We start from the raw sequence: 57671 nt of genomic DNA, 5'->3' as shown, positions 1-57671 counted from the left end.
AATAAACCGGCGCCCAGTGCCAGGGACCAGTTAGCTTTGGGGGCCACAACGTCAGTGAGATTCTCGGTACGGGTGCGCATAAAATTGTGAAGATAATGTCAATAAATGTGTGGAAATTATGAAGTTTATGAAAACAAATATTGCAAAAATAGTTGCCACTGTAAACAGAATGAATATCATAACGAGAATTATTATCAGTCATGGAATGAGGTACAACTATGCGTACTCTGCTCCGCTCCGCCGGTACAGATGTTGCGGCCCAGTGTTTTTTGAACGCGCTGCTGCGCGAAACGAAGGACTGGCACTATCTTCCCGCAACCCGTGCGGATGAGTTATCACTGATTCATATCCCGCTCTCCCCAACCCAGGCCATTCGGGTTCCGGTACGCTATTTCTCCCCCACACAGCATCACCAGTATCTTTTCCCGGCAACGCTGATTCAGGCCGACAGCGACGGCGGTGACACGGTCACATTCCATCAACTGATTGATTTAATTATTGAAAAAGAGACGGTTAAAGGCGCTCTGGATGCCGATACGCTGGCTCGCTTTAAGCAGCGCGTCCTGGAAAGCCATACACACACCTGGCAGGCCATTGATTTACGCCACAACTGGGCAAACCTGCGCGATAAGCCGCTGACCTTTGCCGAAGCGGAACAGGCGCTGCTGGTCGGCCATGCTTTTCATCCTGCCCCAAAGTCGCACGAGCCGTTTAACGAGGCCGAGGCGCGTCGCTATCTGCCGGATTTCGCCTCCCGCTTCCCGCTGCGCTGGTTTGCGGTTGAGCATGAGCTGATTACCGGCGACAGCCTGAATGTCTCCCTGCGGGAACGTCTGCTGCGCTTTGCAGCGCAGAGCGCGCCGGCTCTTCTCGGTCACTTCACCGACACCTGCTGGCTACTGCCGATGCACCCGTGGCAGGCCGACTATCTGCTGGAGCAGGACTGGTGCCAGCGTCTGGTAGAAAAAGGCGCCCTGCGCGATCTGGGCGAAGCCGGTGCGCCATGGCTACCCACCAGCTCTTCCCGCTCGCTGTACAGTGAAACCAACAGCGACATGATTAAGTTTTCCCTGAGCGTGCGCCTAACCAACTCCGTGCGCACGCTGTCGGTGAAAGAGGTTAAGCGCGGCATGCGCCTGGCGCGGCTGGCGAAAACGGCACGCTGGCAAGGGCTCCAGGCGCGCTACCCGACCATGCGCGTGATGCAGGAGGACGGCTGGGCGGGGCTGCGCGATGAGCACGGCGTCATTCAGGAAGAGAGCCTGATGGCCCTGCGCGTCAATCTGCTGTTCGATACCCCTGAAACGCAAACCAACGTGCTGGTGAGCCTGACCCAGGCCGCGCCGGACGGCGGCGACAGTCTGCTCGCCGCGGCGGTGCGTCGTCTGAGCCAGCGTCTGGACTTACCCCTCGCCCAGGCCGCGCGCTGCTGGCTGGATGCCTACTGCGACCGCGTATTGCTTCCGCTGTTCAGCGCCGAGGCGGACTACGGTCTGGTCCTGCTGGCGCACCAGCAAAATATCCTCGTTGAGATGCAGCAGGATTTCCCCGTTGGACTGATCTACCGTGACTGCCAGGGCAGCGCCTGGACCGAAGGGGCCGACGCGTGGCTGAATGAGGCAGGTGAAACCGAAGTTGAAAACCGCTTCGGTGAGAGCCAGCTGCTGCGCTACTTCCCTTATTACCTGCTGCTGAACTCTACCCTTGCCGTCACCGCCGCGCTCGCCGCTGCCGGTTTCGACAGCGAAGAGAACCTGATGTCCCGCGTGCGTGACGCGCTGGCCGAACTGCGCACGACGGCGAAGCAGACCCGCTGCCTTGATTATGTGCTCGACAGCCCGACCTGGAACTGCAAAGGCAACTTCTTCTGCTACCTGCACGATCGCAACGAAAACACCATCGTCGATCCGGCGGTGATCTATTTCGACTTTAGCAACCCGTTTTATAAGGAGAAGGCGTGATGGCAAACGCGAATATCGTCCATTCCGGCTACGGCTTTCGCTGCACGGTCACGGAACAAAACCTGCCGCTGACGCTGGGTCTCGACGGCTGCGCGGTGCTGGAGCGGCTGACCGGGCTCCCGGACGGCTGGCTGGTGGACGCCCTCGACCAGCTGTTTGTTGCCGCGCCCGCCCTGACCGGCATTACCCTGCCGTGGGCAGCCTGGCAGGATGAACCTCAGGCGCAGGCGCTGTTTAGCCTCGTTCACGGAGATTATCTGGCGCGTGAAATTTTCTGGCAGCTGCCGCTGTGGCTGAAAGGCGAGCGTCCGCAGGCGAGCGGCGGAATGCAGTTTGATGAAAGCCGTCAGCTGTACTTCCCGCTGCGCCCTCACCGCCCGCAGGGCGAAGTGTATCGCCGTTACGATCCACAGATTAAGCGCACCCTGAGCTTCCGCGTGGCGGACGTGGCGCTGGACGGCGAGCGTTTTACCCGCTGGATGAACACCCCACGCGTGAACGCTTTCTGGGAGATGGCCGGCCCGCAGGCCGAGCAGGAGAACTACCTGCGTCGCCAGCTCGACTCGACCTATTGCTATCCGGTGATCGGCTGCTTTGACGATCAGCCATTCGGCTATTTTGAACTCTACTGGGCGGCGGAAGACCGCATTGGCCGCCACTATCGCTGGCAGCCCTTTGACCGCGGGCTGCATATGCTGGTGGGCGAAGAGAACTGGCGCGGAGCGCAGTATATCCGCAGCTGGCTGCGCGGCCTGAGCCACTATCTGTATCTCGATGAACCGCGCACGGCGCGCATTGTGGCGGAACCGCGCTTCGACAACCAGCGTCTGTTCCGCCATCTGGCGTCCGCCGGTTTCGACACAGTGAAAGAGTTCGACTTCCCGCACAAACGCTCCCGTCTCATCATGAGCGAGCGTCATCGCTTCTTCCACGAGGTGGAACTGTGAACGCGCTCTGGCAGAAAGTGAACCGCGAGATGGTGGCGAAGATCCTCGCCGAACTGGAATATGAACGCACCCTGCGCGCCGAGCCGGATTCGGCGGACTACTGGCGCATCAGTATGGGCAACGCGTGCTGGCAGTTTCGCGCCACGCGTGGGATCTGGGGCTGGCTGCATATTGACCCTGATACCCTGACCACCACCAGCGGCGCGGCGGTCGAAGCGGAAAACGCGCTGCTGCAACTGGCCACCGTACTGGAGATGAGCGACGCGCAAACGGCGGAGCACATGGAAGATCTCTACGCCACGCTGCGGGGCGACATGCAGCTGTTGCAGGCGCGTGAAACGCTGGATGCCGATGCGCTGATCCACCTTGACCCGGACGAGCTACAGTGCCTGATGCGCGGTCACCCGAAGTTTATTTTCAACAAGGGACGCCGCGGCTGGGGGCTGGATGCCCTGCGCCTGTACGCACCGGAATATCGCGGGCGTTTTCGTCTGCACTGGGTCGCCGTGCAGCGCGATCGTCTGGTCTGGAGCAGCGACGCCGATTGCGATATTAACGCCCTGCTCTCCAGCGCCATGGACGATGCCGAGCGCGAGCGGTTCGACGCCCGCTGGCAGGAGCTGGATCTGGATGATAGCTGGCTGCCGGTGCCGCTGCACCCGTGGCAGTGGCAACAAAAAATTGCCATTCATTTCCTGGCGCAGCTCGCACGCGGTGAAATGGTGGAGCTGGGTGAGTTCGGCGATGAGTATCTGGCGCAGCAGTCCCTGCGCACGCTGACCAACGCCAGCCGTCGCGCGCCGTATGACATCAAGCTGCCGCTGACCATCTACAACACCTCCTGCTATCGCGGTATTCCGGGCAAGTATATTGCCGCCGGTCCGCTGGCCTCGCGCTGGCTACAGCAGCAGTTTGCCAGCGATGCCACGCTGATTCGCTCCGGGGCGCAGGTGCTTGGCGAACCCGCTGCCGGATATCTGTCGCATCCGGGTTATGCCGCATTGCCTGAGGCGCCGTACCGCTATCAGGAGATGCTGGGGGTGATCTGGCGCGAGAACCCATCCTGCTATTTACAGGATGGTGAACAGGCGGTGCTGATGGCGGCGCTGATGGAAACCGATAATCAGGGGCGCCCGCTGATTGACGCATGGATCAAACGCTCGGGGTTAACCGCTGACGCATGGCTGGAAAAGCTGTTTGAGGCGACGGTGATCCCCTTCTATCACCTGCTCTGTCGCTACGGGGTGGCGCTCATCGCCCACGGCCAGAACGTCACGCTGGTGATGAAAGATTACGTTCCGCAGCGCATTTTGCTGAAGGATTTCCAGGGCGATATGCGCCTGGTGGATGAAGATTTCCCGCAGGCGCAGAGCCTGCCGGAGCAGGTAAAAGCGGTGACGGCGCGCCTCAGCGCGGATTACATCATCCACGACCTGCAAACCGGCAACTTTGTCACGGTGCTGCGCTTTATATCCCGCCTCACCCTGCAATGCGGCGTGAATGAAACCCGCTTCTATCAGATCCTGGCGCTGGTGTTACATCGTTATATGGCCGCCCATCCGGATCTTGCGGCGCGCTTCGCGAAGTTCGACCTGTTTAAGCCGCAGATTATTCGCGTGATCCTCAACCCGGTCAAACTGACCTTCTCTGAACACGACGGCGGCAGCCGCATGCTGCCGAACTACGTCTGCGATCTTGATAACCCTCTTTTTCTGGCCTCCCGGGAGTCAGCGCAATGAAAACCTATGATTTCATCGGCATTGGTATCGGTCCGTTCAACCTCAGTATTGCCGCGCTGGCGGAGGGGCTGGACGGTTTTAGCTCGCTGTTTCTTGAACGCAAGCCGCACTTCTCCTGGCACCCGGGGATGATGGTGCCGGACTGCCATATGCAGACCAGCTTCCTGAAGGATCTGGTCAGCGCCGTAGAGCCAACCAACCGCCACAGCTTCCTGAACTACCTGGTACAGCGCAAAAAGTTCTACCGTTTCCTCACCACCGAGCAGCGCACCGTGTCGCGCGAGGAGTTTGCCGACTACCTGTGCTGGGCGGCGGATAACCTCACCAACCTGGCCTTCAGCCAGCAGGTACAGCAGGTCAGCTTTGATGAGCAAAACGGCCTGTTTGAGATCGTGACCCAGCGGGATCGCTTCCTGGCGCGGCACGTCTGCGTGGGGATTGGGAAGCAGATCAATCTGCCAGACTGCGTCACCGCGCAGGACGATACCTGCTTCCACGCCAGCGAAATGATGCTGCGCACGCCGGATTTAGCGGGCAAGCGCGTCACCGTCGTCGGCGGCGGCCAGAGCGGTGCGGATCTGTTCCTGAATATCTTCCGTGGGGAATGGGGCCAGCCGCTGAGCCTCAACTGGGTGTCGCGCCGCAACAACTACAACGCGCTGGATGAAGCCGCGTTTGCTAACGAGTATTTCACGCCAGAGTATGTGGACAGCTTCTCGACCCTCGGTGACGACGCCCGACGTCAGATGTTGCAGGAGCAGAAAATGACCTCCGACGGGATCACCACCGAGTCCCTGCTGGCGATTTACCGCGCCATGTACCACCGTTTCGAAGTGCTGCGTGAAAAACCCTGGGCGCACCTGATGCCGTCCCGCTCGGTGACGGCGCTGACGCGCCAGGAAACCGGACCTCGCCTCAGCATCCAGCATCACCTGGACGGCGGGCGCGAACAGCTTGAAAGCGACGTGGTGATTTTCGCCACCGGCTACCGCGCCGTGCAGCCTGCTTTTCTCGCCCCGCTCTCTTCCCGACTGCGTCTGGATGAGGATGAAGCCTTCTGCATCAACAACGATTTTACCCTTGAATGGGACGGCCCGCAGAGCAACCGCCTGTTTGCCGTGAATGCCGGGATGCACCGTCTCGGTATTGCCGAACCCCAGCTCAGCCTGATGGCCTGGCGCGCGGCGCGAATTTTGAATCGCGCTCACGATGACGAGCCGTTTGAGCTGGCAACCACCCCCGGCGTGATCCACTGGCGGAGCACCACCAGCCCGGAGAGCAGCCAGGTTATTAAATCATTAATAAAGACCACCGAGTACTGACACACACATTCAGGATCAACATAACAATGAAACGTTCTCATCTTTGGGTTTTAAATCCGTGCTTGCTTGCCATGCTTTCTACCTCTGCGTGGGCGGAAGAACAAAAGGAAGAAGATATTGTGGTCTCCGCCAGCCGGGCACATCGCAGCGTGGCAGAGATGGCGCAAACCACCTGGGTTATTGAGCGGGCGGAAATTGAGCAGCAGGTTCAGGGCGGGAAAGAGATTAAAGACGTTCTGGCCCAGCTGATCCCCGGCATGGACGTCAGCAGCCAGGGACGTACCAACTACGGCATGAACCTGCGCGGTCGCTCCATGATGGTGATGGTGGACGGCGTACGTCTGAACTCGTCCCGCAGCGACAGCCGCCAGCTCGACTCTATCGATCCGTTCAACATTGACCGCATCGAAGTGATCTCCGGCGCCACCTCGCTGTACGGCGGCGGCAGTACCGGCGGGCTGGTGAACATCGTCACCAAAAAAGGCCAGCCGGAGACCGAAGTGGAGTTCCAGACCGGGGCAAAAAGCGGGTTTAACAGCCATAACGACCATGATGAGAACGTCTCCGCAGCCGTGAGCGGCGGCAATGACAACGCCTCTGGTCGTCTGTCGGTCTCCTATCAGCGCTACGGCGGCTGGTATGACGGCAACGGCGACGAGGTGATTATCGATAACACCCAGACCGGCTTGCAGTATTCCGACCGTATCGACGTGATGGGGACAGGCACCATCAACATCGACGATCATCAGCAGCTCCAGTTAACCACGCAGTACTACAAGAGCGAATCTGACGGCAAGCACGGCCTGTTCCTTGGGGAGAATTTCGCTGCGGTCACGGGCGATGCCAAAGCCTATAACAAAGACAACCTGAACTCTGACCGTATCCCGGGCACAGAGCGTCACCTGATCAACCTGCAATACTCGAACACCGATTTCTGGGGTCAGGATCTGGTTGCGCAGATTTACTACCGTGATGAGAGTCTGACCTACTACCCGTTCCCGACGCTGAGCAAAGGCGCGGTGACCAGCATTGGCGCGTCCCAGCAGAAAACCGATTTTTACGGCGGCAAGCTGACGCTGAACAGCAAGCCGATGGACGACCTGACCCTCACCTGGGGCGTGGATGCCGACCATGAAACGTTCGATGCCAACCAGCAGTTCTTCGACTTAAGCAAAGCGGCGGCGAGCGGCGGCATGGAGCTGGACAATGCCTACAATGTGGGCCGTTATCCGGGTTACAGCATTACCAACCTCGCGCCGTTCCTGCAAGCCAGCTATGACATTGACGCCATCACCCTGAGCGGCGGCGTGCGTTATCAGTACACCGAAAACAAGGTGGACGATTTTGTCGGTTACGCCCAGCAGCAGGCAATCGCCACGGGCAAAGCCACCTCCGCTGACGCGGTGCCGGGCGGGAAAACCGACTACAACAACTTCCTGTTTAACGCCGGGATCCTTGGACGTCTGACCGAACAGCAACAGCTGTGGTTTAACTTCTCCCAGGGCTTCGAGATCCCGGACCTGGCGAAGTACTACGGCTCCGGCACCTATCAGCTGGTCGATGGTCACTATCGTCTGCAAAACAGCGTCAATGTGAACGACTCAACGCTGGACGGGATTAAGGTCAATGCTTACGAGCTCGGCTGGCGCTTCACCGGCGATAACCTGCGTACCCAGGTGGCGGCATACTACTCGCTCTCGGATAAAACCATCACCATCAACAAGAGCGACATGACCATCAACCTGGAGGACGACAAACGTCGTATCTATGGGGTTGAAGGCCAGGTGGATTATTTCTTCACCGACAGCGACTGGAGCACCGGGGCGAACTTTAACGCCATCAAGTCCGAAACGCGTGAAAACGGTAAATGGGAGAAGCTGACGGTCGACAGCGCCAGCCCGTCTAAAGCCAGCGCATGGGTCAACTGGGCGCCGGGCGACTGGACGCTACGCGTGCAGAGCACACAAACCTTTGACGTGTCTGACGCCGACGGTAAGAAGATTGATGGCTATAACACCGTTGATTTCCTGGGTAGCTACGCCCTGCCGGTGGGCAAAGTCAGCTTCAGCGTGGAGAACCTGCTGGACAAAGACTACACCACCGCCTGGGGCCAGCGCGCACCGGGGCTGTATAGCCCAACCTACGGCGCACCGGGTCTTTATACTTATAAAGGCCGTGGACGTACGTTTGGTCTGAACTACTCCGTTCTGTTCTGATCCTGCGCGCCGCCTGTCTGCGGGCGGCGCGATTTGCTGTGCAATTTGAAAGCAAATTTGCTATTAAATCATCGATTTGCTGAAATTGTCGACAAACGAACAAAAACGGTGTTTTCCCCTTTGACAAGGCGCACGCAGGTCGATAATATGCGCCTCGTTCACACGATTCCTCTGTAGTTCAGTCGGTAGAACGGCGGACTGTTAATCCGTATGTCACTGGTTCGAGTCCAGTCAGAGGAGCCAAATTTGAAAAGCCTGCTTTTAAAGCAGGCTTTTTGCTTTTGTGGGTTCGGTAAATTTGCCGGGTGGCGGCTGCGCCTTACCCGGCCTACTGATTAGCGACTAAATCTGATAATCAATCGCCACCTCTTCCGGCTCCATCACCTGGCGTTTGATCTCATCCACCGACAGGCCCGCGTTGCATAGCTCAATAAAACGCCACACGTAGTTACGCTGAAGCTGCCCGCGCTTTAGCCCCAGCCAGACGGTATTCGCATCGAACAGGTGACGCGTATCCAGACGCACCAGATTTCCGGCCTCATATTCTCCGCCAGACTGCTCGGCCACCAGGCCAATCCCCAGCCCTAACTCGACGTAGGTTTTGATCACGTCGGAATCCTGCGCGCTCAGCACCACGTCCGGCGTGAGCCCTTTACGCTTGAACGCTTCATCAATGCGCGAGCGCCCGGTAATGCCCTGCCGGTAGGTGATAAGCGGCCATTTGACGATCTCTTCCAGCGTCAACGGCGAAACCTGATTCAGCGGGTGATCGGCGGGTAACAGCAGGCTGTGGTGCCAGCGGAACCACGGGAACGCCACCAGCAGCGGGTCGTTGCTCAGCCGTTCACTGGCGATACCGATATCGGCCCCGCCGTTATGCAGCAGCACTTCGATTTCCTGCGGCGTGCCCTGGATCAGTTCGAGACGTACGTCCGGGAAGATCTCACGAAATGCTTTGATAACCGTCGGAAGACTGTAGCGCGCCTGTGTATGGGTGGTGGCGATAGTCAGCACACCGGAAGCGTCGTTGGTAAAGAGATCCGCCAGCCGGCGAACGTTGCTGGCCTCGTTGAGAATGCGCTCAGCGATGGTCAGCAATGCCTTGCCTGGCTCGGTCATACCCAGCAGGCGCTTGCCGCGACGGATAAAAATCTCAATGCCTAACTCCTCCTCCAGCTCGCGGATATGCCGGCTGACGCCCGACTGAGAGGTGTAAAGCATATTGGCGACTTCGGTCAGGTTGTAATCCTGCCTGGCCGCCTCACGAATAATTTTAAGTTGCTGGAAATTCACAATTCACTCCGGCGCATCTGACATAAGGCTATTGTTAGAGTCAGCCGGGCTGGAGAACAAATAATAAAAACCAGCATCTTATGCGTATTTGGAATATCAGCTGACCAGTTGCAGCTCGCGATTTTCCAGCGACGGCTTACTGACCAGAGACATCAGGATCTCTTTCACCGCCTGCGCCTGCGGTGACAGGGAGCCGCGCGCGGACATATTTAACGACAGCGGTAAGCTCATGGATGGCGTGGTGATACGGGCCATCCAGCCGTTTGCCGCGCTGCACAGTGAACGTGCGGCAGACTCGGGCAGAACCGTTACACCCATGCCGCTGGCAATGGCGGCAGTCAGCGTGGAGATGGAGTCAATCTCGCCGATGATCTTCGCCGTCAGACGGCGCAGCGAGAACGCTTCGTCAACGCGCACGCGCACGGCACTGTAGTCGCGCGGCAGAAACAGGTTCATCTCTGCCACAGCGGTTAAATCAATGCTCTGGCCAGGGCAATCACGGGTACCGACCAGATAAAGATCTTCCTTCAGCAGCGGCTGGCTGGTGATCCCGGCAACCGGGGAGCGATCGTACAGCACCGCCATATCCAGCTGACCGTTGAGCAGTTTGTCATTGAGCACGGAACCACTGTTCTCATGCAGATAAACCAGCACTTCCGGTAGCTCTGCGCGCACCGCCTGAAGCAGCGGCATGGTTACCGACGATGCGGCCGTTCCCGGCGCCAGCCCGATGGAGACATGGCCACTCAGGGTCTGACCCACATTGTGCACGGCCAGCTGCGCCTGTTCACACTGACGCAGGATCGTGCGGGCATGGGTATATAAAATTTTTCCCGCTTCGGTAGGCGTTACGCCGCGCTTGGTGCGGATCAACAGTTGCTGGTCCATTTCGCCTTCCAGAGTCGCGACCTGCTGGCTCAGCGCAGGCTGCGCGATATGCAGCACTTCAGCCGCCTGGGTCAGGCTGCCGATATCGACGATTTTTACGAAGTATTTCAGTCGTCTTAAGTTCATGTTGCCCCCTGTTCGAAAATAGCGTGCCGGTAACGGCTGTGTTGTTAAACAGGTTTTGCAATATGGATGCCAGTTTTTTGCAGCGGGTGTATGTCTCTGCTAAGCGGCTGAAAATAAGGAAAGCCAATCACTGATGCCTGTTTTGAGATGGGGACAACGGTTTCCGATCTGCCCCATTCGGGGTATATCTGCACAATGATGGTGCATTCCGTTGGCAAAAACGTCACTTTGCTGGTTTTGTCAGCAAACAGTCTGAAGTGGGCGATCCATCCTTTGACAAGGCGTATGGAGGTCGATAATATGCGCCCCGTTCACACGATTCCTCTGTAGTTCAGTCGGTAGAACGGCGGACTGTTAATCCGTATGTCACTGGTTCGAGTCCAGTCAGAGGAGCCAAATTTGAAAAGCCTGCTTTTAAAGCAGGCTTTTTGCTTTTCTGCGTTCGGTAAGTTTGTCGGGTGGCGCTCCGCTTACCCGACCTACGGTACTCAAGGCCCGGCAAGCGAAGCGCTACCAGTCATAGCAAGCTTCACCGGCATCCCCGACCGCCGTTCCAGTTCAGCGCCCGCCCCTTCACTTATCAGCTGCGTCCTTTGTGCGGCTGAAATGGGCAGCGGCACCTTATTTGTCGATTCAAATTCCGCGCGATTGCGTGAAAGCGGCTCGTGAACCTCTACCCAACGGCTACCGTCCGGCTCCGTGGTCACTTTTACGGGCTGATCGATAAGCTGTACCCGCGTCCCCACCGAAACGTTATCGAACAGGTATTTGATATCGTTATTACGCAGGCGAATGCAGCCCTGGCTGACGCGCAGACCAATGCCGAAATTTGAGTTGGTACCGTGGATCGCGTACAGCCTGCCGATATAAAGGGCATACAGCCCCATCGGGTTATCCGGCCCGGCGGGAACGAACGCGGGCAACGTTTTCCCTTCCTTCGCGTAAGCGCGTCGCGTATTTGGCGTGGGTGACCAGGTTGGGCCTTCCTGTTTGCGCTCAACGGCGGTTACCCAGTTACGCGGCGTTTCGCGCCCGGCCTGACCGATGCCAATAGGCAGCACCTCAACCGTGTTGCTGCCGGGTGGATAATAGTAAAGTCGCATTTCCGCGACGTTCACCACAATTCCCTCGCGCACCGTTGGCGGCAGAATAAGCTGCTGCGGCACCGCAAGCTGTGTTCCGGCTCGCGGTAAAAACGGATCCACCCCCGGGTTGGCTTCCAGCATATTGCTCAACCCCTGTCCGTGCTGCGCTGCAAACGCTTCGAGCGGCAGAGTATTGCCCTCAGGCACGGTGATGGTGATCGGCGCCCCCACCAGGCGGCTGCCCTCGGGAGGGAGGGGGTAGGTTACAGCAGATGCAGCGGGAACCAGAATACCAAGCGTAAAAACGAACGAGGCAAATCGAATCATAGTGTTCTGTACTCAGTCAAAGAGAAAGCCTGCCGGTGGGCAGGCTTAGCCTGCTCATTCAGTCATCTTTTCGTCGTGCGCCATCTCCGGGTAAGGACTTTTTCTGCTTCAACAATCATGAACATCGCAAACCCAATCAGGCAGGTAATGATCCAGTAGCGGAACGGTAGCGCTTCGGTACCGAACAGCATTTGCATGAACGGCGCATAGATGATCAGAAGCTGAAGGGCCAGAAGTACGCCGCTCACGATCCATATCCCCTTATTAGCCAGCAGACCTTTACTCAGGGAGAAACCGTCGGTGACGCGGCAGTTGAGCATGTAAAACCACTGGGCGGTGACCAGCGTTTGCAGCAACACGGTGCGGATGAACTCCGGCGAGTAACCGCGTGGTTGCAGCCAGGCCTCCAGCACAAAGGCGCTGATGGCAATCATCAGTCCGACAAACACCACTCGCCAGATGGCATATCCGTCCATCACATGCAGGTTAGACTTACGCGGCGGCCGGTTCATGATGTCCTTCTCACCCGCTTCAAACGCCAGGCCAAACGACAGCGTTGCCGAGGTTGCCATGTTCATCCACAGGATCAGTACCGGTGTTAACGGGATCAGGTTCCCCGCCAGCAGGGCAATAATGATCAGCAGGGCCTGGGCGATGTTGCTCGGGATAACGAACAAAATGGTCTTTTTCAGGTTGTCGTAGACCCGACGCCCTTCATGGACCGCCCGGGCAATGGTGGCAAAGTTATCATCCGTTAACACCATATCGGCGGCTTCTTTGGTGACTTCAGTACCTTTGATCCCCATCGCGATGCCGACATCCGCCCGCTTCAGCGCAGGCGCATCGTTCACCCCGTCCCCGGTCATTCCGACCACTTCCTGCTTACTTTGCAGCGCCTGCACCAGGCGGAATTTATCTTCCGGGCTGGTTCGGGCAAAGATATCGTATTTTTGCGCCGCCTCGCTCAGCTGGTGGTCGTCCATCGCCTCCAGCTCGCGCCCGGTAATGGCGCTCGCCGCGTTGCCAATACCCAGCATCTGTCCAATGCTCATCGCCGTTTGTGGATGATCCCCGGTAATCATTTTCACGCGAATGCCCGCCTGCAAGCAGTCGGCAATGGCCGAAATGGCTTCCGGGCGCGGGGGATCCATCATGCCCGCAATGCCGAGCAGTATGACCCCTTCTTGCAGATCCGCATGCGTCAGCTCGCGCTGCCCGCTGGCGGCCGGTTTCCAGGCCGCAGCCACCATGCGCAATCCCTCGCGCGCATACTCTTCAATCTTCTCTTCCCAATAGTGCAGGTTGAACGGCTCCAGCCCGTTTTGGGTCTGCTGGTGCTGGCAAAGACGGAAAAGGACGTCCGGCGCACCGGTGATTAACATCACCTCTTCGTCGCCCAGGTGATAAAGGGTGGACATGTATTTATATTGCGAATCGAATGGGATTTTACTGCGCAATTCGGCGTCAATTGTCGGAAGCGGGATTTTGGCCGCCAGCACCTTCAGCGCGCCTTCGGTGGGCCCGCCGGTGATTTTCCACAGCCCCTGCTCATCTTTGATCAGCTGGCTGTCATTACAGAGATCGACGGTGCGCAGATAGCGCTCAAGCACAGACCCCTGGGTCACGGTGACCGGTGTTGGATCGTCAACAGGGTGAATAGCGCCCACCGGCTCGTAACTGTCTCCCTCCACGCGGTAGGTGGTGTCCGCGGTAATCACCGCTTTTACCGTCATCTCATTCATGGTCAGGGTGCCGGTTTTATCCGAGCAGATAACCGTCATCGCCCCCAGCGTTTCCACGGTAGGCAGCTTGCGAATAATCGCCTTGCGACGCGCCATCGCCTGCACGCCCAGCGAGAGGATGATCGAGATAATGGCCGGTAATCCTTCCGGCACCGCCGCCACCGCAAGGCTAATCAGCGACAGCACCAGCTCTGAAACGGGCATATCGCGGAAGATGAGGCTGAAAACGAACAGCGCCAGCATCATCACCAGAATGGTGATAAAAATGGTCTTGCCGAGCTTGTCCATTTGCACCATCAACGGGGTACGGTGTTTTTCAATGTCTGACATCATCTGGTTGATATGGCCGAGTTCGGTCTCCCCACCGGTTGCCACCACCAGCCCTTTTCCCCCGCCGGAGCTGACGGTGGTGCCCGAATACAGCAGATTGTAACGGTCACCTAACGGGAGTTCGCCGCTGAGCACATCGCTGCTTTTCTCCACTACCGTGGATTCGCCGGTGAGAATAGCTTCTTCCACCCGCAGGTTGTGCGCCTCTATCACGCGAAGATCGGCAGGAATGCGATCCCCGGCGCGTATCACCACGATATCTCCGGGCACCAGCGCTGTCGTCGGGATAGTTTCATGGTTGCCCTGCCGGATGACCACAGCCTCGCTGGAGAGCATATTACGAATGCTTTGCAGCGATTTCTCCGCATTGCTCTCCTGAATATGGCCAATCAGGGCGTTAATGATAGCCACCCCAAGAATGACAAACATATCCACCCAGTGTCCCATTATCAGCTTCAGCAGCGCCGCCGCCAGAAGGACGTAAATAAGGACATCGTTGAAATGGGCCAGAAAGCGCAGCCAGCCGGGTTTACCCGGTTTTTGCGGTAAGGCGTTTTCGCCGTATTTTTCCAGCCTGGCGGTCGCTTCTGTACTGCTGAGTCCGTCGAGGCTGGATTGGATATTTGTCAGGGTTTCATCAACGGTCTGTTGATAATACGGGCGGTGAGGCTTTTCTGTTATCATCGTTCCTTCCTCGGGTTCTTTTCAGAAATCACCTTGCTTTCATGTCATTAACGAATAACGAAAACAGGAACATGCGCATAACGAACGATACTCGCCGCCTCTGACCCTAATAAATGGGTTTGAATATTGGGATTACGCGATCCCACAATAATCGCACCGACGTTAAGTTCATCCGCCAGTTTGATTACCTCATCACGTATATTCCCGCTGCGAACATGCAGATGGACATTTGCTTCCGGCAGGTTGATTTTTTTTACCAGCGCAGCCAGTTTTTCTTTAGCATTATTAATCATATATTCATCCATCTTTCTCGCGTCTGCAATAAAACCGCGGGTCAGTTCCGCCGAGAACTTTGGCATAACGTACAGCAGATGGACATTACCCGATGCGCTTTGCGCCAGGAATTGGGCATGCTGTAGCGCTTTATCAGACAACGCTGTTTCGTATACATCCACCGGCACCAGAATCGTTTTATACATATCAAGCATCCTTTTTATAACCAACACAACAGTGAGTGAATCAGGAGAGATCGCATCAACCCCATGGGTACAGGCGTGAATGCCTTTTACGGAAAAAAGGAATGGATGCTATTAAACGTAGCACAGGAATATCAGGATGTTATTCAAAGGGGATACGCTATTGTAACGCTTGTTTCGCCTGAGTATGTCACGCCACTAATAATGGTTATTTAACATTTATTTATTCACCGACTATGCTCATAGTCAGGCATGCAACACGTTCATTCTCTTTATCCCGCGCCACCTTCAACCTCATGGAGGAATGCATGTACGGTTTAAGCCTGATTCGCCTTGGTTTGTTTATTGCGCTCGCCATTATCGCCAGCACAGCAATCGGTTTATTTACCTATGTGGTCGTCTCGGCCCTGGCAGAATAGCGCCACCCCAGCATTGATGACGAAATAAATAAAACAATTATTATCAGGGGAATACTGTGAAGCGCTACCTCTCTCTTCTGCCTGCTGTTTTATTGCTGCTGACGGCGTGCGATCCGAAATCCGACCGCGCCGCGCCCCTGCCGAAAATGGTAAAAGTCGCAGAGGTGGTGAAGGCTGGCAACGCGCAGCAGCGCGTCTTTCCCGCCCGTATCGAATCCGGCGACGCCACGGATCTTGCGTTCAAACGTGCCGGGCAGATTGAGACCCTGGACATTCGCCAGGGTGTCGTTGTCAAACAGGGGCAACGGCTCGCCAGTCTTAACGATCGCGAAGCCCGGCAGCGTCTGAACGACAGGCAAACGGCGGCGACCCTGGCTCAGCGGCAATTCGACCGCTTCCAGACCCTGGCAGGACGCCAGGCCGTGTCGAAGGCCGAGATGGATGTCCAGCGCGCAAACCGCGATTCTGCAAACGCCGCGCTTCAGATTGCACGCGAAGAATTGAGTCAGATGACGCTCGTCGCCCCCTTTAGCGGGACAGCGGCCAGCGTACATGTGCGAAACCATCAGGTCGTCTCAGCCGGCCAGCCCGTCGTCACATTGACCCGTACCGATCTACTGGACGTGGTGTTCAGCCTTCAAGAGAACCTGTTTAACACCTTCGATATTCGCAATGCGCAGTACAAACCGGTAGTGAAGATCAACGCCCTGCCCGGTCGCGAGTTTACCGCTGTGTACAAAGAGCACTCAGGCAGTAGCGACAGCAACACTTTGACCTGGCAGGTAATTTTAACCATGCCCCGCCCGGATGATTTTCCCGTCGTGGGCGGCGTCAGCGGAACGGTCACCATCAATTTAACCAACCTACCGGCGGGCGTCGGCAGTGAGGCGCTGGTGGTGCCGGTTGAAGCGGTCTTTAACCCGGATAACCGCCCGCGCAATGAGCCACACGTCTGGGTGGTGACGGGCGAAGGCGATACGTTGCACCTTGAAGATCGTAAGGTCAGCGTGGGACAAGTCAGCGCTGAGGGGGTCATCATCGTCGGTGGGCTTAAGGCGGGTGAACGCGTGGTGGCCGCAGGCGTTGGGGAGTTACATCCCAACCAGCCGGTACGTATCTGGACGCGTGAACGGGGACTATAATGGATATCTCTCGTCAGTTTATCAGCAACCCGGTTCGCGTCTGGCTGACGATTTTGCTGCTGGGCGTAGGTGGCATTATTGCCCTGTTGAACATCGGCAGACTGGAAGATCCGGCGTTTACCATCAAAACGGCGGTGGTGATCACCCATTATCCGGGCGCGTCGGCGCAGCAGGTTGAGGAAGAGGTCACCCTGCCGCTGGAAAACGCGCTTCAGCAATTACCTTACCTGGATAACGTCAGCTCCATCTCCTCCAGCGGCCTGTCGCAGATCACGGTCAATATAGCCTCGCGCTACCACTCAAATGCGCTGCCGCAAATCTGGGATGAACTGCGTCGCCGGGTGGGAGATGCCGCCCGACAGTTTCCACCCGGCGTAGTGACCCCGTTTGTGAATGACGATTTTGGCGATGTGTTCGGCTTTTTCTTTGCCATTTCCGGCGATGAATTCAGCAATCCGGAACTGGTCCGGTATGCCGAGCAGCTGCGCCGGGAGTTGGTCCTCGTGCCAGGCGTGGGCAAAGTGGCCATCGGCGGAACCCTCACCCAGCAGATTAACGTGGATATTTCTCTGAGCAAAATGGCCGCGCGCGGGATAACGCTGAACCAGCTTTCTGCCCAGCTCAGCAGGCTGAACGTGGTCTCCAGCGCGGGAGAGATCCCCTCCGGTACTGAGTCAATTCGTCTGCATCCTACCGGTGAATTCGAAAGTATTGACGAGCTGGCCGATCTCATCGTGACCCCGCCGGGCGTTGGGGCGGCTACCCGCTTACGGGATATTGCCACCCTGTCACGCGGGCTGGATGCCTCCCCTGCCAGCATCTACCATGCCAACGGCAGAAAAGCCGTCACCATGGGCGTCTCCTTTATCCCCGGCGTTAACGTGATCGACGTGGGAGATGCCCTGGAGGCGAAGCTTGAGCAGATGTCAGCCGAGAAACCGGCAGGTATCCACATCGACCTGTTTTACGATCAGGCGGCGGAGGTCGGGCATTCCGTCAACGGATTTATCATTAATTTCCTGATGGCGCTGGCGATTGTCGTCGGTGTGTTGCTGATCTTTATGGGCTTACGCAGCGGGATCATTATCGCCTTTTCCCTCGCGCTTAATGTGCTGGGTACGCTGCTGATCATGTATCTCTGGGGTATTGAACTACAGCGCATTTCACTGGGCGCGCTGATCATCGCCCTCAGCATGCTGGTCGACAATGCCATTGTTATTGTCGAAGGGGTACTGATAGCCCGGCAGCAGGGCTCGTCCCTGATGAACGCCATTAGCAACATTATTCGCCGTTCTGCGCTGCCGCTGCTGGGTGCGACGGTGATCGCCATCCTGGCCTTTGCGCCCGTCGGGCTGTCGCAGGACTCTACCGGCGAATACTGTAAGTCGCTGTTTCAGGTTCTGCTGATTTCGCTCATGCTGAGCTGGTTCTCTGCCCTCACCATTACACCGGTGCTGATCAAATGGTGGCTGTTTAAACGGGACGCTGCGCCGCCAGAGGCTGACGAAACGGATCCCTATGACAAACGCATCTATCGGATCTATCAGGCGGTGCTCAACGCGCTGTTACGGCGTAAAGCGCCAACGCTGGTGGTGATGGCCGCACTGCTGGCAGCCGCCATCTGGGGCTTTGGCTCGGTGCGGCAGAACTTCTTCCCCTCCTCCAGCACGCCGATTTTCTTTGTCGACCTCTGGCTCCCTTACGGTACCGACATTAAATGGACCGAGAAGATGACCAGTGATATCGAGAAAACCATTAACGGCCAGCCTGGAGTGGAAACCACGGTCTCGACGATTGGTCAGGGAAGTATGCGATTTATTTTGACCTACAGCGGACAGCGGCAGTACAGCAACTATGCGCAAATCATGGTGAGAATGGACGACCAGCGTAACATCCCCGCCCTGACCCGCCACGTTGATGAGTACATCGCCCGGAACTATCCGCAGGTTAACGCCAGCACGAAGCGGGTGATGTTTGGCCCCTCCGGCGACAGCGCTATTGAAGTGCGTATTAAAGGCCCCGATCCCGACAGGCTGCGTCTGATCGCCAGCCAGGTAGACAACATTCTTACGCGCGATCCGGCGACGGACAGCGTCAGGAACGACTGGCAAAACCGCAGCAAAGTGATCCGCCCGCAGTACGTCACCGCGCTCGGACGTGAGCTTGGCGTGGATAAGCAGGACGTCGATAACGCACTGGAGATGAATTTCTCCGGCAGCCGGGCAGGCCTGTACAGAGAAGGAAGCGATCTGTTACCCGTGGTGGTGCGCCCGCCGGAAAGCGAGCGGGTGGACGCCAACCACCTGAACAACGTCCTGGTCTGGAGCCAGACCCGGCAGCAGTATATTCCGCTGAGCAACGTCGTCAGCGGCTTCGCGCTGGAGTGGGAAGATCCGCTGATCCTGCGTCGCGACCGCTCGCGCGTGCTGACCGTGCAGACCGACCCTGACCCGCTAAGCCAGCAAACGTCCGGCGATATTCTCGCCCGCGTGAAGCCGCAAATAGATGCCCTGCCCCTGCCTCACGGCTACAGCATTGAATGGGGCGGGGACGCGGAGAATTCCAGCGAAGCGCAGCAGGGGCTATTTACCACGCTGCCGATCGGGTATCTGGTGATGTTTGTGATCACGGTGCTGATGTTCAGTTCGGTGAAAAACGCCGTCGCTATCTGGCTGACCGTGCCGCTGGCGCTGATCGGCGTGACGCCGGGGTTTTTAATTACCGGCATCCCCTTTGGCTTTATGGCGTTGATTGGCCTGCTGAGCCTGAGCGGGATGCTGATCCGCAACGGCATTGTGCTGGTGGAAGAGATAGAACAGCAGAAAGCGCAGCAGGATCAGCACAGTGCGATCGTTTACGCCGCCACGTCGCGCCTGCGTCCCATCCTCCTCACCGCCTTTACGACCGTACTAGGCCTCGCCCCTCTGCTGCTGGATGTGTTCTTCCAGAGCATGGCCGTTGTGATTATGTTTGGGCTTGGGTTTGCTACAATCCTGACGCTGCTGGTACTCCCCGTAATTTACGCGTGTTTCCATCGTAAGGACAAAGCTGAACAACAATGAATGCGACAGGGCTGAATATCATCAAGACGCTGGGCTGTATGACGGCGGTTACCTTTTTCACCATCTACAACACCTGGGATCATTACGATTATGACTATCACTGGATCCTCGGTTTTTTAACCTTCATTTCGACCATCGCCACGCCGTTGTTTTTTGTGGTTGCAGGGTATCTGGACGGGCAATCCCGACACGGCACGCGCTGGCAGCTGGATAAGATCAAACGCCTGGTGATCGTCTTTCTGTTCTGGGTAACGATTTACTACCTGTGGGAACCCTATCAGCGCGGATATCTGATCCAGCCCTGGTTCGTGTTCGCGTTTATCGTGATTTACACGTTTCACCCGGTGGTGGAGCGGCTCAGCCAGCGACGAATGCTCTTTTGCGGGGTGATTACCGCCCTGCTGCTTTTCTCTTACGGGTACGATTTGCTGTCGGCCCTCTATCCTGATGCCCACGTCCTTTCATTGTCGCCGCAGTATCGCCTGTGGACGTGGCTGCTGTTTTATCTGACAGGCCAGCTCTTTTGCGATCCGCAGATCGCGGCGTGGATCGGCCGCAAAAACGTGGTCAGGGCCGCGGTGATTGCGATACCGTTTATCTATCTCTTCACATGGTTTTACGAACGGCACTTCTTTTTTGCGCTATTTAAAGCAGACAGAAACGCCTTTATCCTCACCGGATCGCAAATTTACATTCTGATTATTGCCCTGGTGATTGCGGCAAATGGCGTACGGTTTCGCCGCAATGCGGAGTTTAAAGAGTCCGTGCTGGCCACCATTAGCAAAACGATGACCGGGGTCTATATCATGCACTACTCGGTGTTTCACCTGCTGACCGCGCTCATTCCGGTGACGTCCCTGAGCACCAAACTTGCTCTGATTGTGCTTACGTTTGTTACGTCGGTCCTGTTTTCGCTGCTGATCCTGTCCAACACAGTGGCCAAAAAAGTGATCACCCTCTAAAAGCCCAGGCGCAGCCAGGCAAACAGCACGTTGCCGTTGTTGTAGGTCCCGGGAATATAGGTGAACTGGACGGTGACGCGCTTATATCCGGCAGAGAAAAGCGGGAAGATAAAAGGCAGCGGGACATAGTTGGCAAAGTCGTCGCGCGCGGTGATCCCCGCGGCGGCCCCGAGCCCCAGACGGAAATCTTTTGCGTTATCCAGATACCACCCCTTCTCCCAGCCGTAACCCATCGCGGGCTGCCACTCGTTGTGGGAATCTTTAAACATCATGGCAAACAGCGCGCTCCAGTTGCCCTCGTCGTTGTAGCGAGACACGCCCAGCCCCCCGCCCCACGGCATTTCGTTGTAATTATCCGTTTTCTCTTTGTCATACATGAAGCGTGCATGCCAGCTCAAAAACGGAAGGTAGAGATCGTAACGATCCGGCTGTTCCCAGGTTTGCGCAATATCGTCCGTTACTGCATCCCACCAGCGATGAATACGCTGTTCGCCATAGACTTTCGGCTCCGCATGCAGCGGAGATACGACTAAAAACAGGACTACCCACAGTGCAGGAAAGAGGCGTTGCATCGTTATTCCCTCAGCTTACGTCATACAGCGATCATTATTACTGTAAACCATTCAGCCCTAACCGGAGCCAAACAGGCTGATTTATGTTGTCGCCCGATAAGATGAAATTTATTTATTCTGCGCTTTCAGGAAAGATAAAAACGTTTTCTCAGGCCGCGTGTCGCGGTAGTCTCATACGTTCCGCCAATATGACGGCCGTGATGTGAGTGACCTTTTCTTATACCAATAATTAAAAATCAGTACAGACAGGACAACTATGGACTCCACCCTTATCTCCGCTCGCCGCAACGAGGAGACACCTTCGCTTAACCGCGCCCGCCGCGCCGCTTTAGGTAGCTTCGCAGGCGCCGTCGTCGACTGGTATGACTTTCTGCTCTACGGTATTACCGCTGCGCTGGTCTTTAACCGTGAATTCTTTCCCCAGATCAGCCCCGCCATGGGCACGCTTGCTGCGTTTGCCACCTTCGGCGTCGGTTTTCTGTTTCGTCCGCTGGGCGGGATAATTTTCGGCCACTTCGGCGATCGCCTTGGCCGTAAACGTATGCTGATGCTCACCGTGTGGATGATGGGTATTGCCACCGCGCTAATCGGTATTTTGCCCTCCTTTGCATCGATTGGCTGGTGGGCCCCGGTGTTGCTGGTGACGCTGCGCGCCATTCAGGGCTTTGCCGTTGGCGGCGAATGGGGCGGTGCGGCATTGCTGTCCGTGGAAAGCGCGCCGAAGAACAAGAAAGCGTTCTACAGCAGCGGCGTGCAGGTAGGTTATGGCGTGGGTCTGCTGCTCTCCACGGGCCTGGTGTCGCTAATAAGCCAGCTCACGACAGACGAGCAGTTCCTGAGCTGGGGCTGGCGTATTCCGTTTATCTTCAGCATTGTGCTGGTCGTGGTGGCCCTGTGGATCCGTAACGGCATGGAAGAGTCGGCTGAGTTTGAGCGGCAGCAGCGCGAAAAACCGGTCGCCAAAAAACGGCTGCCGGTGATGGAAGCGCTGGTGCAGCACCCTGGCGCTTTTCTGAAAATTATCGCCCTGCGCCTGTGCGAACTGCTGACGATGTATATCGTCACCGCCTTTGCCCTCAACTATTCCACGCAAAACCTCGGCCTTCCGCGGGAATTGTTCCTGAATATTGGCCTGGTGGTGGGCGGGATCAGCTGCCTGACCATCCCCTGCTTCGCCTGGCTGGCGGATCGCTTTGGCCGTCGACGGGTGTATATCACCGGGGCGCTCATAGGCACACTTAGCGCCTGGCCGTTCTTTATGGCGCTGGAGGCACAGTCGGTCTTCTGGATTGTCTTCTTCGCGATCATGCTTGCGAACATCGCTCACGACATGGTGGTCTGCGTGCAGCAGCCAATGTTCACCGAGCTGTTTGGCGCAAGCTACCGCTACAGCGGCGCGGGCGTGGGATATCAGGTGGCGAGCGTGGTCGGCGGCGGGTTTACGCCGTTTATCGCCGCCGCGCTGGTGACGTTCTCCGGCGGTAACTGGCATAGCGTGGCGATTTATCTGCTGGCGGGTTGCCTGCTTTCTGCTGCCACCGCCCTGTTGATGAAGGAAACCGCGCATAGCTGATCTCCTCACTTTTGTTTCACAGGCGTGTGACATACTATCGGGTAAAGCCGCACACCTGTGGAACAAGGAGACAGACATGAATAATAAGGGCTCCAGCCTGACCCCGGCTCAGGCACTGGAAAAACTCGACGCGCTGTATGAACAGTCCGTCAATGCACTGCGCAGCGCCATCAGTGACTATATCGAAACAGGGAAACTTCCCGATGAAAAGGCCAGAACCCAGGGCCTTTTTGTTTATCCATCGCTCTCTGTCACCTGGGACGGTAGCGCCAGCAGCAATCCGAAAACCCGCGCCTATGCGCGTTTCACCCACTCCGGCTGTTACAGCACAACCATCACGCGACCTGCGCTGTTCCGCCCCTACCTGGAAGAGCAGCTTACCCTGTTGTATCAGGATTACGGCGCGCATATCAGCGTTGAGCCGTCCCTGCACGAGATCCCTTACCCGTACGTGATAGACGGCTCAGCGCTGACGCTGGATCGCTCCATGAGCGCAGGGCTGACCCGTCATTTCCCGACCACTGAGCTGTCGCAGATTGGCGATGAGACGGCGGACGGGATCTATCACCCGGCAGAGTTTTCACCGCTGTCGCACTTTGATGCCCGCCGTGTCGATTTCTCGCTGGCACGCCTGCGCCACTACACCGGCACGCCAGCCGAACATTTCCAGCCGTTCGTGCTGTTTACCAACTACACCCGCTATGTAGACGAATTTGTCCGCTGGGGCTGTAGCCAGATCCTCGATCCGGACAGTCCTTACGTCGCCCTCTCCTGCGCGGGCGGGATCTGGATCACCGCCGAAACCGAAGCACCGGAAGAGGCCATCTCCGACCTGGCGTGGAAAAAGCACCAGATGCCCGCCTGGCACCTGATCACCGCCGACGGTCAGGGCATTACGCTGATTAACATCGGCGTTGGCCCGTCGAATGCGAAAACCATCTGCGACCATCTGGCGGTACTGCGCCCGGACGTCTGGCTGATGATCGGCCACTGCGGCGGCCTACGTGAAAGCCAGCTGATTGGCGATTACGTCCTCGCCCACGCTTATCTGCGTGACGACCATGTTCTTGACGCGGTTCTGCCGCCGGATATTCCTATCCCGAGTATCGCGGAAGTGCAGCGCGCTCTGTACGACGCCACCAAAGAGGTGAGCGGCATGCCGGGTGAAGAGGTGAAACAGCGCCTGCGTACCGGTACGGTCGTTACCACCGACGATCGTAACTGGGAGCTGCGCTATTCCGCCTCCGCCCTGCGTTTCAATCTCAGCCGTGCGGTCGCAATCGATATGGAAAGCGCCACCATTGCCGCGCAGGGCTACCGCTTCCGCGTCCCTTACGGCACGCTGCTGTGCGTGTCCGATAAACCGCTGCACGGCGAGATCAAACTGCCGGGCCAGGCGAACCGTTTTTACGAAGGGGCGATCTCAGAGCACCTTCAGATTGGTATTCGCGCCATCGATTTACTGCGTGCAGAGGGCGACAAACTGCATTCCCGCAAGCTGCGCACCTTCAATGAGCCACCGTTCCGCTGATAACAAGGACACATCACGCATACCACTCACCCGGCCTGGGATTTCGTAGGTCGGGTAAGGCGAAGCCGCCACCCGACAATTTTACCGAACGCAGAAAAGCAAAAAGCCTGCTTTAAAAGCAGGCTTTTTAAATTTGGCTCCTCTGACTGGACTCGAACCAGTGACATACGGATTAACAGTCCGCCGTTCTACCGACTGAACTACAGAGGAATCGTGTGAACGGGGCGCATATTATCGATGCGCCCTGAGGATGTCAAAGGGTGAATGCAGATTTTCAATCGTTTGCCGATTTATTCTCCACTTCGCACATTTGTCAGGCACTTGCCGTTTCCGAAACCTCCTGCTCCGGTTTTTTTCGCGGATATTTCCACAGCCAGCGCCCGCTCACCATGCGCCAGTAGAACAGCGCGCCGCGCACGGCCCAGTCAAGGAACATCCCCAGCCAGACGCCGACAACGCCCATACCTAACATTACCCCCAGCGTGTAGCCCGCCACGACGCGACAGCCCCACATGCCGAGCATGGAGACCCACATCGCAAACCGGGCATCGCGCGCCCCTTTCAGCCCGGCAGGAAGTACCCAGGACGCGGCCCAGATTGGCATAAACGCCGCGTTGAGCCAAATGAGCACCTTCACGACCTCTTTCACGTCATTTTCATGCGTATAGAACGAGGCCATCAGCCCGGCAAAAGGCGCAGTTCCCCACGCAATCGCCGTCAGTCCAATGGTTGAAAGCCAGAAGACATGCCGAAGCTGCCGTTCCGCCTGCCCTATCTGCCCCTTTCCGAGACGTCTGCCGGTGATGATCGTCGACGCCGACCCCAGCGCGTTTCCCGGCAGGTTAATGAGTGAGGCAATGGAGAAGGCAATAAAGTTGCCGGCGATGACGTCTGTTCCCATCCCGGCAACAAACATCTGCGTCAGCAGTTTCCCGCCGTTAAACAACACGGATTCGATGCTGGCCGGAATCCCGATCCCCATCACTTCCCAGATGATGGCGAAGTTAAGCGGACGGAAATAACTTTTCAGCGTCAGGCGCAGCGATGGCGTAATTCCCGCCATCAGTACGCCGATTATCGCCGCCGCACCAATATAGCGGGAAATGGTCAGTCCTAAACCCGCGCCGACAAAGCCCAGCCCCTCCCAGGAAAAGACGCCATAAATCAAAACGCTGCTGATAATGATGTTCAGGATGTTCATGCCGCCGTTGATCAGCAGCGGGATTTTGGTATTCCCTGCACCACGAAGCGCACCGCTACCAATCAGCGCGATGGCAGCCGCCGGATAACTCAGCACCGTCATTTCCAGGTAGGTGAGAGCCAGATCCTTCACCTCACTGGTCGCTTCTCCCGCGACAAAGTCGATAATTTCTTTGCCGTAATAATGGATAACCGCCGCAAGGATGATCGAAAAGAGGGTCATGATCATCAGCGACTGTCTGGCCGCTTCGCGGGCACGCTTCGGATCGAGCTTACCCAGGCTAAACGCCACCACCACCGTCGTACCGAGATCGATAGCGGCAAAGAAGGACATCACCACCATATTGAAACTATCCGCCAGCCCTACCCCGGCCATAGCTTCTTTACCGAGCCAGCTCACCAGGAATGTGCTCAGCACGCCCATCAACAGGACGCAGGTATTCTCCAGGAAAATAGGCACAGCAAGGGGGGTGATTTCACGCCAGAAGAGAACTCGATAACTCTTACGTTTTGCATACCAGGGCGTGCGCATAATCGCCTGGCGTAGGGGTGCGGTGACGTTCAAAATGGACCTTAGCGAGAAAGTTGAAACTCCATTTCAAATGATGGGGCAGAAATGCGTATCCTGCAAAGTATTTTCCATAAAATTATGTTTGGATTTACAACAAAATGACGACAGAATCATCAAACAAACGCTTTTGCCTGAGATCAGGTTTGACAAAAGTTTTTTCGCCGCTAAGATAAGCCTCCACAACGATTCCTCTGTAGTTCAGTCGGTAGAACGGCGGACTGTTAATCCGTATGTCACTGGTTCGAGTCCAGTCAGAGGAGCCAATTTGCTGTTTTCATGCATCCTTGCGAATCATTATATGATGTTGGTTCAACAGGTTAGCGTGAAAACTCTTCCCGGTGCATTTTGATTTTACCCTCCGCATCGGGAAAAATTGGTGGTCAAATCTGGGGTCAGGTTAGTTCGATAATGGAGCGACCCCCATATGTCCCTTACCGACGCGAAAATCCGCACTCTCAAGCCTTCTGATAAACCCTTTAAAGTCTCCGATTCCCACGGTCTGTATCTGCTGGTCAAGCCGGGTGGCTCACGTCACTGGTATCTCAAGTACCGTATTAACGGTAAAGAATCGCGCATTGCGCTGGGTGCCTATCCTGCCGTCTCCCTCTCTGATGCGCGACAGCAGCGTGAAGGTGTCCGTAAAATGCTGGCGCTGAATATCAACCCGGTACAGCAGCGGGCTGCTGAACGTGGCTCACGAACACCGGATAAAGTTTTTAAAAACGTGGCGCTGGCGTGGCATAAAAGTAACCGAAAATGGTCGCAGAACACCGCTGACCGTCTGCTTGCCAGCATGAACAATCACATCTTTCCGGTCATTGGCAACCTGCCTGTATCAGAACTTAAACCCCGTCATTTCATTGACCTGCTGAAAAGGATCGAGGAAAAAGGTCTGCTGGAAGTTGCGTCCCGCACGCGGCAGCACCTGAGTAACATAATGCGCCATGCGGTTCATCAGGGGTTAATCGATACGAACCCGGCAGCAAATCTTGGCGGCGTGACCACACCTCCTGTCAGACGGCACTATCCTGCCCTGCCACTGGAGCGGCTGCCTGAACTGCTTGAACGTATTGAGGCATATCATCAGGGCCGTGAACTGACGCGGTTGGCCGTCCTGCTGATGCTGCATGTGTTCATTCGCTCCAGTGAACTGCGTTTCGCCCGCTGGTCAGAGATTGATTTCACAAACCGAGTCTGGACGATACCCGCGACGCGAGAACCCATTATTGGAGTGCGTTATTCCGGCCGCGGGGCAAAAATGCGAATGCCGCATATCGTCCCCCTCTCAGAACAGTCCATCGCCATTCTGAAACAGATTAAGGATATCACCGGTAATAATGAACTGATCTTCCCCGGCGACCATAACCCGTATAAGCCAATGTGTGAAAACACGGTCAATAAGGCACTGCGGGTGATGGGTTACGACACGAAAAAGGATATCTGCGGTCACGGCTTCCGGGCAATGGCATGCAGTGCGCTGATGGAATCGGGTTTATGGGCAAAGGACGCAGTAGAACGCCAGATGAGTCATCAGGAGCGCAATACCGTGCGCATGGCTTATATTCATAAGGCAGAGCACCTAGAAGCCCGCAAAGCGATGATGCAGTGGTGGTCGGATTATCTGGAAGCATGCCGAGAATCTTATGCACCGCCTTATACAATTGGTAAAAATAAGTTTATCCCATAGTATACTAACGAATCCCACACTCTGGCAAATTACCACCACCTCTACAGGAGGTGGTTCTATATAGACTTTTATCAACTTCATGACGAAAAACACCTATTTTATCCAAAAAGAAGACAATAGAGTCACAGAGGAATCAAAGAGCGACTCAATTGTCTTTGGACAGTCTGGTTGTGAGGTTAGAAAACAGTTACTCCTACACCATTAAATAGGGCGCAATGCTCGCTAATTTCTCCCGGGTTTCCGTCAGTTCGCGTTCCGGTGTAGATTGCGCGATGATTCCCGCCCCCGCTTGTATCCAGCAGCGCTGGCTGTCCTGAAATACGGAACGCAGAACTAGCGCCGCATCGAAGCGCATATCGTCCAGCAGCAGAATTGCGCCGGAATAGAGCTCTCGCGGCGTCTTCTCAATTTGCATAATCGCGTTCAGGGCAGCGTTTTTAGGGATACCTGAGGCGGTAATCGACGGAAACAGCACGGTAAACGCATCCCAGGCATCCTTGTTTTCCGCAAGCTGACCGCTCACGCCGGACCCCAGATGCTGAACGCTGCCACGCTGGCGAACCGACATTAAATCTTCAACCACCACGCTGCCCGGCAGGCAAACGGCCTCCAGTTCAGCAATCGCTTCTTTGACAGAAAGGATATGCTCAAGCACCTCTTTACTGTCGTGCAGCAGTTCTGCCTCTTTCGCCTTATTATGCTCCGGGTTTCCCATGCGATCGCGGGTGCCCGCAAGCGGTTCAGTGACCACTTTATTGCCCGTCACTGACATCACCAGTTCCGGGCTAAAGCCCAGCGCTTCGCGTCCTTCCTGACGGAACATAAACGAGCGCACAGGTGTATTTGCCTGCCGCCCGTATAACAGCGTGGCGGGCATATCAATCCGCGATGGCAGGGGAATAGCGCGCGAGACAATCACTTTGACATACTCGCCACGGCGGATCTCCGCAACGGCGCGTGCAACCTGTTGTTTATACGCCTCGCCATTGAGGGCGGTATCCACCGCCAGTGGTGCGTTCTGCGTCGTTGTACTGGCCTCTTTTACCCACTCACACAAACGTCGGCCCCCGTCGGCGGAGTCCGCATAAACGGTGACATTTCCCTTTTCAAAAATAAGTTCTTCACGGGGAACGGTTAACGTCAGCAGCGGCCACTCCCCGGCGTTAAAGGCAATCCCCCGCGCATGCGCCGCAAAGTTGAACCCAACCTGTCCATAAACCCGACGTCCTTTGACCTGAGGATGTGCCATAAAACGACGCGCGCAGTCGGTAATGGAATCCACCGCCCATTGTTGCTCCCCGGCATCATCAATAAATGTCGCCTGCGTTCCGTCGGCATTAATGTGCAACCGTGCCAGGCACCCTTTGCCTAAATACCAACAGGGTTGACGCTCATAGACATAACACTCTTCTTCTGCGAACTGGCGTAAAACGCCAGAAATCGTCGGCAGCCATTGTTCCTCTGGTAACGCCAGGTGTAAAAATTCACTGATTTTCATCCCTTACCTCTCTGTGTTATTCCCGGATCAATCAATTGCGCTTGTCATCAGTTCTCTTGCCGAATGCAGCCGGATATAAGCAACCCACGCCGCCAGCAACGTGAATACCCCGGCAAACAGGAAGCAGGCCGCATAGCCAAAATGTTGAGCAACAACGCCGCCGATAACACCAGCCAGGATGGCGATTGCCGCGTCAGTACATTGAAAGAGGGTGAAGTCGACACCGGCCTGCAAAGGCGATGAAAGCGACATCAGCGTGGCGTAAAGACAGACCAGCGCGCAGGCCAGCGAAATGGACTGGACAATGACCAGACACTGGAGAATCGGCAGCAACAGATGACCCGGCGCCATCATGAACGTCATCACCACCGCCAGCAGCGCGATCCCCTGGACGCCATAAGCCGTCAACAGCGCTCTGCCGGGTGAGGTGTATTTCATCAGTAATCCGCCGGCCAGCGTTCCTGCTATGCCCGCTGCAATATTGCCGCCGCTGAACAGCGCGCCCAACGCAGACATGCTCAACCCATGATCCAACAACAGCGGCGCCAGAAGAGGCAGCACAAACCGCATGCCTGAATTCAGCATTAATACCAGCAGTAAGCCCAGGCGCGCCTGCTTCCTCCTTAGCGCATAACCTAACGCCGGAACATGCGGGATAGGCGCTGTTCGCGTCGGCTCCGTAATGCGCCACAGCGGGAATGACAGCGCCATCATCAGCATCGCCATCATCAGCATGGCGACAGGCCAGCCGGATGCTGCCGACAACATCAGGAACACCCCGCCGCCGCACATCATTCCCAGATAGCTGCCGCCGACCTGCACGCTGTTTCCCCAGCCGTAACCCGCGCGAGTCAGTTGATCGACGCAAAAGCCGTCGCTGGCGATATCAATGGTGGAAGCGACCGTGCCTGCCACCATAAACAGAACAAATAACGCGACGATTTGCGTATCGGGAAATCCTCCTTCTCGCCCAAACCAGCCAATCGCTGCGGCAATCATCAGGATCGCCGCTAGCGCGACCTGACCACGCAGGATTAACATCCGCGAACGGCGTTCCTGGCTACCGGGCGGAAGCCGCCAGCGTTCGATCCACGGCGCCCAAATAAACTTCAGCGCCCAGGGCAGCATGAACAGGGTTGTCGCACCGGCAAGCGCCAGCGATCCGCCAGCAGCGCGCACCAGCGCGGGTAAGGACTGCATAGACAGCGCCGATACCAGACTCTGCGTCACATAGACGCCGGCAATAGCAAAAATCACCCGCCCGGTCGTCAACGTCAGCGGTTTCACATTCGACTGAACATCACTCATGCACCCACTCTCCAGACGCGGAAACCCCGTCGTCGCGCCACACGTGCGCGGCCATTTGCGCCTGCCACAGCGCCTGATAACGTCCATGATGTGAGAGCAATTGCGCATGAGTACCCTGCTCAACCACCTGTCCCTCTTCTATCACCAGAATGTTTCCGGCCCCGGCGATGGTGGATAAACGGTGAGCGATGATAATCACCGTCCGGTTGTGAACCAGGTTATCGATCGCTTTTTGCACCGCCAGCTCGCTTTCAATATCCAGCGCGGCAGTCGGTTCATCGAGAATGACGACCGGCGCGTTTTTCAATAACGCTCTGGCAATGGAAATCCGCTGGCGCTCGCCGCCCGATAGCTGGCCGCCCATCTCTCCCATTGGCGTCAGCCAGCCTTGCGGAAGACGGGAAATAAACTCAAGGCACTGCGCCGCGCGGGCGGCCTCTTCTACCTCCTGCCGCGTCGCCTGTGGGCGCGCGATACGGATATTCGCCAGCAGCGTGTCATCAAACAGCCAGACATCCTGGAAAACAACAGAAATCAGGCTATTGAGCTGTTCCGGCGTCAGGCGGCGAATATCGACGCCGCCAATAGAAATCTGCCCTTGCTGCGGATCGGCATAGCGCATTAACAGTTTGGTGACCGTAGTTTTGCCTGCGCCGGAGGCACCCACCAGCGCGCTCATACTGGCTGCCGGGAACGTCAAAGAAACATGATTAAGCGCGTGGCCGTCGCCTTCTTCGTAGCGATAGCTGACGTTGTCAAAGCGGATATCGTAACGTTCCGGCATCTCGCTTTGCTCTGCGACGGGAAGCGGTGCTATCGCCATAAACCGCTCAATCCGTTGCAGGGCGCTGGCGATCAGTTCCACAACCGAGGTGTAGCTGATAAACATCGCCATCGGTTCTGCGAAGCGCATAATCATCGCGACGGCGGCAATCAAAAAGGCGAGGTTCAGAGTGCCCGTCACTACCCAGACGATCCCGGATAACACCACCACCTGTAGGCCCAACTCCACGACGCTGGCGATCAGCATCGTCGCGCCAGCGCCCTGACGGTGAGTGCGGGTCTGTAAGTTTTCCAGCGCATTGAAATGCGCCAGCAGCGCCCGGCTTTTATCGGCATCGCTGCCGCAGGTGCGCAATACCATCATCCCCTGAGCAAATTCAACGATATCGCCGCTCAGACGCTGGTGCGCTTCCCCCAGCGTCTGCATTTGTCGCCGCATCGCCGGGCGGCGCCAGTAATAAAACGGCACCAGCAGAGGGAAGATCAGCAACATCACCAGCCCCAGCCGCCAGTCTATCCACAATGTCGCCAGCGACGCCGTCAGCGGCGTGACAATGGTGAGCAGCAAAATATTGGCTATCGCAATAACATAATTGAGGTTTTCATCCACGCTGCCCAGCAGCAAGGCGTTCATTTCACCCGCCCTGCCGCGCTGGAGCTTCTCCAGCGGCACGCGGCGTAACTGCTCGCCAAGTCGCAGGCGCAACTCATGGGTGGCCTGCGCCAGATGACCACGGTATTCAAAGCCCAGGCCATACCAGCGTAGCACCAGCGTCACAATTGCGGCGACGCTGAAGGCCATAGCCCAGTTAAGAAGTTGCGGCGCGTCTCCCCGTAACAGCGCATCAATGATCGGATAAAGACAGGCAAAGGCGATCCCCTGCATGAATGCCGCCAGCAACAGCGCCAGCATACTGCGTCGCAGCATCCTGGCCTGACTGCCAACGCTGGAGATAAGCTGGCGCCAGTTGACGCGCCAGGCCAGGTTATCCGCAGGATTATTGTCTTTCATTTTCCACCACCTCTTCCTGTGTTCCACCCGGCACCCAATGCTGCGCCTGCTGATAGTGTTGCCAGAGCCGTTGATACAGGCCGCCCTGCGCCAACAGTTGCGTATGGTTCCCCATTTCCCTGAGCTGTCCGTCGGAAAACAGCAATATCACATCGGCCTGAGTCACCATTGAGAGACGATGCGCGACCATGATGACCGTCCGGCCACGCATGGCCGCCGCGAGCGCCTTGATAAGCGCCGCTTCGTTTTCCGGGTCAGCAAACGCCGTCGCCTCATCGAGCACCAGGATGGGGCGATCCTGCAAAAGCGCCCGGGCGATAGTAATGCGCTGCCGCTGGCCGCCGGAGAGAAATACCCCACGTTCCCCGACTCGTGTGTTGTAACCTTCTGGCAGAGCGCTAATAAAATCATGGGCCTGCGCCACTCTGGCCGCCGCTATTACCGCCTCCAGCGGCGTATCCGGCGCGCCCAGACGAATGTTATTGGCTATCGTGTCGGCAAAAAGGAAGTTGTCCTGAAACACAAACGAGAGTTGCTTCATCAGGGTGTCCGTCTGCATATCACGCAGATCCACGCCTCCAATACGGATATGGCCTTTGTCCGGGTCGGCGTAACGCAGCAGCAAGCGCGCCACGGTGCTTTTTCCGGCGCCGCTTGGCCCGACCAGCGCCACAATTTGCCCGGCAGGCACATGAAAGCTCACCTCCTGCAACGCGGCGCCAGTACGCGCTTGCGGATAATGAAAGCTCACCTGCTCAAAGGTAATGCTCGCCTCTTGCGGCTGCTGGTCAGACTGCGGCAGCGATAACTCCGGCATCGCGAGAACCTGATAAATACGCTGAATGCTTAAACGCGTTTGCGCGACCAGGTTATTGAGCATCATCATTGGCATTACGGCTTCGGCCATTCCGCTGCCCAGCAGTAAAACGGCCACCCACGCGATAAAATCGAAACTGCCATAGTGCAGCAGGCCGTATCCCGACCAGATCAGGACAAACAGGGTCGGGAGAGGATTCAGAATCGAGAAGGAAAAACGCGCTGAAAAACCGGCTTTGCGATACCAGGTTTTGAGCACATCGACCCACTCTTCAAGGGCGCGTTGATAGCGCAAAAAACTGGTGCTGCCGCTATCAAACGTTCTCACCACGGGCATGGCCTGCACGAACTCAATCACCGCCGCGCTAACCTGCTCGCGCGCCTTATGATAACGCTGAGCCATATCTTCCGAACGCTGGCGGGCGAGCACGAGAACAACCGATCCAAACGCCAGTACCCCCAGCGTCGCGATTGCCAGCCGCCAGTCCAGCCAGAACAAGATAACGATTGTCGCCAGCGGCATGATGATCGCGCGGGCATAGAGCGGCGTGCTGTCGGCCACAAAAATATGTAACGACTTCACGTCATCCAGCATCACTTTCGCCACTGACCCGCTGCCCATTTGCTGTAACACGCCAGGCGGAAGCTGCAATGCTTTACGGGCTAACCTGCTGCGCAGAATGTTCTCCAGATGAAAAGCCGCGTAATGAGAGGTGTTGAACGCCTGTAAGCGCAGAACAAAAGTTAAGACCACGCAGCCGATCACGCCGCCCAGCGGCCAGGCCGGAATAGCGTCAGGCGTCGCGCGAATGTCACGCAGGCTCCACGCCAGAAAAAGGAGCGCCCCCAGGCTGGTTAATGCCGCCAGCCCCGCCAGCGCCATAGCTAAAATAACCTTCCTGCGAACCGGTGTAATCACCTGCCAGAGAGGAAATCGGGACAGCGATTCAGTATTGGATGATTGAGATGACATGGGAGTAACTGAATTTCCTGATGAATTTTTACGGACGCCAAAAACGACAATTCAGGGTGGCGTTCTGAGAATTAATGTGAATAATAACCATTATCAATAACTCATCTACCCCATTCGGTTCTATTTATACCCGCATTGGTCTAAGCCACAGGGAGATAACCAGGTCATGACGGAGTCACCGCAAACGCAATCTGAAATCTCTATTCACCAGTTGGTGGTCGGGAAACCTGCAAACGATGGCAATATTCCTGCTCAGTGTGAACTGCTGCGCTGTTCGTTGCAGGAAGGTATGGATATTTTGCTCTGGAGGGGCCATTTTGCGCGGCCTGAGACGTTGCAGCTACACGACGATCTGGGCAGGATTAACTTCTCGTGCATCCTGGAAGGCACATCGCGCTTTGCGATTCAGGGACTCCGGCGCCACACCGACTGGGAGCTTGCGCGCAATCGCCATTACATTACCCATACGCCAGACTGTCGCGGCAGCGCCTCCTATTGTGGCCGATTCGAGAGCATTACCCTCTCCTTCAGCCCTGAAACCCTCGCGCTGTGGGTGCCGGATATTAGCGCGGTCATTAAGAATAAGATCGACTCCCACTGCTGTTGCCAGCAGCAGCGTTGTAATGCTGAAACCCACTTAACGGCTCAGGCCTTGCGTCACGCGCTGATGCGCATGCACGGCGGCTTCAGTCATGAACAAAAGCCGTCGACGCTATGGTTGCAGGGGCAAAGTCTGGTCATGCTCAGTCTGGTGCTGGATGAACATCGCGAAGACGCCAGTTGCCTCTCCTGCCACTTCAACCCGATGGAACGCCAGAAACTGCTGCGGGCGAAGGATCTGCTGCTGGCTGATCTGACGCAAGCGCCGGGCGTCGCGGAGCTGGCCAGAGAGTCCGGTCTGAGCGTTCTCAAAATTAAGCGAGGCTTCCGCGTTCTGTTCAACAACAGCGTCTATGGCCTGTTTCAGGCTGAACGAATGCAGGAAGCCAGAAGACGCCTGGCCAACGGCAATACCTCCGTCATGACGGTGGCGGCCGATCTGGGCTATGCCAACGCCAGCCATTTCTCTGCCGCCTTCCAGAAACAGTTTGGCGTAACCCCTTCGACCTTTAAACGCGTGATGTAACCGGGGTCGCGCCCCCCTAAACTCCTCCCTGACAGAGGCCCGGATACCCCATCCGGGCCTCTGTTCTTTCCGCCTGTTACCAACCCGAAACGGGCATAAATAAACCCGTTTCGGGTAGCATCCAATTGTTAATAATTATTATTCTCATATGAGCAATGCTTTTCGGTAAGACGTGCCATCAGGAGGAAGAATGATTTCTGGCGCACCATCTCAGGATTCGCTGTTACCGGACAACCGCCACGCGGCTGATTACCAACAATTACGCGAGCGGCTCATACAGGAACTGAATTTAACGCCGCAGCAGTTACATGAAGAGAGCAACCTGATCCAGGCCGGCCTGGATTCCATAAGATTGATGAGATGGTTACACTGGTTTCGTAAAAATGGCTACCGCCTTACCCTTCGCGAGCTGTATGCCGCCCCCACGCTGGCGGCATGGAACCAGTTAATGCTCAGCCGGTCGCCTGAGAACGCGGAAGAAGAAACGCCGCCCGACGAATCATCCTGGCCGAACATGACCGAAAGTACCCCCTTCCCATTGACGCCAGTACAGCACGCCTACCTGACGGGCCGCATGCCGGGGCAGAAGCTTGGCGGCGTGGGTTGCCACCTGTATCAGGAGTTTGAAGGCCATTGTCTGACGGCGTCGCAGCTGGAGCAGGCCATCACGACCTTGCTGCAACGCCACCCAATGCTGCATATCGCCTTTCGCCCCGACGGGCAGCAGGTCTGGCTACCGCAACCTTACTGGAACGGCGTCACCGTTCATGATTTACGCCATAACGACGCTGAAAGCCGCCAGGCCTATCTGGACGCACTGCGCCAGCGCCTGAGCCACCGTCTTTTACGCGTGGAAATCGGCGAAACGTTTGATTTTCAGCTGACGCTCTTGCCGGACAATCGCCACCGCCTCCATGTCAATATTGACCTGCTGATTATGGATGCCTCCAGCTTTACGCTTTTCTTCGATGAGCTTAACGCCCTGCTGGCCGGAGAATCGCTGCCGGCTATCGACACCCGCTATGATTTCCGCTCGTATTTGCTGCACCAGCAGAAGATCAATCAACCACTGAGAGACGACGCGCGCGCTTACTGGCTGGCGAAAGCATCGACGCTTCCCCCCGCGCCCGTCTTGCCGCTGGCCTGCGAACCCGCCACGCTACGTGAAGTCCGTAATACCCGACGCCGCATGATTGTCCCGGCAACACGCTGGCACGCCTTTAGCAACCGGGCCGGCGAGTATGGCGTGACGCCGACAATGGCGCTGGCGACCTGTTTTTCTGCCGTGCTGGCTCGCTGGGGCGGCCTGACGCGTCTGCTGCTTAACATCACCTTATTCGACCGCCAGCCGCTGCACCCGGCGGTTGGCGCGATGCTTGCCGACTTCACCAATATTCTTCTGCTGGATACCGCCTGCGATGGCGATACCGTCAGCAACCTGGCGCGTAAAAACCAGCTCACGTTTACGGAGGACTGGGAGCATCGCCACTGGTCCGGCGTCGAATTACTCCGTGAACTCAAACGCCAGCAGCGCTACCCCCACGGCGCCCCGGTGGTATTTACCAGCAATCTGGGGCGTTCCCTCTACAGCAGCCGCGCAGAATCGCCGTTGGGCGAGCCGGAATGGGGCATCTCGCAAACGCCGCAGGTCTGGATAGATCATCTGGCGTTCGAGCATCACGGCGAGGTCTGGCTACAATGGGACAGCAACGACGCGCTGTTCCCTCCGGCGTTAGTCGAAACATTGTTCGACGCCTACTGCCAGTTGATTAACCAACTCTGCGATGACGAAAGCGCCTGGCAAAAGCCGTTCGCAGATATGATGCCCGCCAGCCAGCGCGCGATACGCGAACGGGTCAACGCCACCGGCGCCCCCATTCCCGAAGGCTTGCTGCATGAAGGCATTTTCCGTATCGCTCTGCAACAGCCGCAGGCGCTGGCGGTAACGGACATGCGTTATCAGTGGAATTATCATGAGCTGACAGACTATGCCCGCCGTTGCGCGGGCAGGTTAATCGAGTGCGGGGTTCAGCCCGGCGATAATGTGGCTATCACGATGTCGAAAGGCGCAGGACAACTTGTTGCGGTTCTGGCCGTCCTGCTGGCCGGGGCGGTTTACGTTCCGGTTTCGCTGGATCAGCCTGCCGCACGGCGCGAGAAAATCTACGCTGACGCCAGCGTCCGGCTGGTGCTCATTTGTCAGCACGACGCCAGCGCCGGGTCAGACGATATTCCCGTCCTTGCCTGGCAGCAGGCCATTGAGGCGGAGCCGATCGCCAACCCGGTAGTACGCGCCCCCACGCAACCGGCCTACATTATCTACACCTCCGGCTCTACCGGTACGCCGAAAGGGGTAGTCATTTCTCACCGGGGAGCGCTTAACACCTGTTGCGATATCAATACCCGCTATCAGGTTGGCCCGCATGACAGGGTGCTGGCCCTCTCCGCCCTACATTTTGATTTATCGGTTTACGACATTTTTGGCGTACTGCGCGCGGGCGGCGCGCTGGTGATGGTGATGGAAAATCAACGGCGCGATCCTCACGCATGGTGTGAGCTGATCCAGCGCCATCAGGTCACGCTCTGGAACAGCGTCCCGGCGCTGTTCGATATGCTGCTGACCTGGTGTGAAGGTTTCGCCGACGCCACGCCGGAAAACCTGCACGCAGTGATGCTTTCCGGCGACTGGATCGGGCTTGACCTCCCCGCCCGTTATCGGGCCTTCCGGCCACAAGGACAATTTATCGCGATGGGCGGCGCCACCGAGGCGTCTATCTGGTCTAACGCCTGCGAAATTCACGACGTCCCCGCCCACTGGCGTTCCATCCCTTACGGTTTTCCGCTAACCAACCAACGCTACCGGGTGGTGGATGAACAGGGCCGGGACTGCCCTGACTGGGTGCCGGGTGAATTATGGATTGGCGGCATTGGGGTCGCGGAAGGCTATTTCAACGATCCCCTGCGTAGCGAGCAGCAATTTTTGACGCTCCCGGACGAGCGCTGGTATCGCACCGGCGATCTCGGCTGCTACTGGCCAGATGGCACAATCGAGTTCCTCGGTCGTCGCGACAAGCAGGTCAAAGTCGGAGGATATCGCATCGAGCTGGGCGAAATCGAAAGCGCGCTCAGCCAGCTGGCGGGGGTGAAACAAGCAACCGTTCTGGCGATCGGCGAAAAAGAAAAAACGCTGGCGGCATACGTTGTTCCTCAAGGCGAGGCTTTTTGCATTACCGATCATCGGAACCCGGCACTGCCGCAGGCGTGGCACACGCTTGCGGGAACGTTGCCCTGTTGCGCCATCTCGCCAGAGATCTCCGCAGAACAGGTAGCCGATTTCCTTCAGCATCGCCTGCTAAAACTGAAGCCGGGTCACACCGCTGGCGCCGATCCTCTCCCCCTGATGAACTCACTCGCTATCCAGCCGCGCTGGCAGGCCGTGGTGGAACGCTGGTTAGCATTTCTGGTGACACAACGGCGACTGAAGCCCGCTGCTGAAGGTTATCAGGTCTGCGCTGGTGAAGAACGCGAGGATGAGCACCCGCACTTCAGCGGACATGATTTAACGTTATCGCAAATTCTTCGCGGTGCCCGTAACGAACTGTCGTTACTGAACGACGCGCAGTGGTCGCCGGAAAGCCTGGCCTTTAACCATCCGGCCAGCGCCCCGTATATTCAGGAACTGGCGACAATTTGCCAACAGCTTGCACAGCGCTTACAGCGCCCGATACGCCTGCTTGAGGTGGGAACCCGCACTGGCCGCGCCGCAGAATCGCTGTTAGCACAGCTCAACGCCGGACAGATTGAGTATGTCGGGCTTGAGCAGAGCCAGGAGATGCTGCTGAGCGCCCGGCAGAGGCTCGCCCCCTGGCCTGGCGCCCGTCTGTCCCTCTGGAATGCAGACACGCTGGCGGCGCACGCTCACTCGGCGGACATTATCTGGCTTAATAACGCCCTGCATCGTCTGCTGCCGGAAGATCCCGGGCTTCTTGCGACATTACAACAGCTTGCCGTTCCCGGCGCGCTGCTCTACGTGATGGAGTTTCGCCAGTTAACGCCGTCCGCCCTGCTCAGCACGCTCCTGTTAACCAATGGGCAGCCGGAGGCCTTGCTGCATAACAGCGCCGACTGGGCGGCATTATTTAGCGCGGCCGCCTTCAACTGTCAGCATGGCGATGAGGTCGCGGGGTTACAACGCTTCCTCGTACAATGTCCTGACAGGCAGGTGCGCCGCGATCCCCGTCAACTTCAGGCCGCCCTCGCTGGACGTCTGCCGGGGTGGATGGTGCCGCAACGGATCGTCTTCCTCGACGCCTTACCGCTGACGGCTAATGGGAAAATTGACTACCAGGCGCTGAAGCGTCGTCATACCCCTGAAGCGGAAAACCCGGCCGAAGCGGATTTACCCCAGGGCGACATTGAAAAACAGGTTGCCGCCCTCTGGCAGCAACTCTTATCAACTGGCAATGTCACCAGAGAAACCGACTTCTTCCAGCAAGGCGGCGATAGCCTGCTGGCGACCCGTCTGACCGGGCAACTTCATCAGGCAGGTTATGAAGCGCAATTAAGCGACCTGTTTAATCATCCCCGGCTGGCGGATTTTGCCGCCACGCTGCGGAAAACCGACGTCCCGGTCGAACAACCATTCGTCCACTCCCCTGAAGATCGCTACCAGCCCTTTGCGCTTACCGACGTGCAGCAGGCTTACCTGGTGGGGCGTCAGCCGGGCTTTGCCCTGGGCGGCGTCGGCTCACATTTCTTTGTTGAATTTGAAATTGCCGATCTGGACCTCACCCGGCTGGAGACGGTCTGGAACCGATTAATCGCCCGCCACGATATGCTGCGCGCCATCGTGCGTGATGGACAGCAACAGGTGCTCGAACAGACGCCCCCCTGGGTGATACCCGCACACACCCTCCATACGCCTGAAGAGGCGTTGCGGGTGCGCGAAAAACTGGCGCATCAGGTACTCAACCCCGAAGTGTGGCCGGTATTCGATCTCCAGGTCGGATACGTGGACGGGATGCCTGCCCGCCTGTGGCTGTGTCTGGATAACCTGTTGCTTGACGGTCTGAGCATGCAGATCCTGCTGGCGGAGCTGGAGCACGGCTACCGCTACCCGCAACAGCTGCTTCCGCCGCTGCCCGTCACCTTCAGGGATTATCTGCAACAACCCTCGCTACAGTCGCCCAATCCAGATTCTCTGGCATGGTGGCAGGCGCAGCTTGATGATATTCCTCCGGCGCCTGCGTTGCCGCTGCGCTGCTTGCCTCAGGAGGTTGAAACACCGCGCTTCGCCCGCCTGAACGGCGCGCTGGACAGCACGCGCTGGCATCGGCTGAAAAAACGGGCGGCTGACGCCCATCTCACCCCGTCGGCCGTACTGTTGTCGGTGTGGTCAACGGTTCTCTCTGCATGGAGTGCACAGCCTGAGTTCACGCTTAACCTTACGCTTTTCGACAGGCGACCGCTGCACCCGCAAATCAACCAGATTCTGGGCGATTTCACCTCGCTGATGCTGCTGAGCTGGCATCCCGGCGAAAGCTGGCTGCACAGCGCGCAGTCACTACAGCAGCGGCTGAGCCAGAACCTCAACCACCGCGATGTGTCAGCCATCCGCGTGATGCGTCAACTGGCGCAACAGCAAAACGTGCCTGCCGTTCCGATGCCCGTCGTCTTTACCAGCGCGCTGGGCTTTGAGCAGGATAACTTCCTCGCCCGGCGTAATCTGCTCAAACCGGTCTGGGGCATCTCCCAGACGCCGCAGGTCTGGCTCGATCACCAGATTTATGAATCCGAAGGCGAACTGCGCTTTAACTGGGATTTTGTCGCCGCGCTGTTTCCTGCCGGGCAGGTGGAGCGCCAGTTTGAACAGTATTGCGCATTGCTAAACCGAATGGCCGAGGATGAAAGCGGCTGGCAACTGCCGCTCGCCGCGCTGGTGCCTCCCGTTAAACACGCAGGGCAATGCGCAGAGCGCTCACCGCGCGTATGCCCTGAGCAATCTCAGCCACACATTGCGGCGGACGAGAGCACCGTCAGCCTGATTTGCGACGCCTTCCGCGAGGTGGTTGGCGAGTCTGTCACGCCCGCAGAAAACTTCTTTGAGGCGGGCGCAACGTCGCTGAATCTGGTGCAACTGCACGTTTTGTTACAACGTCACGAATTTTCCACCCTGACGTTGCTTGACCTCTTCACCCACCCTTCTCCTGCTGCCCTGGCCGATTATCTGGCCGGCGTCGCCACGGTGGAGAAAACAAAACGACCTCGCCCTGTTCGCCGTCGTCAGCGGCGGATCTAGCGCGAAGCAAACTGATTTTCCCCGGAACGCCATCGCGAACGCATGGCGTTCCATTGACTTTGTGAATCTTAGGAAACGGGACCGATTATGGATAACTTGCGCTTCTCTTCTGCGCCGACAGCAGATTCCATTGATGCATCGATCGCTCAACACTACCCGGACTGCGAACCTGTCGCGGTTATCGGCTACGCCTGCCATTTTCCTGAATCGCCGGATGGCGAAACGTTCTGGCAAAATCTGCTGGAAGGTCGTGAATGCAGCCGACGCTTTACGCGCGAAGAGCTTCTGGCCGTCGGTCTGGATGCCGCCATCATTGACGATCCTCATTATGTCAATATCGGTACGGTGTTAGACAACGCCGACTGCTTCGACGCCACCCTGTTTGGCTATTCGCGACAGGAAGCGGAGTCGATGGACCCGCAGCAGCGCCTATTTTTGCAGGCGGTCTGGCATGCGCTGGAACATGCCGGTTATGCCCCCGGCGCCGTCCCCCATAAGACCGGCGTTTTCGCCTCTTCCCGGATGAGTACCTACCCCGGTCGCGAAGCATTGAACGTGACAGAAGTCGCGCAGGTAAAAGGTCTGCAATCTCTGATGGGCAATGATAAAGACTATATTGCCACCCGCGCCGCGTACAAACTCAACCTGCACGGCCCGGCGTTATCGGTACAGACCGCCTGCTCCAGCTCGCTGGTTGCCGTGCATCTGGCCTGTGAAAGCCTGCGCGCAGGCGAATCCGATATGGCGGTTGCCGGCGGCGTGGCGCTCTCTTTCCCCCAGCAGGCAGGCTACCGCTACCAGCCCGGAATGATTTTCTCTCCTGATGGTCACTGTCGTCCCTTTGACGCCTCGGCTGAGGGCACCTGGGCCGGTAACGGTCTCGGCTGCGTGGTGCTGCGTCGCCTGAGAGACGCGCTGCTGTCAGGCGATCCGATTATCTCGGTGATCCTCTCCAGCGCGGTCAACAACGACGGCAACAGAAAGGTCGGCTATACCGCCCCTTCCGTCGCAGGGCAACAGGCAGTCATCGAAGAGGCGTTAATGCTGGCGGCCATCGACGACAGGCAGGTAGGTTACATTGAAACCCACGGCACCGGCACACCGCTGGGCGACGCGATTGAAATTGAAGCGTTACGCAACGTCTATGCGCCTCGCCCGCAGGATCAGCGCTGTGCGCTCGGTTCCGTGAAAAGTAACATGGGCCATCTGGATACCGCGGCGGGCATTGCCGGACTGCTGAAAACCGTTCTGGCAGTCAGTCGCGGGCAAATTCCTCCCTTACTGAATTTTCACACCCCCAACCCGGCGCTGAAACTTGAAGAGAGCCCCTTTACCATACCGGTGTCGGCACAGGCATGGCAGGACGAAATGCGCTATGCGGGCGTCTCCTCCTTTGGTATTGGCGGCACCAACTGCCATATGATCGTCGCCTCGCTGCCCGACGCGCTCAACGCGCGCCTCCCCAATACGGATAGCGGCAGAAAAAGTACCGCGCTGCTGCTCAGCGCCGCCAGCGACAGCGCGTTGCGGCGGCTGGCGACGGATTATGCCGGGGCGCTGAGAGAGAATGCGGATGCCAGCTCTCTGGCCTTCACAGCCCTGCACGCGCGCCGTCTCGATCTCCCCTTCCGCCTGGCGGCGCCATTAAACCGTGAAACCGCCGAGGCGCTCAGCGCCTGGGCCGGTGAGAAATCGGGGGCGCTGGTTTACAGCGGCCACGGCGCCAGCGGCAAGCAGGTGTGGCTGTTTACCGGCCAGGGCTCGCACTGGCGCACTATGGGTCAAACGATGTACCAGCACTCAACGGCGTTTGCCGACACGCTGGATCGCTGTTTTTCCGCCTGTAGCGAAATGCTCACGCCGTCACTGCGCGAAGCGATGTTTAACCCCGATTCGGCGCAACTGGACAATATGGCCTGGGCGCAGCCGGCGATTGTCGCGTTTGAAATCGCGATGGCGGCGCACTGGCGTGCTGAAGGACTGAAGCCAGACTTCGCCATTGGGCATTCCGTCGGTGAATTTGCCGCTGCTGTTGTCTGCGGACACTATACGATTGAACAGGTCATGCCACTGGTTTGTCGGCGCGGCGCGCTAATGCAGCAGTGCGCAAGCGGCGCGATGGTGGCGGTATTTGCAGACGAAGACACGCTGATGCCGCTGGCTCGCCAGTTTGAGCTGGATCTCGCCGCCAATAACGGTACGCAACATACGGTATTTTCCGGGCCGGAAGCCCGTCTCGCAGTATTTTGCGCCACGCTCTCGCAGCATGACATTAACTATCGTCGCCTGAGCGTAACCGGTGCGGCGCACTCCGCTTTACTGGAGCCGATACTCGATCGGTTCCAGGACGCCTGCGCGGGACTGCACGCGGAGCCGGGGCAAATACCGATTATTTCCACGCTCACCGCCGACGTCATTGATGAGTCAACGCTCAACCAGGCGGATTACTGGCGCCGACACATGCGCCAGCCGGTGCGTTTTATCCAGAGTATTCAGGTGGCGCATCAGCTCGGCGCCCGCGTTTTTCTGGAGATGGGGCCCGATGCCCAGTTGGTTGCTTGCGGGCAGCGCGAATACCGCGATAACGCATACTGGATAGCCAGCGCCCGGCGTAACAAAGAGGCGAGCGATGTCCTCAATCAGGCCCTGCTCCAGCTTTACGCTGCCGGCGTCGCCCTACCGTGGGCCGACCTGCTGGCGGGCGATGGACAACGTATCGCTGCGCCATGTTATCCGTTTGATACTGAGCGTTACTGGAAAGAGCGCGTCTCCCCGGCCTGCGAGCCTGCCGACGCAGCGCTGTCTGCCGGGCTGGAGGTGGCGAGTCGCGCCGCGACAGCGCTCGATCTCCCTCGCCTGGAAGCGCTTAAACAGTGCGCCACGCGACTGCACGCCATCTACGTCGATCAACTGGTACAACGCTGTACCGGCGATGCCATTGAGAACGGCGTGGACGCCATGACCATCATGCGCCGTGGACGTCTGCTGCCCCGCTACCAGCAGCTACTCCAGCGCCTGCTGAATAACTGCGTGGTCGACGGCGATTACCGCTGCACCGACGGGCGATACGTCCGCGCCCGCCCCATTGAACATCAACAGCGGGAATCACTGCTGACGGAACTTGCCGGTTATTGTGAAGGTTTTCAGGCTATTCCCGACACCATCGCCCGTGCCGGCGATCGGTTATATGAAATGATGAGCGGCGCGGAAGAACCGGTGGCGATTATCTTCCCGCAAAGCGCCTCCGACGGCGTGGAAGTGCTGTATCAGGAATTCAGCTTTGGCCGCTATTTCAACCAAATCGCCGCCGGGGTATTACGCGGCATTGTCCAGACGCGTCAGCCCCGCCAGCCGTTGCGTATTCTTGAAGTTGGCGGCGGAACCGGCGGCACCACCGCGTGGCTGCTGCCGGAACTCAACGGCGTTCCGGCACTGGAGTACCATTTCACCGATATCTCGGCGCTGTTCACCCGTCGCGCCCAGCAGAAATTCGCCGACTATGATTTTGTGAAGTATAGCGAGCTGGATCTCGAAAAAGAGGCGCAGTCTCAGGGTTTCCAGGCACAGTCTTACGATCTTATCGTGGCAGCGAACGTGATTCACGCCACCCGCCATATTGGCCGCACGCTCGATAATCTGCGCCCCCTGCTCAAGCCGGGCGGGCGCCTGCTGATGCGCGAAATCACCCAGCCAATGCGTCTGTTTGACTTCGTTTTCGGCCCGCTGGTTCTTCCGCTACAGGATCTCGACGCCCGCGAAGGTGAGTTATTCCTCACCACCGCTCAGTGGCAACAACAGTGCCGCCACGCCGGATTCAGCAAAGTGGCGTGGCTACCGCAGGATGGCAGCCCGACCGCCGGGATGAGCGAACATATCATTCTCGCCACGCTGCCCGGTCAGGCGGTTAGCGCCGTAACATTCACCGCGCCATCAGAACCCGTGTTGGGGCAGGCGCTGACGGATAACGGTGATTATCTCGCCGACTGGTCTGATTGCGCAGGTCAGCCCGAACGGTTTAACGCCCGCTGGCAGGAGGCCTGGCGTCTGCTTTCACAGCGTCATGGCGACGCTCTGCCTGTGGAACCGCCCCCCGTCGCCGCCCCGGAGTGGCTGGGGAAGGTTCGCTTAAGCTGGCAAAACGAAGCCTTTTCCCGCGGTCAGATGCGCGTTGAAGCCCGTCATCCTGCTGGCGAGTGGCTGCCGCTATCGCCCGCCGCGCCTCTTCCTGCGCCGCAGACGCATTATCAATGGCGCTGGACGCCCCTCAACGTCGCCAGCATTGACCAACCGCTTACCTTTAGCTTCAGCGCCGGTACGCTTGCGCGCAGCGACGAGCTGGCGCAATACGGCATCATTCACGATCCGCACGCCTCTTCGCGACTGATGATTGTTGAGGAGAGCGAGGATACGCTGGCCTTAGCGGAGAAAGTGATAGCAGCGCTCACCGCCAGCGCAGCCGGATTGATTGTGGTTACTCGCCGCGCGTGGCGAGTCGAGGAAAATGAAGCACTCTCTGCATCCCATCACGCGCTATGGGCCTTGCTTCGCGTCGCGGCCAACGAACAGCCGGAACGGTTGCTTGCCGCCATCGATCTCGCCGAAAACCCCCCGTGGGAAACGCTGCATCAAGGGTTGAGCGCAGTCTCACTATCACAGCGCTGGCTCGCCGCACGGGGTGACACCCTTTGGCTCCCTTCACTGGCGCCCAATACGGGATGCGCCGCTGAATTACCGGCAAACGTGTTTACCGGCGATAGCCGCTGGCATCTGGTGACCGGAGCGTTTGGCGGATTAGGCCGCCTTGCCGTGAACTGGCTCAGAGAAAAAGGGGCGCGACGCATCGCCCTGCTGGCGCCGCGCGTGGATGAGTCATGGCTACGCGACGTGGAGGGCGGGCAGACGCGCGTCTGCCGTTGTGATGTGGGCGATGCCGGGCAACTGGCCACGGTTCTTGACGATCTGGCGGCCAACGGCGGCATTGCCGGAGCGATTCATGCCGCTGGCGTATTGGCTGACGCGCCCTTGCAGGAGCTTGATGACCACCAGCTGGCTGCCGTTTTCGCGGTAAAAGCGCAGGCGGCAAGCCAGCTGTTGCAAACCCTGCGCAACCACGACGGACGCTATCTTATTCTCTACTCTTCCGCTGCCGCCACCCTCGGCGCGCCGGGTCAGAGCGCCCATGCGCTGGCCTGCGGCTACCTGGACGGGCTGGCCCAGCAGTTTTCCACCCTTGATGCGCCGAAAACGCTCTCTGTCGCCTGGGGCGCATGGGGAGAAAGCGGTCGGGCGGCCACGCCGGAAATGCTGGCGACGCTCGCCAGCCGAGGTATGGGCGCGTTAAGCGATGCCGAAGGCTGCTGGCACCTGGAACAGGCGGTGATGCGCGGCGCCCCGTGGCGACTGGCGATGCGCGTTTTTACCGACAAAATGCCCCCGTTACAACAGGCTCTGTTTAACATCAGCGCCACAGAAAAAGCCGCAACGCCGGTCATTCCTCCTGCTGATGACAACGCCTTTAACGGCAGCCTGAGCGATGAAACAGCGGTGATGGCATGGCTGAAAAAGCGGATTGCGGTTCAGCTAAGGCTGAGCGATCCGGCGTCACTGCATCCAAACCAGGATCTGTTGCAACTCGGCATGGACTCGCTGCTCTTCCTTGAACTCAGTAGCGATATTCAGCACTACCTGGGCGTACGCATCAATGCGGAACGGGCATGGCAGGATCTGTCTCCTCATGGACTCACGCAGCTTATCTGTTCTAAGCCAGAGGCGACGCCTGCCGCTTCGCAGCCGGAAGTGTTGCGGCACGACGCCGACGAGCGTTATGCGCCCTTCCCTTTGACGCCCATTCAGCACGCCTACTGGCTGGGGCGAACCCACCTCATTGGCTATGGCGGCGTCGCCTGTCACGTCCTGTTTGAGTGGGATAAACGCCACGATGAGTTCAATCTCGCCATACTGGAGAAAGCATGGAACCAGCTCATCGCACGCCACGATATGTTGCGTATGGTGGTTGATGCCGACGGGCAGCAGCGAATCCTGGCGACAACGCCGGAGTATCACATCCCGCGTGACGATCTGCGCGCGCTTTCCCCGGAAGAACAGCGCATCGCGCTGGAAAAACGGCGGCATGAACTGAGCTATCGCGTTTTGCCTGCCGACCAGTGGCCTCTTTTTGAGCTGGTGGTCAGCGAAATCGACGATTGCCATTACCGTCTGCATATGAACCTCGACCTTTTGCAGTTTGATGTGCAGAGTTTTAAAGTCATGATGGACGACCTGGCGCAGGTCTGGCGCGGTGAAACGCTGGCGCCGCTCGCTATTACCTTCCGTGATTATGTGATGGCTGAACAGGCGCGCCGACAGACATCGGCATGGCACGAAGCCTGGGATTACTGGCAGGAAAAACTGCCGCAACTGCCCTTAGCGCCAGAGCTGCCGGTGGTTGAGACGCCCCCGGAAACGCCACACTTCACCACCTTCAACTCGACGATCGGCAAGACAGAATGGCAGGCCGTGAAACAGCGCTGGCAGCAGCAAGGCGTCACACCGTCTGCCGCGCTGCTCACGCTGTTTGCCGCCACCCTTGAGCGCTGGAGCCGTACCACAACATTTACGCTGAACCTGACGTTCTTCAATCGCCAGCCGATCCATCCGCAAATCAACCAGTTGATTGGTGATTTTACCTCCGTCACGCTGGTTGATTTTAACTTCTCAGCGCCGGTGACGTTGCAAGAGCAGATGCAACAGACCCAACAGCGCCTCTGGCAAAACATGGCGCACAGTGAAATGAACGGTGTTGAGGTGATCCGTGAGCTGGGCCGCCTGCGCGGATCACAACGTCAACCGCTGATGCCGGTAGTGTTTACCAGTATGCTGGGGATGACGCTGGAAGGCATGACTATCGATCAGGCGATGAGCCATCTGTTCGGCGAACCCTGCTATGTATTCACGCAAACGCCGCAGGTCTGGCTGGATCATCAGGTCATGGAGAGCGACGGCGAGTTGATGTTTAGCTGGTACTGCATGGACAACGTGCTGGAACCCGGCGCTGCCGAGGCGATGTTTAATGACTATTGCGCCATCCTGCAAGCCGTCATCGCCGCCCCTGAAAGCCTGAAGACTCTCGCCAGCGGCATCGCCGGGCACATTCCCCGCCGACGCTGGCCGCTGAACGCGCAGGCGGACTACGACCTGCGGGATATTGAGCAGGCGACGCTCGAATACCCCGGCATCCGGCAGGCCAGAGCGGAAATAACCGAACAGGGCGCGTTGACGCTGGATATCGTGATGGCCGACGATCCGTCGCCATCAGCGGCGATGCCTGATGAGCACGAACTTACCCAACTGGCGCTGCCGTTGCCTGAGCAGGCGCAGCTTGATGAGCTGGAGGCGACCTGGCGCTGGCTGGAGGCGCGTGCGCTACAGGGGATCGCGGCTACGCTAAATCGTCACGGCCTGTTTACCACGCCGGAGATCGCCCATCGCTTTAGCGCAATAGTACAGGCGCTGTCCGCGCAAGCGTCTCACCAGCGTCTGCTGCGCCAGTGGCTACAGTGTCTGACGGAAAGAGAGTGGTTAATCCGCGAAGGTGAAAGCTGGCGCTGCCGCATTCCGCTCAGCGAGATTCCTGAGCCTCAGGAAGCGTGCCCGCAAAGCCAATGGAGCCAGGCGCTGGCGCAGTATCTGGAAACCTGCATCGCCCGGCACGACGCCCTCTTCTCCGGGCGGTGTTCTCCGCTGGAATTGCTGTTCAACGAGCAGCATCGCGTTACCGACGCGCTGTATCGCGACAACCCCGCCAGCGCCTGTCTGAATCGCTATACCGCGCAGATTGCCGCCTTGTGCAGCGCAGAACGGATTCTGGAGGTTGGCGCCGGAACCGCAGCCACTACCGCGCCGGTGCTGAAGGCCACGCGGAACACGCGGCAGTCGTACCACTTCACGGACGTCTCCGCGCAGTTCCTCAATGACGCCAGATCCCGTTTCCATGATGAATCGCAGGTGTCTTATGCCTTGTTCGACATCAACCAGCCGCTGGATTTCACCGCCCACCCGGAGGCGGGTTACGACCTGATCGTTGCCGTCAATGTGCTCCACGACGCCAGCCATGTCGTCCAGACGTTGCGCAGATTAAAACTGTTGCTGAAAGCCGGCGGACGTTTGCTGATCGTTGAAGCGACGGAGCGAAACAGCGTATTCCAGCTGGCGAGCGTGGGCTTTATTGAGGGATTAAGCGGATACCGCGATTTCCGCCGCCGGGATGAGAAACCGATGCTCACCCGCTCCGCATGGCAGGAGGTTCTCGTTCAGGCCGGGTTTGCAAACGAGCTGGCGTGGCCCGCGCAGGAATCGTCGCCGCTGCGCCAGCATCTGCTGGTGGCGCGTTCGCCTGGCGTAAATCGCCCGGATAAAAAAGCCGTGAGCCGCTATTTACAGCAGCGCTTTGGCACCGGTCTGCCCATTTTACAGATCCGGCAAAGAGAAGCGTTATTTACACCGCTGCATGCCCCGTCTGATACGCCGACTGAGCCAGCCAAACCCACGCCAGTTGCCGGGGGGAATCCGGCGCTGGAAAAACAGGTGGCTGAACTCTGGCAATCGCTGCTGTCTCGCCCCGTGGCAAGGCATCACGACTTTTTCGAACTGGGCGGCGACAGCCTGATGGCGACAAGGATGGTCGCGCAGCTAAACCGGAGAGGGATTGCCAGGGCTAACCTTCAGGATCTGTTCAGCCATTCGACGCTGAGCGACTTCTGCGCCCATCTACAGGCGGCTACGTCAGGAGAGGACAACCCGATACCCCTTTGCCAGGGCGACGGTGAGGAAACCCTGTTTGTCTTCCACGCTTCAGACGGCGATATCAGCGCCTGGCTGCCGCTCGCTAGCGCGTTGAACAGGCGCGTTTTCGGCCTGCAAGCAAAATCGCCGCAGCGCTTTGCCACGCTCGACCAGATGATCGATGAGTATGTCGGGTGCATCCGTCGTCAGCAGCCTCACGGCCCTTATGTGCTGGCGGGTTGGTCGTATGGCGCGTTTCTTGCGGCGGGCGCCGCACAGCGCCTGTACGCCAAAGGCGAGCAGGTTCGGATGGTGTTAATCGATCCCGTGTGCCGACAGGATTTCTGTTGCGAAAACCGGGCGGCCCTGCTGCGCCTGTTAGCCGAAGGACAAACGCCTCTGGCACTGCCCGAACATTTCGACCAGCAGACGCCCGACAGCCAGCTTGCCGACTTTATCAGCCTCGCTAAAACGGCCGGTATGGTGTCGCAAAACCTGACGCTGCAAGCGGCAGAAACGTGGCTCGACAACATCGCGCATCTGCTGCGTTTACTGACTGAGCATACGCCGGGCGAAAGCGTTCCGGTCCCCTGTCTCATGGTGTATGCCGCCGGGAGACCCGCGCGCTGGACGCCAGCAGAAACCGAGTGGCAGGGCTGGATAAACAACGCCGACGACGCTGTGATTGAAGCCAGCCACTGGCAAATCATGATGGAAGCCCCCCACGTTCAGGCTTGTGCGCAACACATTACGCGCTGGCTTTGCGCAACCTCAACGCAACCGGAGAACACGTTATGATGCCGTCCGCCTCCCCAAAACAACGCGTACTGATTGTGGGCGCCAAATTTGGCGAAATGTACCTGAATGCCTTTATGCAGCCCCCGGAGGGGCTGGAACTGGTCGGCCTGCTGGCGCAGGGAAGCGCCCGTTCAAGAGAGCTGGCTCATGCGTTTGGCATTCCGCTGTATACCTCGCCGGAACAGATAACCAAGATGCCGGATATCGCCTGTATTGTCGTGCGTTCGACCGTCGCCGGAGGAACCGGTACGCAGCTTGCCAGACACTTTCTGACGCGCGGCGTACACGTCATTCAGGAGCATCCCCTCCACCCGGATGACATCAGTTCCTTACAAACGCTGGCGCAGGAACAGGGCTGCTGCTATTGGGTAAACACGTTTTATCCGCATACGCGCGCGGGACGCACATGGCTTCGCGATGCTCAGCAGCTGCGTCGCTGCCTGGCTAAGACGCCGCCGGTAGTCCACGCCACCACCAGCCGACAGTTGCTCTACTCCACTCTGGATTTGTTGTTGCTGGCTCTGGGCGTTGATGCCGCCGCCGTGGAGTGCGACGTGGTTGGCAGCTTTAGCGATTTTCACTGTCTGAGACTCTTCTGGCCGGAGGGAGAAGCCTGCCTGCTGCTTCAGCGCTATCTCGATCCTGACGATCCAGATATGCATAGCCTTATCATGCACCGCCTGCTGCTGGGCTGGCCGGAAGGTCATCTTTCGCTGGAGGCGAGCTACGGCCCCGTCATCTGGTCATCCAGCCTGTTTGTCGCAGACCATCAGGAGAACGCCCACAGCCTCTACCGCAGACCGGAGATCCTGCGCGATCTGCCGGGTCTGACGCGCAGCGCGGCGCCCCTGAGCTGGCGCGACTGCTGCGAAACCGTCGGGCCGGAGGGCGTCAGCTGGTTGCTACACCAGTTGCGCAGCCATCTGGCGGGCGAACATCCACCAGCGGCCTGCCAAAGCGTACATCAGATCGCGTTATCACGTTTATGGCAGCAGATTTTACGTAAGACCGGCAATGCGGAGATCAGACGCCTGACACCGCCGCACCACGACCGGTTAGCCGGTTTCTACAACGATGATGATAAGGAGGCGCTGTGACGCAATCTGCAATGTGCATCCCGCTGTGGCCCGCCCGGAACGGCAATACTGCGCATCTGGTCATGTGCCCTTTCGCTGGCGGCAGCAGTAGCGCGTTTCGCCACTGGCAAGCTGAGCAACTGGCTGATTGCGCGCTTTCTCTGGTGACCTGGCCGGGGCGCGATCGCCTTCGCCATCTGGAACCGCTCAGAAGCATTACACAACTGGCGGCACTGCTGGCGAACGAGCTGGAAGCATCCGTATCGCCTGACACGCCGCTTTTACTCGCCGGGCACAGCATGGGGGCGCAGGTGGCGTTTGAAACCTGCCGACTTCTGGAGCAACGGGGGCTTGCGCCACAAGGACTGATTATTTCCGGGTGCCATGCCCCGCATCTGCATTCTGAACGCCAGCTCAGCCATCGGGATGATGCCGACTTTATCGCTGAGCTGATAGACATTGGCGGATGTTCTCCTGAACTGCGGGAAAACCAGGAATTAATGTCGCTGTTTCTTCCTCTTCTGCGCGCTGATTTTTACGCCACCGAGAGCTATCACTACGACTCGCCCGACGTCTGTCCGCCGCTGCGCACGCCTGCGCTGTTATTGTGCGGCAGCCACGATCGCGAAGCCTCCTGGCAGCAGGTCGATGCCTGGCGTCAGTGGCTGAGCCACGTTACAGGCCCGGTGGTGATTGACGGCGATCATTTCTATCCCATTCAACAAGCCCGGTCCTTTTTTACGCAGATTGTCCGCCATTTTCCCCACGCATTTTCTGCAATGACCGCGTTGCAAAAACAGCCCAGTACTTCAGAAAGGTGACGCATGAATTCTTCCTTTAAATCTCTGATTGAACAGTATCCCTTACCCATTGCCGAACAGTTGCGCCACTGGGCGGCCCGTTATGCCTCGCGAATTGCCGTCGTTGATGCAAAGGGGTCGTTAACCTACAGCGCGCTTGATGCACAAGTTGACGAACTTGCCGCAGGTCTGTCATCACTGGGTTTGCGTTCGGGGGAGCATGTAATTGTGCAGCTTCCCAACGACAACGCGTTTGTTACCCTGCTGTTCGCCTTGTTAAGACTGGGCGTTATCCCCGTGCTGGCGATGCCCTCGCAACGGGCGCTGGATATCGACGCGCTGATTGAGCTGGCGCAACCCGTCGCTTACGTTATTCACGGGGAAAACCACGCAGAGCTGGCCCGACAGATGGCGCACAAACACGCCTGCTTGCGTCATGTTCTGGTCGCTGGAGAGACCGTGAGCGACGATTTTACGCCGTTCTTCTCCCTTCACGGTGAGCGACAGGCATGGCCGCAGCCTGATGTTTCCGCCACCGCGTTGTTGTTGCTCTCAGGCGGCACAACCGGCACGCCCAAACTCATCCCGCGCCGACATGCCGACTATAGCTATAACTTCAGCGCTTCTGCTGAACTGTGCGGCATCAGCCAACAGAGCGTGTATCTCGCCGTCCTCCCGGTGGCGCATAACTTTCCGCTGGCCTGCCCCGGTATTCTGGGAACGCTTGCCTGCGGCGGAAAAGTGGTGCTGACCGACAGCGCCAGCTGTGATGAGGTGATGCCTTTAATCGCGCAGGAAAGAGTGACTCACGTCGCCCTGGTTCCGGCGCTGGCGCAATTATGGGTGCAGGCCAGGGAGTGGGAAGACAGCGACCTTTCGTCGCTGCGCGTCATTCAGGCAGGCGGCGCCCGGCTCGACCCGACGCTTGCTGAGCAGGTTATCGCCACCTTTGACTGTACCCTGCAACAGGTTTTCGGTATGGCGGAAGGCCTGCTCTGTTTTACCCGGCTGGACGATCCGCATGCCACCATTCTCCACAGCCAGGGGCGCCCGTTGTCCCCTCTGGATGAAATCCGCATCGTTGATCAAGACGAGAACGACGTCGCGCCGGGCGAAACCGGGCAATTGTTAACGCGCGGCCCTTATACCATTTCGGGCTATTACCGCGCCCCTGCCCACAACGCGCAGGCCTTTACCGCGCAAGGGTTTTACCGCACAGGCGACAATGTCAGGCTGGATGAGGTGGGGAACCTGCACGTTGAGGGACGCATAAAAGAGCAGATCAACCGCGCCGGAGAAAAAATAGCCGCGGCTGAAGTGGAATCGGCACTGCTGCGTTTAGCGGAAGTGCAAGATTGCGCGGTGGTCGCCGCGCCGGACACGCTGCTTGGCGAGCGGATTTGCGCGTTTATCATCGCGCAGCAGGTGCCAACTGACTATCAGCAGTTGCGTCAACAACTGACCCGTATGGGGCTCAGCGCGTGGAAAATTCCTGACCAAATCGAGTTTCTGGACCACTGGCCGCTCACCGCCGTCGGCAAGATAGACAAAAAACGCCTGACGGCTCTCGCCGTCGACCGTTATCGCCATTCTGCCCAATAAGCGCAAACCGACCCGAAACAGGTTGAAATAAACCCGTTTCGGGTAGCACCACTATTAGAAATAGTTATCATTTTCAATTCACCATTGTCGGTATTTTTGGCGTTTCGCCGTCTTACAGGGACTCACAACAATGAAAATGACACGGCTTTATCCTCTGGCCTTGGGGGGATTATTGCTCCCCGCCATTGCTAATGCCCAGACTTCACAGCAAGACGAAAGCACGCTGGTGGTTACCGCCAGTAAACAATCTTCCCGCTCGGCATCAGCCAACAACGTCTCGTCTACTGTTGTCAGCGCGCCGGAATTAAGCGACGCCGGCGTCACCGCCAGCGACAAACTCCCCAGAGTCTTGCCCGGGCTCAATATTGAAAATAGCGGCAACATGCTTTTTTCGACGATCTCGCTACGCGGCGTCTCTTCAGCGCAGGACTTCTATAACCCCGCCGTCACCCTGTATGTCGATGGCGTCCCTCAGCTTTCCACCAACACCATCCAGGCGCTTACCGATGTGCAAAGCGTGGAGTTGCTGCGAGGCCCACAGGGAACGTTATATGGCAAAAGCGCTCAGGGCGGGATCATCAACATCGTCACCCAGCAGCCGGACAGCACGCCGCGCGGCTATATTGAAGGCGGCGTCAGTAGCCGCGACAGTTATCGAAGTAAGTTCAACCTGAGCGGCCCCATTCAGGATGGCCTGCTGTACGGCAGCGTCACCCTGTTACGCCAGGTTGATGACGGCGACATGATTAACCCCGCGACGGGAAGCGATGACTTAGGCGGCACCCGCGCCAGCATAGGGAATGTGAAACTGCGTCTGGCGCCGGACGATCAGCCCTGGGAAATGGGCTTTGCCGCCTCACGCGAATGTACCCGCGCCACCCAGGACGCCTATGTGGGATGGAATGATATTAAGGGCCGTAAGCTGTCGATCAGCGATGGTTCACCAGACCCGTACATGCGGCGCTGCACTGACAGCCAGACCCTGAGTGGGAAATACACCACCGATGACTGGGTTTTCAACCTGATCAGCGCCTGGCAGCAGCAGCATTATTCGCGCACCTTCCCTTCCGGTTCGTTAATCGTCAATATGCCTCAGCGCTGGAATCAGGATGTGCAGGAGCTGCGCGCCGCAACCCTGGGCGATGCGCGTACCGTTGATATGGTGTTTGGGCTGTACCGGCAGAACACCCGCGAGAAGTTAAATTCAGCCTACGACATGCCGACAATGCCTTATTTAAGCAGTACCGGCTATACCACCGCTGAAACGCTGGCCGCATACAGTGACCTGACCTGGCATTTAACCGATCGTTTTGATATCGGCGGCGGCGTGCGCTTCTCGCATGATAAATCCAGTACACAATATCACAGCAGCATGCTCGGCAACCCGTTTGGCGACCAGGGTAAGAGCAATGACGATCAGGTGCTCGGGCAGCTATCCGCAGGCTATATGCTGACCGATGACTGGAGAGTGTATACCCGTGTAGCCCAGGGATATAAACCTTCCGGGTACAACATCGTGCCTACTGCGGGTCTTGATGCCAAACCGTTCGTCGCCGAGAAATCCATCAACTATGAACTTGGCACCCGCTACGAAACCGCTGACGTCACGCTGCAAGCCGCGACGTTTTATACCCACACCAAAGACATGCAGCTTTACTCTGGCCCGGTCGGGATGCAGACATTAAGCAATGCGGGTAAAGCCGACGCCACCGGCGTTGAGCTTGAAGCGAAGTGGCGGTTTGCGCCAGGCTGGTCATGGGATATCAATGGCAACGTGATCCGTTCCGAATTCACCAATGACAGTGAGTTGTATCACGGTAACCGGGTGCCGTTCGTACCACGTTATGGCGCGGGAAGCAGCGTGAACGGCGTGATTGATACGCGCTATGGCGCACTGATGCCCCGACTGGTGGTTAATCTGGTCGGGCCGCATTATTTCGATGGCGACAACCAGTTGCGGCAAGGCACCTATGCCACCCTGGACAGCAGCCTGGGCTGGCAGGCGACTGAACGGATGAACATTTCCGTCTATGTCGATAACCTGTTCGACCGTCGTTACCGTACCTATGGCTACATGAACGGCAGCAGCGCCGTCGCGCAGGTCAATATGGGTCGCACCGTCGGTATCAATACGCGAATTGATTTCTTCTGATTATTGTAAAAGGGATACCGAAAAGGTATCCCTTTTACACCACTAGTTAAAACCAGTAACTCAGCAGAGTCGCAAAAAATATTAATCCATAGTGATTATTTAAACAATGAAATTGCGATTAGGACAAATAGATTTAACTTTCTCGTTCCTTTCTCTCCTTATACTAAAGAAATAATCATATCAAAATAAAAATTCACAACAGTGCAACATTAAAAACACAACCAACAAACAATCCTATATACAAGGCACATCTCCAGAATATAAAAGCACAGACAAACAACCTAAAAAAAACAACCCGAATTAATAAAACCTTTACAATTACACACCCTCAACTCAAAACAATTTCGAAAACTCAAAGATTTCATCGGCAAAAACAGTCATTAACACATCTATTTTTTTGAAATTCTGTAGAGTAAAACTGATATAAAGCATTTATCATATTAACATATCAATAAGTGCAAACTTAAAAATCAAAAGTTAGGGTTCAGTAAAACCAATTCGCCACAAAAAAAACCACCCCATACATATAAATTATTTTATAGGTAAAATAGATTATATATTCTCATAGCTACCACAAACTATACTAGCCTGAACTATATTTATTCTTCTGCAATCAATGCATACATAACACAAATATCACTCAGGTACACTACTCAAACCACGCTGGGATTTTTCCTCAAGTTATAATCATCACCCCGAAAATCATTCGGCATTTACTCATTAAATAGTCACCCCATAGGCCTGTACATGTTCACTCAGAAATATACATCCTTTTCTCTTTCATAAACCCTCT

Annotated in this window: 30 protein-coding genes and 4 tRNA genes (1 of these 34 cut by a window edge); 21 read left to right on the top strand and 13 right to left on the bottom strand. The window is 57.4% G+C overall.

Features of this window, described 5'->3' with window-relative positions; translation table 11 throughout:
• Positions 1–80, bottom strand: partial view of an MFS transporter gene (locus ACOTXL_RS05830; protein ID WP_045350299.1) — the 5' portion only. 1120 nt of this gene lie to the left of the window's left edge; 80 of the gene's 1200 nt are visible here — the first part of the coding sequence; it begins with the start codon at positions 78–80; its stop codon lies off the left edge, out of view.
• A gap of 138 nt (positions 81–218) precedes the next feature.
• On the opposite strand from ACOTXL_RS05830, the gene ACOTXL_RS05825 reads away from it, so the two are divergent.
• The 6 genes from ACOTXL_RS05825 (at position 219) to ACOTXL_RS05800 (ending at position 8428) form a co-directional block, all read left to right on the top strand.
• A complete protein-coding gene (locus ACOTXL_RS05825; protein WP_045350298.1) occupies positions 219–1961 on the top strand; it encodes an IucA/IucC family protein in 1743 nt (580 codons plus the stop codon).
• The gene (locus ACOTXL_RS05820; RefSeq protein ID WP_003859536.1) at positions 1961–2908 is read left to right on the top strand and encodes a GNAT family N-acetyltransferase; all 948 of its coding nucleotides are present in this window, start codon (positions 1961–1963) and stop codon (positions 2906–2908) included. The genes ACOTXL_RS05825 and ACOTXL_RS05820 overlap by 1 nt, the downstream gene beginning before the upstream one ends.
• The gene (gene iucC / locus ACOTXL_RS05815; protein ID WP_045350297.1) at positions 2905–4647 is read left to right on the top strand and encodes an IucA/IucC family protein; all 1743 of its coding nucleotides are present in this window, start codon (positions 2905–2907) and stop codon (positions 4645–4647) included. Before ACOTXL_RS05820 ends, iucC begins: the two co-directional genes overlap by 4 nt.
• On the top strand, positions 4644–5969 hold the full coding sequence (locus ACOTXL_RS05810; RefSeq protein WP_023314433.1) for a lysine N(6)-hydroxylase/L-ornithine N(5)-oxygenase family protein: 1326 nt from the start codon (positions 4644–4646) through the stop codon (positions 5967–5969). The genes iucC and ACOTXL_RS05810 overlap by 4 nt, the downstream gene beginning before the upstream one ends.
• A 26-nt stretch (positions 5970–5995) precedes the next feature.
• The gene (locus ACOTXL_RS05805) at positions 5996–8185 is read left to right on the top strand and encodes a TonB-dependent siderophore receptor (RefSeq protein WP_023324924.1); all 2190 of its coding nucleotides are present in this window, start codon (positions 5996–5998) and stop codon (positions 8183–8185) included.
• 167 nt (positions 8186–8352) lie between these two features.
• A tRNA-Asn gene (locus ACOTXL_RS05800) sits at positions 8353–8428 on the top strand.
• Positions 8429–8527: 99 nt separating this feature from the next.
• On the opposite strand, the gene cbl is transcribed toward ACOTXL_RS05800, so the two are convergent.
• Both cbl and nac read right to left on the bottom strand, forming a co-directional pair.
• A complete protein-coding gene (gene cbl, locus ACOTXL_RS05795) occupies positions 8528–9478 on the bottom strand; it encodes an HTH-type transcriptional regulator Cbl (RefSeq protein WP_045350296.1) in 951 nt (316 codons plus the stop codon).
• 96 nt (positions 9479–9574) lie between these two features.
• Entirely contained in the window at positions 9575–10492 is a 918-nt protein-coding gene (nac, locus tag ACOTXL_RS05790) for a nitrogen assimilation transcriptional regulator NAC (RefSeq protein ID WP_003859531.1), read from the bottom strand.
• 320 nt (positions 10493–10812) lie between these two features.
• On the opposite strand from nac, the gene ACOTXL_RS05785 reads away from it, so the two are divergent.
• Positions 10813–10888: transfer RNA gene (locus ACOTXL_RS05785), tRNA-Asn, on the top strand.
• 92 nt (positions 10889–10980) lie between these two features.
• Here ACOTXL_RS05785 and ldtA read toward each other — a convergent pair.
• The 3 genes from ldtA to ACOTXL_RS05770 all read right to left on the bottom strand — a co-directional run bounded on the left by ldtA (position 10981) and on the right by ACOTXL_RS05770 (position 15139).
• A complete protein-coding gene (gene ldtA / locus ACOTXL_RS05780; RefSeq protein WP_032659287.1) occupies positions 10981–11904 on the bottom strand; it encodes a L,D-transpeptidase in 924 nt (307 codons plus the stop codon).
• 62 nt (positions 11905–11966) lie between these two features.
• Entirely contained in the window at positions 11967–14660 is a 2694-nt protein-coding gene (locus tag ACOTXL_RS05775; RefSeq protein ID WP_045350295.1) for a cation-transporting P-type ATPase, read from the bottom strand.
• A gap of 47 nt (positions 14661–14707) precedes the next feature.
• The gene (locus tag ACOTXL_RS05770) at positions 14708–15139 is read right to left on the bottom strand and encodes a universal stress protein (protein ID WP_003859525.1); all 432 of its coding nucleotides are present in this window, start codon (positions 15137–15139) and stop codon (positions 14708–14710) included.
• A 472-nt stretch (positions 15140–15611) separates the two neighbouring features.
• On the opposite strand from ACOTXL_RS05770, the gene ACOTXL_RS05765 reads away from it, so the two are divergent.
• The 3 genes from ACOTXL_RS05765 to ACOTXL_RS05755 are packed head-to-tail and all read left to right on the top strand — an operon-like array spanning position 15612 to position 20721.
• Positions 15612–16697, top strand: a complete 1086-nt coding sequence (locus ACOTXL_RS05765) for an efflux RND transporter periplasmic adaptor subunit (RefSeq protein WP_176687076.1) — start codon at positions 15612–15614, stop codon at positions 16695–16697.
• Positions 16697–19759, top strand: coding sequence for an efflux RND transporter permease subunit (locus ACOTXL_RS05760; RefSeq protein ID WP_045350293.1), 3063 nt, complete (start codon positions 16697–16699; stop codon positions 19757–19759). The genes ACOTXL_RS05765 and ACOTXL_RS05760 overlap by 1 nt, the downstream gene beginning before the upstream one ends.
• 38 nt (positions 19760–19797) lie before the next feature.
• Positions 19798–20721, top strand: coding sequence for an acyltransferase (locus ACOTXL_RS05755; protein WP_162184622.1), 924 nt, complete (start codon positions 19798–19800; stop codon positions 20719–20721).
• Here ACOTXL_RS05755 and pagP read toward each other — a convergent pair.
• On the bottom strand, positions 20718–21293 hold the full coding sequence (gene pagP / locus ACOTXL_RS05750) for a lipid IV(A) palmitoyltransferase PagP (protein WP_003859516.1): 576 nt from the start codon (positions 21291–21293) through the stop codon (positions 20718–20720). The genes ACOTXL_RS05755 and pagP overlap by 4 nt on opposite strands.
• A gap of 256 nt (positions 21294–21549) precedes the next feature.
• On the opposite strand from pagP, the gene shiA reads away from it, so the two are divergent.
• The gene (gene shiA, locus ACOTXL_RS05745) at positions 21550–22866 is read left to right on the top strand and encodes a shikimate transporter (RefSeq protein WP_017383305.1); all 1317 of its coding nucleotides are present in this window, start codon (positions 21550–21552) and stop codon (positions 22864–22866) included.
• Between the two features lie 76 nt (positions 22867–22942).
• Positions 22943–24397 (top strand): AMP nucleosidase, encoded by a 1455-nt coding sequence (locus tag ACOTXL_RS05740; RefSeq protein ID WP_023324933.1) that lies wholly within the window; start codon positions 22943–22945, stop codon positions 24395–24397.
• Positions 24398–24531: 134 nt separating this feature from the next.
• Here the strand turns inward: ACOTXL_RS05740 and ACOTXL_RS05735 are convergent.
• Together ACOTXL_RS05735 and emmdR are read right to left on the bottom strand one after the other, a co-directional pair.
• Positions 24532–24607: transfer RNA gene (locus tag ACOTXL_RS05735), tRNA-Asn, on the bottom strand.
• Between the two features lie 103 nt (positions 24608–24710).
• A complete protein-coding gene (emmdR, locus tag ACOTXL_RS05730; RefSeq protein ID WP_023324934.1) occupies positions 24711–26129 on the bottom strand; it encodes a multidrug efflux MATE transporter EmmdR in 1419 nt (472 codons plus the stop codon).
• A 226-nt stretch (positions 26130–26355) separates the two neighbouring features.
• Between emmdR and ACOTXL_RS05725 the strand changes: the two genes are divergently transcribed.
• Positions 26356–26431, top strand: a tRNA-Asn gene (locus ACOTXL_RS05725).
• 161 nt (positions 26432–26592) lie between these two features.
• Positions 26593–27855, top strand: coding sequence for a tyrosine-type recombinase/integrase (locus ACOTXL_RS05720; protein WP_001593427.1), 1263 nt, complete (start codon positions 26593–26595; stop codon positions 27853–27855).
• A 193-nt stretch (positions 27856–28048) separates the two neighbouring features.
• On the opposite strand, the gene ybtS is transcribed toward ACOTXL_RS05720, so the two are convergent.
• The 4 genes from ybtS to ybtP are packed head-to-tail and all read right to left on the bottom strand — an operon-like array spanning position 28049 to position 34155.
• Complete coding sequence (gene ybtS, locus ACOTXL_RS05715; RefSeq protein ID WP_000703034.1) at positions 28049–29353, bottom strand: yersiniabactin biosynthesis salicylate synthase Irp9/YbtS; 1305 nt, start codon at positions 29351–29353, stop codon at positions 28049–28051.
• Between the two features lie 27 nt (positions 29354–29380).
• Positions 29381–30661 (bottom strand): yersiniabactin-associated zinc MFS transporter YbtX, encoded by a 1281-nt coding sequence (gene ybtX / locus ACOTXL_RS05710; RefSeq protein ID WP_001593428.1) that lies wholly within the window; start codon positions 30659–30661, stop codon positions 29381–29383.
• Positions 30654–32456 (bottom strand): yersiniabactin ABC transporter ATP-binding/permease protein YbtQ, encoded by a 1803-nt coding sequence (gene ybtQ, locus ACOTXL_RS05705; protein ID WP_040210958.1) that lies wholly within the window; start codon positions 32454–32456, stop codon positions 30654–30656. Before ybtQ ends, ybtX begins: the two co-directional genes overlap by 8 nt.
• Positions 32443–34155, bottom strand: a complete 1713-nt coding sequence (gene ybtP / locus ACOTXL_RS05700) for a yersiniabactin ABC transporter ATP-binding/permease protein YbtP (protein ID WP_001327262.1) — start codon at positions 34153–34155, stop codon at positions 32443–32445. Before ybtP ends, ybtQ begins: the two co-directional genes overlap by 14 nt.
• 256 nt (positions 34156–34411) lie before the next feature.
• Between ybtP and ybtA the strand changes: the two genes are divergently transcribed.
• From ybtA to fyuA, 7 genes are all read left to right on the top strand, one after another.
• Positions 34412–35371, top strand: a complete 960-nt coding sequence (ybtA, locus tag ACOTXL_RS05695; protein WP_000140406.1) for a yersiniabactin transcriptional regulator YbtA — start codon at positions 34412–34414, stop codon at positions 35369–35371.
• Between the two features lie 190 nt (positions 35372–35561).
• Positions 35562–41669: a yersiniabactin non-ribosomal peptide synthetase HMWP2 gene (gene irp2, locus ACOTXL_RS05690; RefSeq protein ID WP_040210963.1), complete on the top strand. Its 6108-nt coding sequence runs from the start codon at positions 35562–35564 to the stop codon at positions 41667–41669.
• An 87-nt stretch (positions 41670–41756) separates the two neighbouring features.
• On the top strand, positions 41757–51248 hold the full coding sequence (irp1, locus tag ACOTXL_RS05685) for a yersiniabactin polyketide synthase HMWP1 (protein ID WP_043906714.1): 9492 nt from the start codon (positions 41757–41759) through the stop codon (positions 51246–51248).
• The gene (gene ybtU, locus ACOTXL_RS05680) at positions 51245–52345 is read left to right on the top strand and encodes a yersiniabactin biosynthesis oxidoreductase YbtU (protein WP_000982853.1); all 1101 of its coding nucleotides are present in this window, start codon (positions 51245–51247) and stop codon (positions 52343–52345) included. The genes irp1 and ybtU overlap by 4 nt, the downstream gene beginning before the upstream one ends.
• A complete protein-coding gene (gene ybtT, locus ACOTXL_RS05675) occupies positions 52342–53145 on the top strand; it encodes a yersiniabactin biosynthesis thioesterase YbtT (protein WP_000194282.1) in 804 nt (267 codons plus the stop codon). Before ybtU ends, ybtT begins: the two co-directional genes overlap by 4 nt.
• Before the next feature lie 3 nt (positions 53146–53148).
• On the top strand, positions 53149–54726 hold the full coding sequence (gene ybtE, locus ACOTXL_RS05670; RefSeq protein ID WP_001088835.1) for a yersiniabactin biosynthesis salycil-AMP ligase YbtE: 1578 nt from the start codon (positions 53149–53151) through the stop codon (positions 54724–54726).
• Between the two features lie 130 nt (positions 54727–54856).
• Entirely contained in the window at positions 54857–56878 is a 2022-nt protein-coding gene (gene fyuA, locus ACOTXL_RS05665) for a siderophore yersiniabactin receptor FyuA (RefSeq protein ID WP_043906713.1), read from the top strand.
• The last annotated feature ends 793 nt before the right edge of the window (positions 56879–57671 follow it).

Source organism: Enterobacter cloacae complex sp. IR5402 (genome assembly GCF_049238125.1).
Taxonomy (GTDB): Bacteria; Pseudomonadota; Gammaproteobacteria; order Enterobacterales; family Enterobacteriaceae; genus Enterobacter; species Enterobacter hormaechei_C.
Note: the sequence above shows the minus strand (reverse complement) of the source record. Positions and strands in the feature narration are given on the sequence as shown.

Excerpts from the sequence above, each read along its gene's own strand:
- shiA (WP_017383305.1), top strand. The coding sequence starts at position 21,550 with ATGGACTCCACCCTTATCTCCGCTCGCCGCAACGAGGAGACACCTTCG.
- pagP (WP_003859516.1), bottom strand. The coding sequence starts at position 21,293 with ATGCAACGCCTCTTTCCTGCACTGTGGGTAGTCCTGTTTTTAGTCGTA.
- ybtS (WP_000703034.1), bottom strand. The coding sequence starts at position 29,353 with ATGAAAATCAGTGAATTTTTACACCTGGCGTTACCAGAGGAACAATGG.
- ybtU (WP_000982853.1), top strand. The coding sequence starts at position 51,245 with ATGATGCCGTCCGCCTCCCCAAAACAACGCGTACTGATTGTGGGCGCC.
- ACOTXL_RS05825 (WP_045350298.1), top strand. The coding sequence starts at position 219 with ATGCGTACTCTGCTCCGCTCCGCCGGTACAGATGTTGCGGCCCAGTGT.
- ACOTXL_RS05755 (WP_162184622.1), top strand. The coding sequence starts at position 19,798 with ATGACGGCGGTTACCTTTTTCACCATCTACAACACCTGGGATCATTAC.
- irp2 (WP_040210963.1), top strand. The coding sequence starts at position 35,562 with ATGATTTCTGGCGCACCATCTCAGGATTCGCTGTTACCGGACAACCGC.
- ACOTXL_RS05760 (WP_045350293.1), top strand. The coding sequence starts at position 16,697 with ATGGATATCTCTCGTCAGTTTATCAGCAACCCGGTTCGCGTCTGGCTG.
- ybtX (WP_001593428.1), bottom strand. The coding sequence starts at position 30,661 with ATGAGTGATGTTCAGTCGAATGTGAAACCGCTGACGTTGACGACCGGG.
- irp1 (WP_043906714.1), top strand. The coding sequence starts at position 41,757 with ATGGATAACTTGCGCTTCTCTTCTGCGCCGACAGCAGATTCCATTGAT.
- ACOTXL_RS05805 (WP_023324924.1), top strand. The coding sequence starts at position 5,996 with ATGAAACGTTCTCATCTTTGGGTTTTAAATCCGTGCTTGCTTGCCATG.
- ACOTXL_RS05820 (WP_003859536.1), top strand. The coding sequence starts at position 1,961 with ATGGCAAACGCGAATATCGTCCATTCCGGCTACGGCTTTCGCTGCACG.
- ACOTXL_RS05740 (WP_023324933.1), top strand. The coding sequence starts at position 22,943 with ATGAATAATAAGGGCTCCAGCCTGACCCCGGCTCAGGCACTGGAAAAA.
- ldtA (WP_032659287.1), bottom strand. The coding sequence starts at position 11,904 with ATGATTCGATTTGCCTCGTTCGTTTTTACGCTTGGTATTCTGGTTCCC.
- emmdR (WP_023324934.1), bottom strand. The coding sequence starts at position 26,129 with ATGCGCACGCCCTGGTATGCAAAACGTAAGAGTTATCGAGTTCTCTTC.
- fyuA (WP_043906713.1), top strand. The coding sequence starts at position 54,857 with ATGAAAATGACACGGCTTTATCCTCTGGCCTTGGGGGGATTATTGCTC.
- ybtE (WP_001088835.1), top strand. The coding sequence starts at position 53,149 with ATGAATTCTTCCTTTAAATCTCTGATTGAACAGTATCCCTTACCCATT.
- ACOTXL_RS05810 (WP_023314433.1), top strand. The coding sequence starts at position 4,644 with ATGAAAACCTATGATTTCATCGGCATTGGTATCGGTCCGTTCAACCTC.
- ybtQ (WP_040210958.1), bottom strand. The coding sequence starts at position 32,456 with ATGAAAGACAATAATCCTGCGGATAACCTGGCCTGGCGCGTCAACTGG.
- nac (WP_003859531.1), bottom strand. The coding sequence starts at position 10,492 with ATGAACTTAAGACGACTGAAATACTTCGTAAAAATCGTCGATATCGGC.
- ybtA (WP_000140406.1), top strand. The coding sequence starts at position 34,412 with ATGACGGAGTCACCGCAAACGCAATCTGAAATCTCTATTCACCAGTTG.
- ACOTXL_RS05775 (WP_045350295.1), bottom strand. The coding sequence starts at position 14,660 with ATGATAACAGAAAAGCCTCACCGCCCGTATTATCAACAGACCGTTGAT.
- ybtP (WP_001327262.1), bottom strand. The coding sequence starts at position 34,155 with ATGGCGCTGGCGGGGCTGGCGGCATTAACCAGCCTGGGGGCGCTCCTT.
- ACOTXL_RS05720 (WP_001593427.1), top strand. The coding sequence starts at position 26,593 with ATGTCCCTTACCGACGCGAAAATCCGCACTCTCAAGCCTTCTGATAAA.
- ACOTXL_RS05770 (WP_003859525.1), bottom strand. The coding sequence starts at position 15,139 with ATGTATAAAACGATTCTGGTGCCGGTGGATGTATACGAAACAGCGTTG.